At 63.4% G+C, this 56,103-nt stretch carries 55 protein-coding genes (2 of these 55 cut by a window edge); 31 read left to right on the top strand and 24 right to left on the bottom strand.

Annotation, left to right across the window (positions count from 1 at the left end):
- From ACFI9K_RS04045 to ACFI9K_RS04035, 3 genes are all read left to right on the top strand, one after another.
- Nucleotides 1-435, top strand: the 3' portion of a protein-coding gene (locus ACFI9K_RS04045) for a pyridoxamine 5'-phosphate oxidase family protein (protein ID WP_462662353.1). 42 nt of this gene lie to the left of the window's left edge; 435 of the gene's 477 nt are visible here — the last part of the coding sequence; its start codon lies beyond the left edge, outside the window; it ends in the stop codon at nt 433-435.
- A 73-nt stretch (nt 436-508) separates the two neighbouring features.
- The gene (locus ACFI9K_RS04040) at nt 509-784 is read left to right on the top strand and encodes a muconolactone Delta-isomerase (protein WP_283316776.1); all 276 of its coding nucleotides are present in this window, start codon (nt 509-511) and stop codon (nt 782-784) included.
- Between the two features lie 67 nt (nt 785-851).
- On the top strand, nt 852-2,045 hold the full coding sequence (locus ACFI9K_RS04035) for a thiolase family protein (RefSeq protein ID WP_462662352.1): 1,194 nt from the start codon (nt 852-854) through the stop codon (nt 2,043-2,045).
- 273 nt (nt 2,046-2,318) lie between these two features.
- Here ACFI9K_RS04035 and ACFI9K_RS04030 read toward each other — a convergent pair whose 3' ends face one another.
- A complete protein-coding gene (locus ACFI9K_RS04030; protein WP_462662351.1) occupies nt 2,319-3,500 on the bottom strand; it encodes a lipase family protein in 1,182 nt (393 codons plus the stop codon).
- A gap of 332 nt (nt 3,501-3,832) precedes the next feature.
- On the opposite strand from ACFI9K_RS04030, the gene ACFI9K_RS04025 reads away from it, so the two are divergent.
- On the top strand, nt 3,833-5,080 hold the full coding sequence (locus ACFI9K_RS04025) for an MgtC/SapB family protein (protein ID WP_462662350.1): 1,248 nt from the start codon (nt 3,833-3,835) through the stop codon (nt 5,078-5,080).
- A gap of 11 nt (nt 5,081-5,091) precedes the next feature.
- Here ACFI9K_RS04025 and ACFI9K_RS04020 read toward each other — a convergent pair whose 3' ends face one another.
- A complete protein-coding gene (locus ACFI9K_RS04020) occupies nt 5,092-5,832 on the bottom strand; it encodes an SDR family NAD(P)-dependent oxidoreductase (RefSeq protein ID WP_462662349.1) in 741 nt (246 codons plus the stop codon).
- A 38-nt stretch (nt 5,833-5,870) separates the two neighbouring features.
- Entirely contained in the window at nt 5,871-6,533 is a 663-nt protein-coding gene (locus ACFI9K_RS04015; RefSeq protein ID WP_462662348.1) for an SDR family NAD(P)-dependent oxidoreductase, read from the bottom strand.
- A gap of 98 nt (nt 6,534-6,631) precedes the next feature.
- Between ACFI9K_RS04015 and ACFI9K_RS04010 the strand changes: the two genes are divergently transcribed.
- Complete coding sequence (locus tag ACFI9K_RS04010) at nt 6,632-7,042, top strand: winged helix-turn-helix transcriptional regulator (protein WP_462662347.1); 411 nt, start codon at nt 6,632-6,634, stop codon at nt 7,040-7,042.
- Nucleotides 7,043-7,049: 7 nt separating this feature from the next.
- Here ACFI9K_RS04010 and ACFI9K_RS04005 read toward each other — a convergent pair whose 3' ends face one another.
- The 3 genes from ACFI9K_RS04005 to ACFI9K_RS03995 form a co-directional block, all read right to left on the bottom strand.
- Nucleotides 7,050-7,847 carry an SDR family NAD(P)-dependent oxidoreductase gene (locus tag ACFI9K_RS04005; protein ID WP_462662346.1) on the bottom strand — a complete coding sequence of 266 codons (798 nt, stop codon included), beginning with the start codon at nt 7,845-7,847 and terminating at the stop codon, nt 7,050-7,052.
- Nucleotides 7,848-7,852: 5 nt separating this feature from the next.
- Nucleotides 7,853-10,738: an aminotransferase gene (locus ACFI9K_RS04000; protein WP_462662345.1), complete on the bottom strand. Its 2,886-nt coding sequence runs from the start codon at nt 10,736-10,738 to the stop codon at nt 7,853-7,855.
- A gap of 91 nt (nt 10,739-10,829) precedes the next feature.
- Nucleotides 10,830-11,441 (bottom strand): TetR/AcrR family transcriptional regulator C-terminal domain-containing protein, encoded by a 612-nt coding sequence (locus ACFI9K_RS03995; RefSeq protein ID WP_462662344.1) that lies wholly within the window; start codon nt 11,439-11,441, stop codon nt 10,830-10,832.
- A 98-nt stretch (nt 11,442-11,539) separates the two neighbouring features.
- On the opposite strand from ACFI9K_RS03995, the gene ACFI9K_RS03990 reads away from it, so the two are divergent.
- Genes ACFI9K_RS03990 through ACFI9K_RS03980 form a run of 3 tightly spaced genes read left to right on the top strand, consistent with a single transcriptional unit; the run spans nt 11,540 to nt 15,124 of the window.
- Nucleotides 11,540-13,015: an APC family permease gene (locus ACFI9K_RS03990; protein ID WP_462662343.1), complete on the top strand. Its 1,476-nt coding sequence runs from the start codon at nt 11,540-11,542 to the stop codon at nt 13,013-13,015.
- Between the two features lie 43 nt (nt 13,016-13,058).
- Nucleotides 13,059-14,651 (top strand): amidohydrolase, encoded by a 1,593-nt coding sequence (locus ACFI9K_RS03985; protein WP_462662342.1) that lies wholly within the window; start codon nt 13,059-13,061, stop codon nt 14,649-14,651.
- Nucleotides 14,648-15,124 (top strand): DUF3237 domain-containing protein, encoded by a 477-nt coding sequence (locus ACFI9K_RS03980; RefSeq protein WP_462662341.1) that lies wholly within the window; start codon nt 14,648-14,650, stop codon nt 15,122-15,124. The genes ACFI9K_RS03985 and ACFI9K_RS03980 overlap by 4 nt, the downstream gene beginning before the upstream one ends.
- Nucleotides 15,125-15,138: 14 nt before the next feature.
- On the opposite strand, the gene ACFI9K_RS03975 is transcribed toward ACFI9K_RS03980, so the two are convergent.
- Complete coding sequence (locus tag ACFI9K_RS03975; protein WP_462662340.1) at nt 15,139-15,564, bottom strand: MarR family winged helix-turn-helix transcriptional regulator; 426 nt, start codon at nt 15,562-15,564, stop codon at nt 15,139-15,141.
- A gap of 101 nt (nt 15,565-15,665) precedes the next feature.
- Here ACFI9K_RS03975 and couN point away from each other — a divergent pair, with 101 nt between their 5' ends.
- The 5 genes from couN to ACFI9K_RS03950 all read left to right on the top strand — a co-directional run bounded on the left by couN (nt 15,666) and on the right by ACFI9K_RS03950 (nt 20,427).
- Complete coding sequence (gene couN / locus ACFI9K_RS03970; protein ID WP_462662339.1) at nt 15,666-16,574, top strand: 4-hydroxyphenyl-beta-hydroxyacyl-CoA dehydrogenase; 909 nt, start codon at nt 15,666-15,668, stop codon at nt 16,572-16,574.
- The gene (gene couO, locus ACFI9K_RS03965) at nt 16,571-17,476 is read left to right on the top strand and encodes a 4-hydroxyphenyl-beta-ketoacyl-CoA hydrolase (RefSeq protein WP_462662338.1); all 906 of its coding nucleotides are present in this window, start codon (nt 16,571-16,573) and stop codon (nt 17,474-17,476) included. Before couN ends, couO begins: the two co-directional genes overlap by 4 nt.
- Nucleotides 17,473-17,934, top strand: coding sequence for a p-hydroxycinnamoyl-CoA hydratase (gene couM, locus ACFI9K_RS03960; RefSeq protein ID WP_462662337.1), 462 nt, complete (start codon nt 17,473-17,475; stop codon nt 17,932-17,934). Before couO ends, couM begins: the two co-directional genes overlap by 4 nt.
- 28 nt (nt 17,935-17,962) lie before the next feature.
- Nucleotides 17,963-19,462 carry an acyl-CoA synthetase gene (locus tag ACFI9K_RS03955; protein WP_462662336.1) on the top strand — a complete coding sequence of 500 codons (1,500 nt, stop codon included), beginning with the start codon at nt 17,963-17,965 and terminating at the stop codon, nt 19,460-19,462.
- A gap of 542 nt (nt 19,463-20,004) precedes the next feature.
- Nucleotides 20,005-20,427, top strand: a complete 423-nt coding sequence (locus ACFI9K_RS03950) for a phosphate acetyltransferase (protein WP_462662335.1) — start codon at nt 20,005-20,007, stop codon at nt 20,425-20,427.
- Between the two features lie 59 nt (nt 20,428-20,486).
- Here ACFI9K_RS03950 and ACFI9K_RS03945 read toward each other — a convergent pair whose 3' ends face one another.
- The 6 genes from ACFI9K_RS03945 to ACFI9K_RS03920 form a co-directional block, all read right to left on the bottom strand.
- Complete coding sequence (locus tag ACFI9K_RS03945) at nt 20,487-21,161, bottom strand: NAD(P)-binding oxidoreductase (RefSeq protein ID WP_462662334.1); 675 nt, start codon at nt 21,159-21,161, stop codon at nt 20,487-20,489.
- A 90-nt stretch (nt 21,162-21,251) separates the two neighbouring features.
- Entirely contained in the window at nt 21,252-22,415 is a 1,164-nt protein-coding gene (locus ACFI9K_RS03940; RefSeq protein WP_462662333.1) for a Gfo/Idh/MocA family protein, read from the bottom strand.
- A gap of 79 nt (nt 22,416-22,494) precedes the next feature.
- On the bottom strand, nt 22,495-23,313 hold the full coding sequence (locus ACFI9K_RS03935; protein WP_032377233.1) for an ATP-binding cassette domain-containing protein: 819 nt from the start codon (nt 23,311-23,313) through the stop codon (nt 22,495-22,497).
- Between the two features lie 2 nt (nt 23,314-23,315).
- Entirely contained in the window at nt 23,316-24,374 is a 1,059-nt protein-coding gene (locus ACFI9K_RS03930) for an ABC transporter permease (protein WP_462662332.1), read from the bottom strand.
- A gap of 66 nt (nt 24,375-24,440) precedes the next feature.
- Nucleotides 24,441-25,475 (bottom strand): substrate-binding domain-containing protein, encoded by a 1,035-nt coding sequence (locus tag ACFI9K_RS03925; RefSeq protein WP_462662331.1) that lies wholly within the window; start codon nt 25,473-25,475, stop codon nt 24,441-24,443.
- A gap of 142 nt (nt 25,476-25,617) precedes the next feature.
- Nucleotides 25,618-26,652: a Gfo/Idh/MocA family protein gene (locus ACFI9K_RS03920; RefSeq protein ID WP_462662330.1), complete on the bottom strand. Its 1,035-nt coding sequence runs from the start codon at nt 26,650-26,652 to the stop codon at nt 25,618-25,620.
- Between the two features lie 76 nt (nt 26,653-26,728).
- Between ACFI9K_RS03920 and ACFI9K_RS03915 the strand changes: the two genes are divergently transcribed.
- The gene (locus ACFI9K_RS03915) at nt 26,729-27,727 is read left to right on the top strand and encodes a Gfo/Idh/MocA family oxidoreductase (RefSeq protein WP_462662329.1); all 999 of its coding nucleotides are present in this window, start codon (nt 26,729-26,731) and stop codon (nt 27,725-27,727) included.
- 38 nt (nt 27,728-27,765) lie between these two features.
- Here the strand turns inward: ACFI9K_RS03915 and ACFI9K_RS03910 are convergent, their stop codons facing one another.
- A complete protein-coding gene (locus tag ACFI9K_RS03910) occupies nt 27,766-28,536 on the bottom strand; it encodes a GntR family transcriptional regulator (protein ID WP_462662328.1) in 771 nt (256 codons plus the stop codon).
- 190 nt (nt 28,537-28,726) lie between these two features.
- Between ACFI9K_RS03910 and iolC the strand changes: the two genes are divergently transcribed.
- From iolC to ACFI9K_RS03870, 8 genes are read left to right on the top strand one after another with little or no spacing between them, the layout of a single operon-like run.
- Entirely contained in the window at nt 28,727-29,725 is a 999-nt protein-coding gene (gene iolC, locus ACFI9K_RS03905) for a 5-dehydro-2-deoxygluconokinase (RefSeq protein ID WP_462662327.1), read from the top strand.
- Entirely contained in the window at nt 29,718-30,620 is a 903-nt protein-coding gene (locus ACFI9K_RS03900; protein WP_462662326.1) for a Cgl0159 family (beta/alpha)8-fold protein, read from the top strand. The genes iolC and ACFI9K_RS03900 overlap by 8 nt, the downstream gene beginning before the upstream one ends.
- A gap of 3 nt (nt 30,621-30,623) precedes the next feature.
- A complete protein-coding gene (gene iolB / locus ACFI9K_RS03895; RefSeq protein WP_462662325.1) occupies nt 30,624-31,505 on the top strand; it encodes a 5-deoxy-glucuronate isomerase in 882 nt (293 codons plus the stop codon).
- Entirely contained in the window at nt 31,502-33,460 is a 1,959-nt protein-coding gene (gene iolD, locus ACFI9K_RS03890; protein ID WP_462662324.1) for a 3D-(3,5/4)-trihydroxycyclohexane-1,2-dione acylhydrolase (decyclizing), read from the top strand. The genes iolB and iolD overlap by 4 nt, the downstream gene beginning before the upstream one ends.
- A gap of 41 nt (nt 33,461-33,501) precedes the next feature.
- Nucleotides 33,502-34,425, top strand: coding sequence for a sugar phosphate isomerase/epimerase family protein (locus tag ACFI9K_RS03885; RefSeq protein ID WP_057478882.1), 924 nt, complete (start codon nt 33,502-33,504; stop codon nt 34,423-34,425).
- A 22-nt stretch (nt 34,426-34,447) separates the two neighbouring features.
- The gene (locus ACFI9K_RS03880) at nt 34,448-35,482 is read left to right on the top strand and encodes a Gfo/Idh/MocA family protein (RefSeq protein WP_462662323.1); all 1,035 of its coding nucleotides are present in this window, start codon (nt 34,448-34,450) and stop codon (nt 35,480-35,482) included.
- Nucleotides 35,483-35,487: 5 nt separating this feature from the next.
- Nucleotides 35,488-36,357 carry a sugar phosphate isomerase/epimerase family protein gene (locus tag ACFI9K_RS03875; RefSeq protein WP_462662322.1) on the top strand — a complete coding sequence of 290 codons (870 nt, stop codon included), beginning with the start codon at nt 35,488-35,490 and terminating at the stop codon, nt 36,355-36,357.
- Between the two features lie 24 nt (nt 36,358-36,381).
- Nucleotides 36,382-37,905 (top strand): CoA-acylating methylmalonate-semialdehyde dehydrogenase, encoded by a 1,524-nt coding sequence (locus tag ACFI9K_RS03870; RefSeq protein WP_462662321.1) that lies wholly within the window; start codon nt 36,382-36,384, stop codon nt 37,903-37,905.
- A gap of 221 nt (nt 37,906-38,126) precedes the next feature.
- Here the strand turns inward: ACFI9K_RS03870 and ACFI9K_RS03865 are convergent, their stop codons facing one another.
- Together ACFI9K_RS03865 and ACFI9K_RS03860 are read right to left on the bottom strand one after the other, a co-directional pair.
- Nucleotides 38,127-38,483, bottom strand: coding sequence for a universal stress protein (locus ACFI9K_RS03865; RefSeq protein WP_462662320.1), 357 nt, complete (start codon nt 38,481-38,483; stop codon nt 38,127-38,129).
- Nucleotides 38,484-38,511: 28 nt separating this feature from the next.
- A complete protein-coding gene (locus ACFI9K_RS03860) occupies nt 38,512-39,981 on the bottom strand; it encodes a sugar porter family MFS transporter (RefSeq protein WP_462662458.1) in 1,470 nt (489 codons plus the stop codon).
- A gap of 217 nt (nt 39,982-40,198) precedes the next feature.
- Here ACFI9K_RS03860 and ACFI9K_RS03855 point away from each other — a divergent pair, with 217 nt between their 5' ends.
- Nucleotides 40,199-41,227: a LacI family DNA-binding transcriptional regulator gene (locus ACFI9K_RS03855; protein WP_462662457.1), complete on the top strand. Its 1,029-nt coding sequence runs from the start codon at nt 40,199-40,201 to the stop codon at nt 41,225-41,227.
- Between the two features lie 84 nt (nt 41,228-41,311).
- Nucleotides 41,312-41,452 (top strand): hypothetical protein, encoded by a 141-nt coding sequence (locus ACFI9K_RS03850; RefSeq protein WP_462662319.1) that lies wholly within the window; start codon nt 41,312-41,314, stop codon nt 41,450-41,452.
- Nucleotides 41,453-41,753: 301 nt separating this feature from the next.
- Here ACFI9K_RS03850 and ACFI9K_RS03845 read toward each other — a convergent pair whose 3' ends face one another.
- The 3 genes from ACFI9K_RS03845 to ACFI9K_RS03835 form a co-directional block, all read right to left on the bottom strand.
- Nucleotides 41,754-42,251: a hypothetical protein gene (locus tag ACFI9K_RS03845; protein WP_462662318.1), complete on the bottom strand. Its 498-nt coding sequence runs from the start codon at nt 42,249-42,251 to the stop codon at nt 41,754-41,756.
- Nucleotides 42,252-42,368: 117 nt separating this feature from the next.
- Nucleotides 42,369-44,159 (bottom strand): EAL domain-containing protein, encoded by a 1,791-nt coding sequence (locus ACFI9K_RS03840; protein WP_462662317.1) that lies wholly within the window; start codon nt 44,157-44,159, stop codon nt 42,369-42,371.
- 274 nt (nt 44,160-44,433) lie between these two features.
- Nucleotides 44,434-45,159, bottom strand: a complete 726-nt coding sequence (locus ACFI9K_RS03835; RefSeq protein WP_462662316.1) for an SDR family oxidoreductase — start codon at nt 45,157-45,159, stop codon at nt 44,434-44,436.
- Between the two features lie 127 nt (nt 45,160-45,286).
- On the opposite strand from ACFI9K_RS03835, the gene ACFI9K_RS03830 reads away from it, so the two are divergent.
- The gene (locus ACFI9K_RS03830; protein WP_462662315.1) at nt 45,287-45,703 is read left to right on the top strand and encodes a MerR family transcriptional regulator; all 417 of its coding nucleotides are present in this window, start codon (nt 45,287-45,289) and stop codon (nt 45,701-45,703) included.
- A 48-nt stretch (nt 45,704-45,751) separates the two neighbouring features.
- Here ACFI9K_RS03830 and ACFI9K_RS03825 read toward each other — a convergent pair whose 3' ends face one another.
- Complete coding sequence (locus ACFI9K_RS03825; protein ID WP_462662314.1) at nt 45,752-46,918, bottom strand: epoxide hydrolase family protein; 1,167 nt, start codon at nt 46,916-46,918, stop codon at nt 45,752-45,754.
- Between the two features lie 114 nt (nt 46,919-47,032).
- The gene (locus ACFI9K_RS03820; RefSeq protein WP_462662313.1) at nt 47,033-47,599 is read right to left on the bottom strand and encodes a TetR/AcrR family transcriptional regulator; all 567 of its coding nucleotides are present in this window, start codon (nt 47,597-47,599) and stop codon (nt 47,033-47,035) included.
- A 78-nt stretch (nt 47,600-47,677) separates the two neighbouring features.
- Here ACFI9K_RS03820 and ACFI9K_RS03815 point away from each other — a divergent pair, with 78 nt between their 5' ends.
- Both ACFI9K_RS03815 and ACFI9K_RS03810 read left to right on the top strand, forming a co-directional pair.
- Entirely contained in the window at nt 47,678-48,562 is an 885-nt protein-coding gene (locus ACFI9K_RS03815; protein ID WP_462662312.1) for an NAD(P)H-binding protein, read from the top strand.
- A complete protein-coding gene (locus ACFI9K_RS03810; protein WP_462662311.1) occupies nt 48,559-48,954 on the top strand; it encodes a nuclear transport factor 2 family protein in 396 nt (131 codons plus the stop codon). The genes ACFI9K_RS03815 and ACFI9K_RS03810 overlap by 4 nt, the downstream gene beginning before the upstream one ends.
- 19 nt (nt 48,955-48,973) lie before the next feature.
- On the opposite strand, the gene budC is transcribed toward ACFI9K_RS03810, so the two are convergent.
- The 3 genes from budC to ACFI9K_RS03795 form a co-directional block, all read right to left on the bottom strand.
- Nucleotides 48,974-49,759, bottom strand: coding sequence for a meso-2,3-butanediol dehydrogenase (gene budC / locus ACFI9K_RS03805; RefSeq protein WP_462662310.1), 786 nt, complete (start codon nt 49,757-49,759; stop codon nt 48,974-48,976).
- 101 nt (nt 49,760-49,860) lie between these two features.
- Nucleotides 49,861-50,460: a TetR/AcrR family transcriptional regulator gene (locus tag ACFI9K_RS03800; RefSeq protein WP_462662309.1), complete on the bottom strand. Its 600-nt coding sequence runs from the start codon at nt 50,458-50,460 to the stop codon at nt 49,861-49,863.
- 147 nt (nt 50,461-50,607) lie between these two features.
- Entirely contained in the window at nt 50,608-51,882 is a 1,275-nt protein-coding gene (locus ACFI9K_RS03795; protein ID WP_462662308.1) for an ROK family protein, read from the bottom strand.
- A gap of 191 nt (nt 51,883-52,073) precedes the next feature.
- On the opposite strand from ACFI9K_RS03795, the gene ACFI9K_RS03790 reads away from it, so the two are divergent.
- The 4 genes in view from ACFI9K_RS03790 to ACFI9K_RS03775 are tightly spaced (each overlapping or abutting the next) and all read left to right on the top strand, a layout consistent with a single transcriptional unit that may run on beyond the window.
- Nucleotides 52,074-53,060, top strand: a complete 987-nt coding sequence (locus tag ACFI9K_RS03790; RefSeq protein ID WP_462662307.1) for a fumarylacetoacetate hydrolase family protein — start codon at nt 52,074-52,076, stop codon at nt 53,058-53,060.
- On the top strand, nt 53,057-54,181 hold the full coding sequence (locus ACFI9K_RS03785; RefSeq protein WP_462662306.1) for an FAD-dependent monooxygenase: 1,125 nt from the start codon (nt 53,057-53,059) through the stop codon (nt 54,179-54,181). The genes ACFI9K_RS03790 and ACFI9K_RS03785 overlap by 4 nt, the downstream gene beginning before the upstream one ends.
- Entirely contained in the window at nt 54,178-55,197 is a 1,020-nt protein-coding gene (locus tag ACFI9K_RS03780; protein ID WP_462662305.1) for an amidohydrolase family protein, read from the top strand. Before ACFI9K_RS03785 ends, ACFI9K_RS03780 begins: the two co-directional genes overlap by 4 nt.
- On the top strand, nt 55,194-56,103 hold the 5' portion of the coding sequence (locus ACFI9K_RS03775; protein ID WP_462662304.1) for a VOC family protein. It continues 29 nt past the right edge of the window; the window shows 910 of its 939 coding nt (coding positions 1-910); the start codon lies at nt 55,194-55,196; its stop codon lies beyond the right edge, outside the window. The genes ACFI9K_RS03780 and ACFI9K_RS03775 overlap by 4 nt, the downstream gene beginning before the upstream one ends.

Here is a 56,103-nt window from a genome sequence, read left to right as displayed (position 1 = left end):
GCAGACTTCCTCGCCGAGGGCTTCGTCATGACCTGCGCCAGCATCGGGTCGACCGGGCGTATTCACCTGGCCCCTATCTGGTACGTGTCCGAAATGCCCACGCGCGTGAGCAGTTGGACCTACGGGGCATCGCAAAAGGTCCGAAACCTACGATCCCGTTCCACGGCCACCATCCAAGTCGAGTCCGGTGTCGCCTACGGGGAGTTGCGTGGGGTGAGCATGGAGTGCGACGTCGAGATCATCGACGACAGTGATCTCGTCACCTCGATCGGAATGGAGGTCACCGGCAGATTCCCGGACGTACTGCCGATCGATCCCGTCGAGGATGACCGCACCGAATTCGTCGCGATGCAGGTGCCCAAACGGGTGGGCCTGCGTTTCTACCCGACCCGCATTGTCAGTTGGGACCACCGAAAGTTGCAGGGGCGCTTCTGACATGGGGCGCGGTCGACCGACCGTGCCCACCGACATCGCACCCTCCCGATCATCGACAGAAAGCAGATAGTTCATGTTCTTCCTCGTACAGATGGAAGCAGTCATACCGAACGATATGGACCCCACGCTCCGAGCAGACCTCGGCGCACGCGAGAAGGCCTACGCTCAGCAGCTGCAACGAGACGGCAAGCTGCGCGACCTGTGGCGCGTGGTCGGACAGCACTCGAACTGCTGCATCTTCGAGGTCGACTCCAGTGACGAACTGCACCAGTTGCTTTGGGGTCTACCACTGTTCAACTACATCAACATCGAGGTCACAGCGTTGACCACGCACGGGTCGAAGATCTGACCATGCGATTCGGAGACGGGACATGGACCCGGTGAGCACTGTGGAACTGGCGAGCACTGTGGAACTGGTGAGCACTGTGGACACGGTGAGCATTGTCGGAGTGGGGATCACACCGTTCGGGAAGTTCCCCGACCGGTCGCTGCGTGACCTGGCGGCGCCGGCGATCGCCGAGGCGCTACGTGACGCCGAGATCAACGAGGCCGACGTCGATCTGATCATCCACGCCAATGCCGTCGGTGGACTCTTGACCGGGCAGGAGATGGCTCGCGGTCAGGTGGTCACGTCTGACACCGCTCTGGTGGGCAAGCCCTTGGTGAACGTCGAGAACGCTTGCGCGAGCAGCTCTACGGCGCTTCATATGGCGCAGTCGGCGATCTTGTCGGGGATGTATCGCACCGTCCTGGTCATCAGCAACGAGAAGATGAGCGGTCGCGGCACCCGCGCGGCGCTCGACGCTCTCGCGTCTGCTGCGGACATCGAGCGCCTCGAGCACTACAGCCGAGAACTGACCGGCCGCGACGATGCCGCCGAGTCGTTCTTCATGGAGGTCTACGCCCAGGAGACCCGGGACTACATGGCGGCGACGGGAGCCACCGCGCACGACTTCGCGATGATCGCGGCCAAGAACTCCGCTCACGCCGCCTTGAACCCGTATGCGCAGTACCGCACGGTGCGCACCCCCGAGGAGGTGCTGGCGAGCCGGTTGATCGCTGATCCGTTGACGATGCTGATGTGTTCGCCCGTGGCCGACGGCGCCGCGGCGCTCGTGGTGCGGGCGACCGCCGATACGCCGTCCCCTGACGCCGTTCGAGTTCGAGCATCCACACTGCTCACCGGCATTCCCGGCGGGGGTGCCACCACTCTGGAACGTCGTACCGCCGAAGCCGCGTACGAGAGCGCCGGGTTCGGACCGGACGAGCTCGACATCGTGGAGCTGCACGACGCAGCGTCACCCAACGAGCTCATCGTGTGCGAGGAACTCGGGTTGTGCGAACGCGGCGAGGGTCCGAAGCTGGCCCGAAGCGGGGCGACCGCTCTCGGCGGAGATCTCCCGGTCAACACCAGTGGCGGTCTCGTGTCGAAGGGACACCCAGTGGGCGCCACCGGCGCGGCCCAGATAGTCGAACTGGTCACTCAGTTGCGCGGCCGCGCCGGCGACCGACAGGTTCACGGTGCCCGCCGCGGACTCGCCGAGAACGCAGGAGGTTATACCCATCCGGAGGCGGCCGCCTGCGTGATCACCATTCTCAGCAAGGACTGACCGCGATGCCCTGCGCCGACTGATACAGCTGTCGGCGGCATGTGGCGGTCGATCTCGCACGATGTCACATCTCGTTGCCAATTCACCGCTGAAACTTTTGTTGGTGCACGTCACTGTGCATGAGCTGGGCGGGAGGTGCCCGGGCAGACTGCAGTGTCGGTTCGAAGGCCGGGACCCTACATAGCCGGTACTCGATGGAGGCACGCGTGACGACGAGCGATGGGCGGCACCGTAAGGTCGGGTTCCTCCCGAGTTCGAGCGAGATGGCGCGAGCTAGCCAGAACCGTTGGCCGCGAATTGCCCTGCCGTCCAGCGCAACACGAACGGCAGGCCGCTCATGGCGCCGATGAAGTGGTCGCCCGCCACGGGCTCGTAGTGCACGTCGGCACCCTTGCTGCGCCACTGCTCGATCAGGGCAGTCACGCCGGCCTCGGGGATGAAGCGATCGCCGATCATCTTGCTCGCGGAACCGTGGAAGAACGCGACCGGTGCCGCCGGCGCGTCGGCACCGGGACGGTTCGCGGCTATCACCCGCCGTGCGATGTCGGAGTCGAACGGGTTGGGCTCGGACGCGAAGTCCTCGAGTCGCATGCGTACCAGCCCGCCCAAGGCCAGGGGGAAGACGGACATGTCCTTCACCCAGGACGCCAACAGCAACGCCTTAGGGCCGAACAACTCCACCATCTCGGGGTGCTCACGCGCGAGACCTATGCTCGCCGCGCCCAGCAGACCGGCCGCGACGGTGCCGTTCATGGTGTCGAGCAGCATCGTGAAGTCGGTGGGCGTTCCACCGGAGACGGCACCCACCAATCTCACGTCCGGCGCGTACCTCGGCTGCAGTTGCGCTGTCCACGTGGTGGCGATCGCGCCGCCGCTGTAGCCGTAGGCCACTACCGGGCTGTCGGTGAGCTCAGGGGCGACGATCGTCATCCCGCGGAGTGAGTCCAGGACGGCGTGCCCGGCCATCGTGCCTTCGGAGTACGACATTCGTGGGCCTTGGTGATCGGCGACGAGGACGGCGTAGCCGCGGGCGAGCCAGAGCGGCATCACCGGTGGGAGGTCGGCACCGACACCGTGCACGAGCCGGTACGACGGCGTGCTCTTGGCTCCGAGGGAATCGATGGCGACGTTGTGGGCGACGACGGGCCGCGGTCCGCGCCCGGTCCACGGCCGCCTCGGGATCAGCAGCGAGGCAGTGACGCCGGCGGGGAGACCTCGCGCGTCGGTCGATCGCACCATGAACTGATGCAGGGCGGTTCGCGGCCGGGGCACCAGACCTCGAGTCGTGCGCTGCCGGATCACCGCACCGGGTGCGAGGTCCTCGATGCCGGGAGGGGTGAGGAAGAAGGCGTCGTTGTCGATCGGGGTGGGAAGGATCGCGGCATGGGGATCGTCCGGAGGCTCCAGGGGCAGTCGTCGAGTCAGTACGCGATCGAGCACACCGAACAGAGTCATGATCCCCCGATATCGTTTTCCAGCCGTACCGATCCCCGCGGTCACCGTACCGCGCGAGGCGGTCGGAGTACGTAGAAATGGAGACGTCCCGCGGGCACCCTCGCGGCCCTTGGCTCCCATGTCGAGCAGGTTCCGTGAGTGACGTGAGTCCTACGTATCAGGGACCTTTCGCCCTGTCTCCTCGACTGTGCTGTCACGACAATGGGATTGTGACCAACTGTGACGCCGAGAGCTGACGTCGTGACGGACACGTCGGATCACAGCGGTAGTGCGTTGACGGTGCGGCAAATCCGTTCCGGCAGAACGCGATCGGTGGAACTATCGTGAGCTGGATGGACGTCGAGCCCTTCCTGGTGGCGCTTGCCATCGGGCTGCTGCTCGGGTTCGAGCGCGAGCGCAGCCACATCCGCACGCTTGTGGCCGGGTCGCGTTCGTTCGCGCTGCTGTCTCTTGCCGGAGCCGTTGCCGCCGGCTTCGACACCTGGGCAGTCTCAGCCGGCATCGTCGTCGTCGGGCTGCTCATGGCGCTTGGTTATCTCCGCACCAGCGAGCAGGACCCGGGGACCACTACCGAGATCGCCGCGCTGGTGGCCTATCTGGTCGGCGCGCTCGGCTATACCGACCCGTCGGTAGCCGTCGCCCTTTCCGTGATCGTGGCCGGACTGCTGGCGTCGAAGTGTCGCATTCATCGCTTCGCCCGTCAGATGGTCAGCGAGATCGAACTCGAAGACGCCATCAAGTTCCTCGTGGCGGCGTTTGTTATCCTGCCGTTGTTACCTGATCGCGGAATCGGATTATACGGCGTACTCAACCCGGCCAAGGTATGGCTCCTCGTCGTTCTGCTCACCGGTATCGGATGGATCGGGTACATCGGCGTCCGGACTCTTGGGCCCCAGCGCGGTCTACTCGTCACGGGGCTGGCCGGCGGATTCGTATCCGCAAGTGCGACAACTGCATCGATGGGAAGGCTGAGCCGGACGGCCGACGGAATACGGGCACCGCTCGCCGGTGCGCTCGTTGCCAGCCTTGCCACCTTCATACAGTTGCTCGTCGTCATCGGGTTCGTCGAGCCAGAGGTGCTTCGACGACTGTGGCCCCCGGTGGTGGCGGGAGCCGTGGTGCTCGTCGTAGTTGCCGCCATTGTCTACCGCGATGTCTCAGTGGCTCCACACAACGCGGAGGTGATGCGCGGAGGCATCGAACCGCTTACCGCGGCGCGACCGTTCTCGTTGCGGCCGGCACTCGTCTTGGCCGCTGTTCTCGTCTTCGCCCTGTTTGTCGGCCGCTGGGGTGCTGACGTGCTGGGCTCGCGAGGAGCGGTGCTCGCCGCTGCTGCCGCGGGTCTCGCCGATGCTCACGCCGGTGCTCTCGGTGCTGCGAGCCTTGCGGCGAAAGGCACCATCACAGTCGACAGCGCGCTGCAGGCAATCGCCGCTGCGCTCGGATCCAACCTTCTGGTCAAGAGCGTGCTGGCCTTCACTTCAGGTGGACGTCACTTCGGTCTCGGGTTTCTTGCGGGCATGGCCCTGCCGACCGTTGTCTTCTCCGTCGCGATGACCATCGTGGTGACGATGGGATGAACTGCAGCGTGTCACAACCTGATCAGCCCACCGTCGGCCATGATCGTCTGGCCGGTCACGAAGTAGGAGTCGGGACCGGTGAGGAAGAGGACTGTGCCCACGACGTCCTCGGGTTCGCCGACCTTCTTGATGGCCTGCATGGCAGCGGCCTGTTCCAGTGGCAATGACGAAGACTCTGCTCCTGGTGTGCGTGAGAGCGTCGCGCCTACAGCATTTGCGGTGATGCCGTAGGGAGCCAGATCGTTGGCGAGACCGCGGGTGAACCCGATGGCTCCCATTTTGCTGGCAAAGTAGGCGGTCATTCCGGGAGGCGTCATACCGATCGAGTTGGAGGTGAGGTTGACGATCCGCCCCCAGCCACCTTCTTTCATCATCGGTAAGACGGCCTGAGTCATCAGGAATTGCGAGTCGAGGTTGATGGTCAGAACCTTGCGCCAGGTCTCGTAGGTCATGTCGTCCATATGGATGGAGGGATAGACACCGACGTTGTTGACCAGGATGTCGCAGCGGCCGTACCGGCTGCGGACCTCATGCTCGACCTGCTGCGTCTGCTCCGGGTCGGCGACGTCGACGATCAGGCCGGTCGCCTTCCCCCCGGCTTTCTCGATGAGGGAAAGGGTTTCTGTCGGTTCCGCAAGATCTATCGCGACAACCCGCGCGCCGCGCTCGGCCAGGCCGAGGCAGATGGCCTGTCCGAATCCCTGCGCTGCGCCGGTGACTACTGCAACACGGTCATCGTGCGATGGGGTCATGGGTATCTCCTTCGATTGTTCTGGGTCGGATATGTCCGTCAGGCGAGTGCGGCAGGGTAGCGGGGGTCGGCATCGGACCGCGTTTCGTGCAATTCGAGGTACGTGGGAGCGATCTCGGCGGCCGAGGTGCCGGGTTGCCCGGATCCGATCCATGCGCTGACGGCCAGATGTGCTGCGTACACACCGTGTTCGGCGAGTACGTTGTGCAAATTCAGAACCCAATTGCGCAGGCCGGCCGACGCGATGTTGATGTTGGCGAGAAAGGGCACCGGCTCGACCGATCCGCCGCCGGTGGTGACGATGATGGTGCCGGCTTTCGCGGCGATCATGTCGTCGACGACCTGTTTCACGACATGTATTGCGCTGAAGTAGAAGTCGAGCTGCGGCTGAAGGTTTGCCGGTGTGATGTCGAGGACGCCGACAGCAGGCAGGGTTGCGTCGGATGCCGAGAATTCGAGAACGTCGACCGTGCCGAGTGTGGTGCGGATCTGGGTGAAGGCCGTCGTGATCGAGTCCGCGTCGAGTACGTCTGCGGTGAATCCGTGCGCGTCGATCCCCTCGCTTTCGAGCTGTTCGGTCAGGGAATTCAACTTCGCCTGATTTCGGGCGACGAGTGCGACGGCGAAACCTGTGCGCCCGAAAACGCGGGCGATTTCCAACCCCATTCCGGGGCCGGCGCCGACTATGGCGATCAACGACATGGGCTCACTCCTGCTCGGTTACTATTTGTGTGTCACCCCATCCTCTGTGTGCCGTATCCGCGGCACAAGAGGGCACATTTATGTTCGTGAGGAGCGCCATGGCGGCCAGCAAGTTCGGCACCGTCGACCTCGACACTGTGGTGCCCGGCCCGTGCGAGGGATGGGGTGAGGATGCGGCATTGATCCGCGGAATTCTCGATCGTGTCGGAGACAAGTGGGGCATTCTCGTGATCGCCGTGCTTCGTGACGCGCCGATGCGCTACAAGGAGTTGCAGCGCGCGGTCCCTGGCATATCTCAGCGGATGCTCACCCTCACGCTGCGTCACCTCGAGCGCGACGGCCTGCTCACACGCACCGTGTATCCGGAGGTGCCGCTGCGCGTCGAATATGCCCTGACACACCTCGGCGTCTCGCTTCTCGAGCATGTCCTGGGTCTGGCGATGTGGGCATCAGCGCATACCGACGAGATTCGAAAACACAGGAACGACTTCGACAGCCGGCAATCATGACCAACCACTAGAGCGCGATCGTATCCCGCAGACCGCGCTCTTCTGCGATCGAATTACCACCGTCGACGACGAAGACCTGCCCGGTGATGTAGGACGCCGATGCGGATGCGAGGAATGCCACGAGTGCCGCAACCTCCTCGGGTCGACCCGAGCGACCCAGCGGGGTGGCAGCCCCCATCGCGCTCTCGTGTTCGGTAGCCGAGCCCGTTGCGATCCAGCCGGGGGCAACGACATTCGCCGTGATACCTCGATGGGCATTGTCGATCGCCACGGATCGCGTCAGCCCGACGAGGGCAGCCTTGGCCGCGTGATAGGCCGCCTCGCCGCGGTAGGCCATCACCGATCCCGAAATGGAACCGATGTTCACGATCCTCCCGAAACCCTGCTGCACCATAGGTTTCAATGCGGCTCGAGTCACGAAGAAGTTCGTGTCGAGGTTTCGGGAGATCCCGGCGTGCCACTGATCATCGGATGTGAGATCGGCGGGTGCTTGTTCTTCGCTGCTCGTCGTGGAGGTCATGCCTGCACTGTTGATGAGGACGTCGAGTCGGCCGAACTGGTCGACGGCGGCGTGAACGAGACGATCTGCGGTCCGTGAGTCGGTGAGATCGCCGATGAAGCCGACCACGTCGGCACCGACAGCCGCCAACTCGGCGACGCGCTCGTCGATGCGACGCGTCGTCGCCGCGATCAGTAGCGAGTGCGTCGGAGCCAACGCCAGGGCGGAGGCGAACCCGATTCCGGAGGGACTCCCTGCACCCGTCACCACTGCAACGCGTGTGTGCCGGCTCGATGCAGTGGTCACCCGAGTCACCATCCCGTCGTGAGGACGCGGTCGAGGGAATCGACGAAATAGTCCACGGATTCCTGCGAAATGCAGAGCGGCGGTTTGATTTTGAGTACGTTCTGGAAGTCGCCGGTGGGCTGCATGACGACCCCCAGTTCGAGTAGACGGGTGCAGATCGCGGCTGTTTCCTCGGGTGCAGGCTCGATGGTGGAGCGATCCCGGACGAACTCGAGGCCGAGGTAGAAGCCGGATCCGTGGACGGCACCCACGATCGGATGTTTTTCGGCGAGCTCGAGCAGACGCGATTTGAGGTGTTTGCCGACTGTTCGTGCGTTCTCCTGCAGTCCTTCTTGCTGGATGACGTCGAGGACGGCGAGGCCGATTGCCGAGGACACCGGTGAGCCGCCGGTGGACGAGAAGAAGTAGCCTCCCGTTCGGTATCGATCGGCGATATCCCGACGGGTGATGACGACGCCGATCGGTTGGCCGCCACCGACCGATTTCGCGACGGCCACGACGTCGGGTACGGCCTGCTGTTGTTGGAAGCCCCAGAACCACTCGCCCAGTCGGCCGTATCCGACCTGCACCTCGTCGGAGATCGCGATCCCGCCGTGCTTGCGTATCGCGGCGTACACCTGCCGAAGGTAGCCGTCGGGTAGTGCCACACCTCCGGCATTGCCGAAGTACGACTCGCAGATGAATCCCGCCGGAAGTGTTCCCGCGGCTGCAAGTTCGTCGATGAACTGCACTGCCTCGGTGGCGTATCGGCCGGCGTCCGGGCCACGGTGGACGCCGCGATACGCGTTGGCCGCGTCGACGGTATGCACCCATTGTGGTCGCGTGGTCAGTGCATTGGGGTTGTCGGCAATGGACGTCGAGACGGCATCGCTGGCGAAGGTCCAGCCGTGGTACGCCTCCCTCATCGCCACCATGTCTGTGCGTCCGGTCGCGGCCATCGCGATGCGGATCGCGAGATCGGTTGCCTCCGAACCGGAGTTGACGAAGAACACGGTGTCGAGTTCCGCGGGCAGTGTGGCCGTGATGCGTTCCGCGAAGTCGGAGATCGCCCGGTAGTGGAAGCGCGAGTTGGTATTGAGCAGGCGCATCTGCCGGTGGGCGGCCTCGACGACCTTCGGGTGGGCATGTCCGACGGAACTGACATTGTTGACCATGTCGAGGTAGACCCGACCGTCGGTGTCGACCAGAAACTCCCGCCAACCGCGTTCGATGCGCGGCGGATGCGCATAGTAGTGCTCCTGCACCTCGGCGAGTACTCGTTCACGGCGCCCGAGGGTGTCGTCGTCGACGTCCGGTGCCGTCGGGGCAAGCCCGATCACCGGTGCCGGATCACCGGCGAGAGCGTGCCAACCGTCGGCGTACGCCGGTCCCACCAGAAGTGGGATCGTGCCGGAATCGGCTTGGGTGAACTGGATTTCGATGGGCGTACGAGCGGGGAGCATCGGACGTTCGGATCCGGTGTGAGAGAAGCCGGTGATGTGAACGACTCCCGCATCGACCGAGACGGTGACGCCGTCGGCGACGTTCGCGATCTGCCCCCTCGCCGGGACGTCCAGGGCAGTGTCGCGGGCGAGCCACAGTGTCAGCGCGGTGGGAACGGTGGCGGGGGATTGGGGAGTACGGAAGGGCGCTCCGGTCAACCGTGCGGTCCATGCGGGCGCAACCGCTGCGGATGCTCCGCCGTCGAGGGCGGCCAGTGCAGCGTTGTTCAGGACGTCCCCGTGCAGCCACCGTCCTTCGTCGTTGAGGGGGGAGGTGGTTCCGGCGTCGATGATCGTGGCGTCGGCGATACCGTCGAGCAGGGGAGCGTTGCTCCAGATCGGTCGTGGCCGGGGTGCGAAACCCAGTGCCCGACGGATGGTTTCGGTCATCACAGCCAACGGGACCGATGCGGCCTGTTCCAGTATTCGCATCTCCCGGTCCAGCGCGTCATCTGCGTACGAGTTTCCGGCGTCGAGCCGAACTTGTTGTCGGCCACTGAGAACCAGCACCACCCCGCGCAGGGCAACCAGTGGCCAGAGCGCCTCCACCTCGTCTTCGCTGAGCGGACGAGCCGAGTGGAAGGCCCGGATGGCAGGGACGGCATCGACCGGGGTGACGCCGTCGTGGTGCAGCAGCGAGGACACGGTGACCGCGATTTCACCGACGGCCCAGGACTCGGCGACATCGCCGAAGTCGATGACTGCGTCCGGCAGAGCGCCGGGCGTTGCGGCCGCAATGACGTTGTCGTCGGTGATATCGAAGTGACCGATCTGGCGGGGCAGTCCGGGCGAGACCGAGTGCAGCTGCCGGTACGCCGATTCGGTGACCTCGGCGACGAACCGGCTCACCTCGGCGTCCGGTTCCTCGGGAAGCAACGTCGAGATGACGCGTTCGGCGTGGCACAGGTTCCATTGCAGGACACGGCCCGAGGCGGGGTGACGGATACCGGCGAGGGCGAGGCTCACCTGCGCGGCGAGTTCACCCATCCGCTCCACGGTGGCCGGGGACAGATAGTTCGATCCCATCAAGGTCGAACCCGTCATGAATTCGATGATTCGGCCGTGGATACGTCCCTGCGAGGTCTCCCACCACGTCGACATCGGGCCCTGCGGTCCCTCGACCACCCGAGGCGTGCGCAGTCCCGGTCGGTGTTCGGCAACGGTCGATGCGGCCAGATCCTGCAACTCGATCTCGGCTTCGCTGAACACGGGGTTGCTGAGCTTGAGAACGCCTATCGGAGTGGAATTCTCGTCGTGGACCAGAAAGTTCTGGTCTTGCTGACTTCCTAGTTCGACAACCGTGCCCGTCAGGCCGAACGTCGTGTGCAGCAGACGCTGCACCTCGTCGATCGTGAGGGTGGGTGTCGGTAGTTCCGGGCAATCGAAGAAGTCGAAAGTGTTGTCGGACATGGGTGTTACTCCGTTCGTCGTCGGACACACAGACGCTTCCGACCTTGATGTGCGCGAGGTTGATGTGCTGTTGGAGGCAGAAGTGCTGACGTCAGCGGCTGTCGAGGCGGTGACGAAAGCCGGTGAGCAGGGCGGTCAACCCCGCTTCGAAGGCTGTGTCCGCGGGGTTCTCAGCGTTGTCGCGTGCCTCGACCGCGGCCGACAGTGCGGGGTGTAGCTGTGTATCGGGTGCGTTGATGTTGCCCCCACTCGCCAAGTCGAGTGCCGAGCCCAGGACGAAGCTGTCGAACGCGACGATGATCGGCAACACCTCCGGCCACGAGAAGCCCGCAGCATGGAGTCCGTCCGCGATCCGGTCGTACTCCGCCAGTGACTCCTTGTCGCGGACCAGTGCTGTTGCGAACAGTCGAATCGAGCCGGCATGACGTGCGAAAGCGGCGCGATAGGACCACGCCAGTCTTCTCAGGGCCTCGTCCCACGGGACTCGGCCGAATGCCGAGTTGTCTATCGCCCGAGCGATCCGCGCTCGCATGAGATCGACGACCTCGTCCCTACCCGCAACATGGTGGTACAGCGAGGACGGGTGTACGCCCAGCTTCGCAGCAAGCTGAGTGACGGTGAAATCGCCTGCAGTGTCCGATATTCGAAGTGCTTCGTCGACGATGCGATCCACGTCGAGTAGCGCTGTCCGTGGTCGTGCCACATTCCACCAATTTCTCTCTACGGCTATCCAAGTCGGTATCTGTGGTCTACATTACAGCAAAACCAAAACAGTTTTGGTTAATCGGACGGGAGCCCGCCATGACAATCCCCAATCACTCAGGGCAGCCAAGTGCCCTCGATCGCGCCAGTCTCCATTCGCGCGACATCGTCTTCTTCGTCGTCGCCGCGGCGGCACCCCTCACCGTCATGGTGGCGGTGGCCCCGATCGCCCTACTCGTGGGTGGGGTCGGCGCTCCTGCCGGCTACCTGGCCGCCGGTCTGATCAACATGGTGTTCGCCATCGGATTCACCAAGATGGCGAAGCATGTCCACAACAACGGTGCGTTCTACTCCTACATCCGGAAAGGCCTCGGCAAGGTCGCCGGTTTGGGCAGCGCCATGGTCGCTGTGGTCTGCTACACCCTGCTTCAGCTCAGCATCTACGGACTGTTCGGTGCCGTCACCGAAGCAACGGTGAACGACTTCCTCGGCATCGACCTCCCCTGGTGGTTGTGGGCGCTGGTCGCGGCCGCGATCGTCGCGGTTCTCGGCTATCGGTCGGTGCGAGTCGGAGCCAAAGTTCTGGGAGTGCTTCTCGTGCTGGAGGTCGTGATCCTGGTGGTGTTGGCTGTCGGCGTCATCGCGAAAGGTGGAGCAACAGGTCTGACATTCGAGCCGTTCTATCCCGAGAACGTCTTCACCGGAGCGATGGGTGCAGTGCTGGCAGTGTCGTTCGCTGCGTTCATCGGGTTCGAGGCGACAGCGCTGTTCCGCAACGAGGCTGTGCGGCCTGATCGCACTGTTCCCCGCGCCACCTATGCCGCGGTCATCTTTCTGGCGATCTTCTACTCCTTCATCGTCTGGGTGGCCGTGATGGCGTTCGGCACCGACAAAGCGGTGGAGACGGCAGCGGCGAATCCGGCCGAGTACTTCTTCACCGCGATGGACATCTATGTCGGAAGCGCCGCAACCGATGCAATGCGGATACTCATCGTCTCGAGCGGTCTCGCTGCACTACTGGCCCTGCACAATGCGATCACTCGCTACGGATATGCACTGGGCCGCGAGCGAATCGTCCCGACCCGGCTGAGCGCGGTGCACAGCAAGCACTTGTCCCCGCACATCGCCAGCATCACGCAGACGGTGATCGCTGTGGTTGCCGTGTTGTGCTTCGCGGTCTCCGGCGTCGATCCGATTCTGGAGATGACCGCGTGGACCGCGAGTACGGGCACCGTGGGAATTCTTGCGCTGCAATGGCTCACCTCCATCTCGATCGCGGTCTTCTTCCTCAGAGGCAAAGACGCAGTGCGAGATCGAGGTGCCGCATTGGCGGGCATCGCCTCGTTCGTCTTGTTCGGTCTTGCCCTGTACCTGGTGATCAGCAAGATCGAAATAGCCACCCTGACAGACAATCCGGTCGTCAACACCATTGCCATCGGTGGGCCCATCGTGGTGTTCGTCTTCGGAGTTCTTCTGGCACTGTGGATTCGTCACCGTCGCCCCGAGGTATACGAAGGCCTGGGCAGCACCGATGTCGATTCGGAACTCGCGACCACCCCTCAGCCCGTCGAATAGACGCGCACAAGACCACGGCCGATCACGCACAAGGAGTTTCACCATGGCTGACGCCACCCTCGCCCTCATCAACGGGCACGTAGTCACTCAGGCCGACGGCGCACCCGCCGCAGAGGCAGTAGCGGTCCGCGGAGACCGTGTCGTTGCTCTCGGAACGACTGCCGACATCCTCGAACTCAGTGGCCCGGGAACGAGAATTGTCGATCTCGCAGGCGGCACCCTGACCCCGGGCTGGGTGGACGCCCACACACACGTGGTTCAAGGTGCACTGATGTCGCTCGGTGTGGACATGAACGGGTGCGAGACTCTCGACGACGTACGTCGGGTGCTCGGCGACGCGACGCCGGTGGACGGTTGGATTCGCGGGTGGGGGCTCAATCACAATGTGTTCGAGGGCAAAGCACCGACGTTCGACGCGATCTCGAACACGATCACCGAGCCCGTCCTGATCCGGTTCTACGACGCCCATTCGTCACTGGCCAACCAGGCGGCGCTGGACGCCGCGGGTGTGACAGGACTGGAGGTCTTCGAGCACGGCGTTGCCCGGGTGACGGTCGACAGTGCAGGAAAGCCCACCGGTCACCTGATCGAGGAGGCGGCCATCCACCTGGTGGAGAGCGCGGCACCGGCTCCGAATCCGGAAGCGGCGAAGGCGTTGTTGCGCGGGGTGACCGAGGAGATGGCATCGGTCGGGTTGACCGGGGTTCATGTCATGGACGATTTGCCCGGGACGGTCGAGATGATTCGCGCACTCGACGAGGACGATGCGGGGTTGAGATTCTGGGTGTACGGCTGGGTTCAGCCGGATCACCCGGCGGAGCGGGTCGACGAACTGGCAGCGTTGGTCAACGGTCCGGGTGGCGTGCGATGGCGATATGCGGGCGCGAAACTGTTCATGGACGGAACCGTCGAAGGCGGTACCGCATGGTTGTGCCACCCGGACGTGCGCGGCGAGAGTACGCACCCGTCGTGGACCGATCCGGAACGGTACGCGAACGTCGTGCGAGAGCTCAGTAAGCGCGGAGTGACGACGGCAACCCATGCAATCGGCGATGCTGCTGTCCACCACTGTGTCCGGACGCTTGCTGCCCTGGGCGACGGGGTTCGACACCGACTCGAACACCTCGAGACGGTCTGTCCCGAGGATCTGATTTCGATCGCCGCTGCGGTCGACATCGCGACCTCCATGCAACCGACGCATTGCACCAGGTACACCCGCGCAGACGAGGCCGACGACTGGTCGCGGCGGATGGGGCGCGACCGTATCGACCGCGCCTGGCCGGTGGCGGAGCTTCGGGATCTCGGCGTCACGGTTGCTCTCGGATCGGATTGGCCCGTGGCGGATTTCGACCCCCGAATCGTGATGGCGGATGCTCAGCTGCGCCGGCCGGCCGATCGGCCGGCCGATCCCCCTCGCCAACCGCGCCAGGCGATCTCGGCGCGGCAGGCCCTCGACGGCTACACCACTCATCCTGCCGCCGCGGCCGGTCTCACCGACGGCACCGGAACCATCGTGGTGGGTGGTCCTGCAGATTTCACAGCGATAGACGGTGACCTGTCCGGGCCTGCCGAGAAATTGCCGGAACTGCCGATCATCGCCACTGTCGTGGCAGGCGTTGTGGTGTACGAGCGGTGACCGCGACGTCGGACGGTCTTCCGCACCCGGAACTCGAGTTCGTCTTCGAGGTCCGAGTGAGTGTGGCCGACGAGCTCCGAATCGGTCGCAGTGCCCAGGAAGTGCTGCATTTCGTTGCGATCACCGGCGGTACCGTATCGGGCCCGAAGATGACCGGTGAGGTCCTTCCCCACGGAGGTGATTGGTTCGTCGAACGCGGAGAGACGGTGCAACTCGACGCCCGCTACGTGCTGCGCGCCGAGGACGGGTCATTGATAGACGTGCGGAATCGGGGCTACTATCGGGCCGACTCCGGCGTCGAAGCTCGTTTGGAAGCAGGCGAATTCGTGGACGAGCGCGAGTACTACTATCGCACGGCCCCGGTGTTCCAAACCGATTCCGAGCCGTTCAGGTGGCTCGCAGACAACCAGTTCGTAGGGATGGCCCGCAACGAGGGTGGCCAGATCTGCATTCGGTTCTTCTGGCTGCGGTAACCGAAGGTTCCTGCTCAGTGGACGATGGTTTTCAGGGCCCGTCGTAGCTCCGAAACACCATCGTTGCCGAGGGCATCGAGGATCCCCGCGTTGTTCGACGCCAGCGCGCGCTGAGCGTCGACACACAGTGCGCGGCCGGTTTCGGTGGCGTGAATCCGTTTGTTGCGGCGATCGTCCGGATCGACTCGGCGGGTGATCAGTTCACGGGATTCCAGATCGTCGACCAGTGCGACGATCTGACTGGGGTCGAGACCTAGATTCTCGGCTATCTGACGCTGGCCGAGCCCTCCGGAATGCTCGCAGGCCAGAGCGAGAACGGAGTACGAGCGCACGCGCAGATCGAACTGAGCCAGCGCGGTTTTGGCCGCACCGGCCATCGATGCTCCCGCGCGACTCAGTAGGAATCCGATGTCGTCGGACAGCGGGGAAATGTCGGTCATTGTGCTCCTTTGCTCGCCGACCGACTCTAGCAAAAACAAACCATTGACAATATCAATCATTGATGGTGTTCTTTGACTGACACCACGAGGAGGAGACGGCTATGAAGCTCGACAACAAGGTGGCAGTGGTCACCGGAAGCGGCCAGGGACTCGGCTTGGCTTACGCACAGGACCTGGCCCGCCATGGCGTAGCCGTCGTGATCAACGATGTGAACCAGGGGATCGCCGATGCAGCCGTCTCCTCGATCGTCGAGGCCGGCGGCAAGGCAGTCGCCATCGTGGCATCGGTCGGCAGTACCGAGACCGCACAGAAGTTGGTTGCCGGAGCGGTCGAGGCGTTCGGTCGCCTCGACATCATGGTCACCAACGCCGGAATCCTGCGCGACAAGGTGTTGTGGAAGATGACCGACGACGACTTCGACGCCGTGGTGAACGTCCACCTTCGCGGAACGTTCACCTGTGCACGCGAAGCAGCCGTTCACTTCCGCGCTCAGGGCGAGGGCGGCCGGATCGTCTGCATCGGCTCTCCCGCCGGCCAGCGCGGAAACTTCGGGCAGACCAACTACTCCGGCTCCAAGGCAGGCATCGTCGGCATGGTGCGTACCTGGGCCATCGAACTCCAGCGTGCAGGTGTCACCGTGAACGCAGTGTGCCCGGTCGCCGCGACCGCGATGACCGAAAGCGTTCCGTTCTTGGCACCGTACATCGAGGCCATGCGTAACGGAGATGCGTTGCCGCCCTTTGCCCGTCGTGAACTCGGCTTCGGAACACCCGAGGACGCAGCGGGAATTGTCTCCTTCCTTGCCAGTGACGCGGCCGCCGAGGTCACCGGGCAGGCATTCGCGGTCGGCGGCGACCGTCTGGCGCTGTGGACGCACCCGGACATGATCAACACCAGCTATCACGACGGCGGCTGGTCGGCCGACGATATCGCCGCTGCGTGGCCGTCGACGTTCGCAGACAGCCTCGAATCGGTCGGAGAGAACCTTCCCGTCGAGCCGGCCCGATGAGCTCGAAATACGAGTGCAACATCGACTTCGACGCCATCACCGCACTCGATGTGCACACCCATGTGGAGATCGACGGGTGCGGGCACCGTTCGCTCGACGACGAGTTGATGGCGGCGTCGGAGAAATACTTCAAGTCGGGTGAAGAGCGCACCCCCGGCATCGACGCGATCGCCGAGTACTACCGCGCCCGCAACATGGCTGCGGTGGTGTTCACCGTCGATGCCGGTGCAGCGTCCGGACATTCGCCGAACTCGGTAGAAGAGATCGCCGAAGGCGCAGCCCGCCACAACGACGTGCTGATCCCCTTCGGCTCGGTCGATCCATGGCAGGGCAAAGCAGCGGTGCGGCGGGTGCATCGCCTCGTCGAGGAGTTCGGTGTTCGCGGCTTCAAGTTCCACCCCAGCATGCAAGGCTTCGAACCGAACGATCGCCGCTTCTATCCGATCTACGAGGCCATCACCGAGGCCGGTGTGCCCGCACTGTTCCACACCGGCCAAACCGGTATCGGCGCGGGACTTCCCGGTGGGCACGGCATCAAGCTGCGCTACTCGGATCCAATGTTGCTCGACGATGTCGCTGCGGATTTCCCCGACCTGACGGTGATCATGGCGCACCCTGCGGTGCCGTGGGCGGATGCGCAGATCTCGATCGCCACGCACAAATCGAACGTGTACATCGACCTGTCGGGGTGGTCACCGAAGTACTTCCCGCCCCAGTTGGTGCGAGCAGCGAATTCTATGCTGAAGCGAAAGGTGTTGTTCGGCTCCGACTTTCCGGTTCTGACGCCGGATCGTTGGATGACGGACTTCGCGCAGCTCGACATCAAGGACGAGATTCGTCCACTCGTGTTCAAGACCAATGCACTGGCCGCACTCGGCCTGTCCGCCAAGGAGACACCATGATCACCCGCGTCGCCACACTCGCCGAGTTGAAGAACCTCGAAGGCACCGAACTGGGAACCAGCTCGTGGATCGAGGTTGCGCAGCCGCGAATCGATACCTTCGCCGACGCCACCGACGACCATCAGTGGATTCACGTCGACCCCAAGCGTGCCAAGGCCGAGAGCCCCTTCGGTGGCCCGATCGCCCACGGCTATCTGACCCTGTCGCTGATCATCCCGATGTGGGAAGAAGTGCTCGTCGTCGACAGTGTCACCACGAAGATCAACTACGGCCTGAACAAGGTTCGCTTCACCAACCCGGTCCCGGCCGGTGGCCGAGTTCGTCTGGCCGCCACCTTGAAGGCGTACGAGGAGCTGCCCAAGGGCGGAGCGCAGTTGACGGTTGCGGCAACGATCGAGCTCGAAGGTAGCGAGCGACCCGCAGTCGTCGTCGAGGCCGTCTACCGCATGTTCGATTGATTCATCGACCCGGGAGGAACGGATCGCGATGCGCAATCAAGGAGTCGGCTCGTGGATCAGGCGGCGCAGCAGGCAGTGTCCTCGCGCCTCGGCGATCGAGTTCCGTGGACAGGTTCTCACCTTCGAGCAGCTCGATGAGCGGACGACACGGCTCGCGCACGTGCTGCGCGGGCTCGGTGTCGGTAGCGGCGATCGAGTCGGCATCCTGTCCACCAATCATCCTGCCTATCTCGAGGTGCTGTTCTCCTGCGGCATACTCGGTGCTGTCTTCGTCCCTCTCAACGCGCGACTGACTGCGGTCGAAGTGGGCTTCGCAGTGGAGGACTCGGGTTTGTCGGTGTTGGTTCACTCCGAGGCCCTCGACGACGTCGCTGCCCTCGCAGCCGAAGGCGTGCAGCGCATTCGGTTGGGAGACGACTACGACGCGCTCATCGCCGCAGCGGAGTCCGTGCTCATCGACGAGCCGGTGGACGCGGCGGATCTGTGCTTCATCATGTACACCTCGGGCACGACGGGAAAGCCGAAGGGCGTCGTGATGACTCACGGCAATGTGCTGTTCGCGGTTCTCAACGCCGTGCTCGATCTGGACCTGTGCAGCGACGAAGTGGCCCTGGTCTGCGCTCCTCTGTTTCACACTGCCGCCCTGGATATGGTGGCGTTGCCAGTGTTGTTCAAAGGTGGGGCCGTCGTCATCGAAGAGGGATTCGATGCGGGACGAGTTCTCGACATCGTCGAATCACGTTCGATCACCTACACGTTCGGGGTGCCGACCATCCTCGATGCACTCGTGACCCACCGGAGGTGGACCGAGACCGACCTGACCTCGCTACGCCGCATAGTAGTGGCCGCTGCGCCGGTACCACCTCGGACGCTACGCGCGTACTCCGAACGTGGCATCAAGATGTGCCAAGGTTACGGGCTGACCGAGAGCGGTCCGGGCGCAACCATTCTCGCCTCGGTCGACGCCGAGCGGAAGATGGGCACCGCGGGCGTGCCGCACACGTTCACCGACGTGCGAATCGTCGATTCGTTCTCACAGCCGGTCTCGCCGGGCGAGCGGGGTGAAATTCAGATCCAAGGCCCCAACGTGATGAAAGAGTACTGGGGTCGGCCCGACGCGACGGCGGACGTGTTCGACGATGGTTGGTTGCGCACCGGGGACGTAGGAGTCGCCGACGATGAGGGCTTCGTGATGATCGTAGACCGGCTCAAGGACATGATCATCTCCGGCGGCGAGAACATCTATCCCGCCGAGGTCGAGGCGGCGCTGCTCGAGCTGCCCGATATCGAGAGTTGCGCGGTATTCGGTGTGCCCGACGAGAAGTGGGGTGAATCGGCCGTTGCGGCAATCACTGCCGTCGAGGGAGCGAACGTCGACCTCGATGCCATCGCGGATGCGCTCGGCGGCCGACTCGCGCGGTACAAGATTCCCAAGCGTTACATCCTCGTCGACGAGATTCCGCGCAACCCGACGGGCAAGATTCGTAAGAACATTCTGCGGGAGCAGTATTCGGGGATCACCCTATAGTCGGTTCGGCCGGAGTGGCCCCGCGTGAACCAGCCACATGCCGGTGACCGATAGTGGTCAACTCGCGGCGATTGTGTCGTTGATCGCCGCGTCCACGATGTCGGGTCTGTGCAAACCAAGCGGAAGTTACGCCTGCAATCATGAGAGACCCGAATGACGGTCGCTAACTGTCCACGCGACTCCGCGACGTGAGTCTCAGTGTCACGAGCGTGTCACATGTCGGTCCGAACGGACGTGTATTCGGGTGGTGTTGCCTGGACGATTGACACAGGTCAGAGCCTCTGTGGTGGTTCCATGTGGACGTATCTGGTTGTCTCGCAACATACTTGTAAGCGAGCGGTCAACGGTTCAATCGCTTCTGGAGGCTCCAGCTACTCCGATTCCGGCACCGGGATCGGACCTGTCTTCCCCTCGACGAATCAGCTCCCCGGTTTCGAATACCCGACGCCGATCGGAGTCAGTTATCCGGAACGGAGGAGCTGAAGTGTGCTCGTCGTCGGGTGCTGGTTCGAGAACCCGCTCCCGTAAGGCATCATGAGTTGATGAGCGATCTCGAGTACCTGGCCACTTTGGTTGCTGCACTGGATGCTGAGATTGCTCGGGTATCCGACGCCGAATCGGGTTCCGACGAGCAGTCGTCTGCCATCGATGACGCGGTCGACGCCGTCTTGCGGCTGCGCTCGAAGGTCAAGGCCGGTTACCCCGGCAAGAAGGCCTACTACATCGCAGTGTCGACCTATCCGAAGGGAATCAGGGTCGAGGGGATTGCAGCCCTGCAGGGTAAACGCGCCCACGAATTGGTGCGCGACGGCGGTTGGATGCACGCGGATTCCAGCACCGTGCTCGACCTCCTCGATGACGATCAACTCGGTCGGTACAGAGCAGTCGCAGGACGCGGCGTAGCGCAAACGTTCCGAGATTCGCGCGAATATCTTTCAGCAGCACTAGGTATCGCCGAGAAATAGACCACCCGACCCACCCGACCTGGCGCGTTCGTACCGAAGCCAGGCCGACTCGGGAACGATCAGGCGGTGCGCCGTGGTCCGGATCCATCGATGACCTGGCGAACGGCATCAGCGACCGGCGTTGTGCCGTCCGTGAGTTCGACGATGGTTCGAGCCAACGACGGTTCGGCCAGTGCCGCGGCGATGAACGCTGCAACGTTGTCGCGGCGTACGTCACCGTGCTCGATGGCCAGTCCGGCGGTGACAGTGCCGTCTCCGGGCTCGTCGAGGAGAACTCCCGGCCGGACGATCAGCCAGTCCAAATCGGTGTGGGTCAAGTAGACGTCGGCCGTCTTCTTGGTGGCCATGTAGTGCTCGAATCCTTCGGACGGCTGCTGGCTTCGGCCCGATTCGGGGAACGCCGACACCAGTACGAACCGCTCGACGCCCGCGCTGCGTGCTGCGTCGGCTGCCTTCTCCAGGCCCTTGCCGTCGATCAGTGTTGTCTTGTTCATGCCGGTGCCATGTGCGCCTGCACTGAAGACCACGGCGTCGTGGCCGGCGAACGCCGTTGCGAGCGTGGCGACGTCGTTGTCGATGAGGTCACCGAAAACGGCTGTTGCGCCAGTTGATTCGACCCGATCACGATGATCGGGGTTGCGGATCATTCCGGAGACGGTGTCACCGCGGCCGGTGAGGATGGTGCTCAGTCTGGAGCCGATTCCGCCTGCGGCTCCGATGATGAAGGTCTTCATGTGTTTCTCCTTGCTCTTGTTCAGCGGGCGAGCGTGACCGTCCGCGACTCATCACGCAGGAGTAGGGCAGCTGACAGCTCCTGGCCTATGTCAGGTTCCAGGCTGGATCCAGCGACCCGACGCGACCGATTCGGTCATGGCATCGAGAATTTCGGCGCTGCGGACGGCGTCTCGTAGCGTTGCGCCGCAGGGCTTTCCGTCTCCGATGGACTTGAAGAAGCGCATTGCCTCGATGACTTTGAGGTCGTCGTACCCCATGGCGGACGCCGAACCGGGTTGGAATGCGCCGTATTCACCGTGCGAAGGTCCGACGTAAACGGTCGAGGCCGGTTGATCCTGGTATCGGTCACCTGTGCTGAGAGAGAGTTCGCCCAGCCGGCGGAAGTCCCAGGACACAGCGCCTTTCGTGCCGTGGATCTCGAATCCGTATGCGTTCTGATCGCCGACGGCCACGCGACTGGCCTCGAGAACGACGCGCGCTCCGCTGTGCATGCGGAGTTGGCTGCTGACGAAGTCCTCGTTCTCGACGGCACCGCGTTCGCCCCCGGTGGCGAGGGCATGACCGGTGGTGGAGCCACTCGGCTTCGTCCGTTCGGGGACGAAGATCGCGGTGTCTGCTACCAGGGATTCGATCTCACCCAGGAGGTAGTAGACCAGATCGGCTCCGTGCGAGGCGAGATCGCCGAGCACTCCGTTGCCCCCACGGGCCCGCTCGAAGCGCCAGCTCAGCGCTCCGTCGGGATGTGCTGCGTAGTCGCTGAAGAATCGGAACCGCGCATGAGTGATGGACCCGAGATCGCCCGATTCCACGAGAGCTTTGGCCTCCTCTACCGCAGGAGCGTTGCGGTAGTTGAAGCCGACGGCGGTCTGGATGCCGGCTTTGTCGGCAGCCTGTGCAACTGCGCGTGCATCGTCGGCGGAGAGACCGACCGGCTTCTCGATCCAGATGTGCTTGCCCGCTTCGGCCATAGCGGATCCGATGGTGCGGTGCAGGAAGTTGGGCGCGGTGATCGATACGGCTTCGATCGTCGGGTCGGATTGGATCTCGTGCCAATCGGTGGTCGCCGACGCGAAGCCGAACTGAGCGGCCGCGTCGTCCGCTCGGCCTTCGAGCTCGTCCGCGACCATCGTCAACTCAGGGCGCAGGCCCAGGTCTGGATAGTGTTGCGTCAGCCGCGAATACGCCTGGGTGTGCACCCGTCCCATCCACCCGAATCCAGCTACTCCGACACGAACGGACCGAGGCGATCGCACAACGAAACTCCTTTTCGAAAGATGTGCGGGCCGGTCCGATCGGACCGGCCCGATACAACAGGTGGGTAGAAGAGCCGAACTATCGCCGAAGTTCGTGGGTGAGGGTGTCCAGCTCGTCGCCGCCCGCCATTTCCTTGGTGAGGTCGTCGAGCGAGATGTCCTCGTAGCTGCAGTCGAGTTTCTGACGGCCACGGTTGAGTAGGACGAAGTGATCTCCGACCATGTAGGCGTGGTGGGGATTGTGGGTGATGAAGACGACGCCGAAGCCCTGTTCCTTGGCTGCGGAGATGTAGCGCAGCACCATTCCCGACTGCTTGACGCCGAGGGCTGCGGTCGGCTCGTCGAGGATCAGCACACGCGCGCCGAAGAAGATGGCGCGGGCGATGGCAACACACTGGCGCTGGCCACCGGAAAGGGACCCGATGGGTGCATCGACGTCGGGTAGGTCGATGCCCATCTTGTGCAATTCCTCGATGGTCGTCGCACGCATGGCATTGGTGTCGAGCGACTTGAACACGCTGCCTTTGCGTAGCTCTTGCCCGAGAAAGAAGTTGCGCCACACGGGCATCAGAGCGACAACAGCAAGGTCCTGGTAGACCGTCGCTATGCCCTGATTCAACGCGTCCTTGGGGGAGTCGAACGTGGTCGCCTTGCCGTCGACGAGCAGTTCTCCTTCGCTCTGTTGATGCAGGCCGGCCATGATCTTGATCAAGGTGGATTTGCCGGCTCCGTTGTCGCCCAGGACTCCGGTGACCTCACCGGCACCCACACGGAGGTTGATGCCCTGCAGCGCGATGATGTTGCCGTAGCTCTTGCCTACGTTCTTCAGCTCGATGAGGGGCGTTTTGCCTCCGCCTGCGGGTTCGGATTCGATGGGGGTATCGGCGTGGATGGTCATGATTACCTCTTGGCAGCGTAGGTGCGGAACGAGTTGTTGGCGATGACGGCGAACAGCAGCATCGCGCCGAGGAAGAACTTGAACCAGTCGGGGTTCCAGCCGGCGTAGACGATGCCCTGGTTGGCCATTCCGAAGATGAACGCACCGATGAATGCGCCTATGGCAGTTCCGAACCCGCCGGTGAGCAGGCAGCCACCGATAACGGCGGCAATGATGTACAGAAACTCGTTGCCGACACCTTGGCCGGACTGAACGGTGTTGAAGGCGAACAGTAGATGCATGCCGACGAACCAGGCGCAGAAGCCGACGAACATGAACAGGCCGATCTTGACCTTCGTCACCGGTACACCGATTGCGCGGGCCGAGTCCTGGTTACCGCCGACGGCGAAGATCCAGTTGCCGATCCGCGTCTTCATCAATACCCAGGTGGCTGCCAGCGTGAACACGATCCACCACACCACGGTGATGCGGATGGAGACTCCGAACAGCGAGAACGAGGACGAGAAGACCGATTTGGCGGAGTCGAATCCGTCCATGTCCGAGATCGACTGTGTTGCAACTTGTCCGGTCACCAACTTGGTGACGGCGAGGTTGATTCCGGTGAGCATCAGGAAGCTTGCGAGTGTGATCAGGAAGGAGGGGATCTTGGTCTTCATCACCAGATACCCATTGAGGAACCCGACCGCAAGTGCCAGCACCAGCGCCAACAACGATCCGATCCAGACGTTCAAGTGCAGATTGTAGGCAATCATCGACGCCATGATTGACGAGAAGGTGACCGCGACGCCGGTCGAGAGATCGAACTCGCCGCCGATCATCAGCAGCGAGACCCCGATGGCCATGATGCCGATCGTCGACGACGCGTAGAGGATGGTGGCGAGCGCTTCGGGGGAGCGGAACGGTGGTGCGACGATGCAGAAGAACACGAAGATGATGATCGCTCCGAAGAGGGCTCCGATCTCTGGGCGAATCAACAAGCGCTGCAACGGCTTCTGCTTCTTCACCCGCTCATCGACGACGACAGTGTGTTTGGACAGATCCAGGTCGGCCTGCGTGGACATGGTATTCCTTCCCTGCTGGTACGACGCTCACCGGCAGCGGAATCCGCGTGCCGGTGAGCGTCGGGATCAGCGAGTACCGTTCTGGGCGTACTCGGCGATGGCGTCGATGTTGGACGAGTCGATGAACGCGGGGCCGGTCAGGACCGGGGTGCCTCCGCCGATTGTGTTGCCGTTGTTCAGGTAGAGCCACAACGAGTCGATAGCCAGGTAGCCCTGCAGGTACGGCTGCTGATCGATGGCCCACTCGACATCGCCGGACTTGATCGCGTCGACCAGCGCGGCGTTGGTGTCGAAGGTGACGACGGTGGCGTTGCTACCGGCGTTGGCCTTGGACTGAACGGCAGTCAGGGCGATCGGGGCACCGAGCGCAACGATGTGATCGATGGATGGATCCTGCTGCAACTTGGCGGTGATCGTGGCCTCCACCGAAGGCATGTCCTTGCTGTTGACGTTGAGGATCTCGGTGCTGCCGCCGGTGAATCCGGACGTGACGCCGGCGCAACGAGATTCGAGAGCGACCTGACCCTGCTCCTGAATGATGCACAGTGTCTTCTTGGCACCGTCCGCGGTCAGGCGAGCACCGGCGGCCTGACCGGCGATGGTCTCGTCCTGGCCGAAGTACTGGCCGACTCCCATGTCCTTCCAGGAGTCGAATCCGGAGTTGAAGGCCACGACCGGAATTCCGGCAGCTTCCGCGGCCTCCACCGAGGGGGCCATCGCGTCGGGCTTGGCCAGAGTGACCGCGATGCCGTCGACCTTCGAGTCGATGGCGCTCTGGACCAGGTTCGCCTGGTTCGGTGCCTCCGGGTCTGCCGAGTATCGCAGTTCGATGTTGTCCTTCGCGGCCGCCGCCTCGGCACCCTTGCGAATCAGATCCCAGAACGTATCGCCCGGTACCTCGTGGGTGATCATCGCTATCGTTGCTTTCGGCGTATCGGCCGTTCCTGCGTTGCTTCCGGAGTCGGATGACTCGGGAGCGCCTCCCGAGGACGAACATGCGGCGACCGATGCCGCCAACGCGACCCCCATCGCCAGCGCGATGGTTTTGCGCCCCAGGTTCTTTGGGGACCTGTCCGCTACCGAACCCAGACGAGACGTCATTTTCCAAACATCCTCTCGATGACCAGACGACCCGCTGATGTCGGGTCGGGCGCACTGCCTAAGAAGATGTAATACCGGTCACACCCAAAAGTCAATAGTTTGTCCAGACATTAGAACCAGAGAGTGTTCCGGCGACCGGGAATCAGTGTGGGAAGACGATCGCGAGCAGGCGTCGCAACTCGTCGAGCGTCTCGAGGGTGGAGATGGTGTCGGCCAGTGTGTGGCATGGGCTTTCGAGTTCTCCGGCGGCGATCCGACGGGCGGCCTCCGCGGCCTCGTACGCGAGTCCAGCGGGATAACCGCTGACGTCGTCGACAAACCGAGCCGACCGTCCGTCGCGCAGAGACACCGTGAAATCGCCTGGTCGGTAGAAGACATCGGCTGTACGGAGCATGCCCGCCGTGCCACACACCGCACCGAGGTTCGGGGTATCGGCCAGGATGGTGGTGTTGAGAACTGCGTGCGCACCTGTCGGCGAGGTCAGGATCGCCGAGACCTGACCGTTGAGCTCCGAGTTGGCCTGCTGTCCCACCGCCGTGACACCGGCCGGCCGGCCCAGCGCCTTCTGGGCGAAGTAGACGACGTAGGTTCCCAGATCGAGCAGCGGCCCACCGGCGAGCGCAGGGTCGTAGATTCGATGATCGGTGTCGAAGTGCTCGCCGTGGTCGGCCAGGACGGTGCCGATCTCGCCGAGCATTCCCTGCGTCAAGATCTGGTCGATCACGTCGAACTTCGGCAGGAATGCAGACCACATGGCCTCCATCGCAAAGAGTCCCTTGGACCGGGCGAGCTCGGCGATGGTGCGAGCCTGGTGGGCGTCGAGGGCGAGGGGTTTCTCCACCACGACGTGTTTACCTGCGTCGAGTGCGAGCGATGCGTGCTCGAAGTGGAGGGTGTGCGGGGTGGCGACGTACACGACGTCGACATCGGAACGCGCGACGAGTGCGTCGTAGTCGGCGTGGACGGCCGGGATTCCCCAGTCCGTTGCGAAGGACGAGCCGCGCTGCGGGTCTCTCGAGGCGACGGCAGTGATCTGTTGAGAAGTGTGGTGGCGCAGTGCCTCTGCGAAGCGCGCAGCAATCCATCCCGGACCCAGGATGCCCCATCGAAGAGACGGCGCAGCCATGGGCGGTGCGATTCGCGAGGACGGAAGTAGCAGTTCGGTAGTCGGAGTCATGCCACGCACCCTAGTATCCCGTGTTGTACATATGTCCGGACATTCGGATTAACATCGAGATCGATAGCGGGGACCCATGGGCGTGCGCGTAGGAGTCATCGGAGCCGGAGTGATGGGGGCCGACCACATCAGGAATCTGCATGCGGCGGTGTCGGGTGCGACCGTCACGGCCGTGGCCGACGTCGACGCCACCCGCGCGGCCGGCCTGGCTGCCGAAGTCGGTGCGGACGGCATCACCGACCCGTACGCCTTGATCTCGCGAACGGACGTCGACGCCGTTGTCGTCGCCTCTCACGACTCCACCCACGCCGATCTGGTGCTCGCCTGTATCGAGGCCCGCAAGCCTGTTCTGTGCGAGAAGCCGCTCGCGGCGACGGTCGACGAATGCTCGACTGTGGTGCGCGCTCACGAGGCGGCGATCTCAGGCGAAATTCCCTTGCTCACTGTGGGATTCATGCGCCGATTCGATCCGGGATATGTCGAGTTGAAGCACACGGTGTCCTCGCGTGCGGTGGGAGATCCGTTGATCGTGCACTGCTCGAGTCGCACGGTCACCTCCGGGCCGGGCGGCGATTCGGAGGCAAGTATCACCGGTTCCGCCATCCACGAACTCGATACGGTGCCGTGGTTGCTCGACTCCCCGGTGGTCGAGGTCAGCTGGCATGCCACCCGGGCCAGTAAGCGGATAGAGCATCGCCGCGATCCGCAGTTCATGCTGCTGACAACAGAGAACGGCGTCCTGACGACGGTGGAATTGTTCCTCAACGCCGGCTACGGATACGACATCCGCTGCGAGGTCGTCGGCGAAGATGGCGCGACTCGGCTGGCGGAGCCGGTCCGGACGGTGACCGATCACGCTCTGCAGCATGGCTATTCGTACGCGAAGGACTGGGTTCCTCGCTTTGCCGACGCATATCGCTTGCAGCTCGGCGAGTGGATCGACTCGATCACCGAAGGGCGCGCATCGACGCTCGCGTCGGCGCGTGACGGGCTGCAGGCGAGCGTGGTAGCGCAGGCGCTGATCACCTCGATGCACAGCGGCGGCAGGACAGTCGCGGTCGAGAGTCCTCTCTGACCACGGCGGTCACCGATGTCCCGTGGGGGTTCGGCCCGTCAGCGATCGACCAGGGTGGTGTCGAAGTAATACCGGGACGCCCGGTAGACGTGCGCTCCGAACTCGACGACCCGCCCCGAATCGTCGAAAGCTGTGCGGTGCATGGTCAGTAGGGGTGCCTTGTACTTTTCGTCGAGCAGGGCGGCCTCATCGCGGTCGGCCGCTCGGGCACCGATGCGTTGGCGGGCGAGCCTGATGTGTACGCCTCGCGTTCGCAGCGAGGAGTACAGGCCCTGGGTCTCCAATTCGTCCGGCTCCGGGGCTATTTCGCTCGGCAGATAATTGACCATGACCGCGAGCGGCTCACCGTTGGTGCTTCGGAGCCTGCGAATGGTGACGACGTCCGTCGTCTCGGAGATGTTCAGTTCCTGCGCGACGTCGTGGGTCGGCGGACCGACCTGGTAGTCGAGGAGGCGGGTAGTCGGGTTCTGCCCGGCGCGGGCGAGGTCGTCGAACAGGCTGGTGAGTTCGACCGGTCGGTGCACCGGACTCTGCACCACCTGTGTCCCCACGCCCCGCTTACGTACCAGCAGTCCCTTGTCGACGAGTTCTTGAATTGCGCGCCGTGTGGTGGGACGGGACAGGCTCAGTCGTTTGGCAAGTGCCAGCTCGTTCTCGAAGCGTTCTCCCGGCGCGAGGACACCCTGCAGGATGGCGGATTCGATTGCCTGGGCCAGTTGGAAGTACAGGGGAACCGGACTCGACCGATTGAGTTCGACGGGAAGTTGAGCCGCCTCTGTTGCAGCCGCCGCTGTGTTCGACGTGGTCACTGGTCTCTCCCGTCGGTCGGTGGGCGCTGTGAGGCACCGGGTTGTACGAAGTCTAGGTCATAGATAACATCACTTGACCGGAAGTAAGAATGTCAGGACAAAGTATTGACATTCGCATGTGAGCTCACGCACAGTGGACACAGCGAAGAACCGTGGGAAAGCCCTCACCGAACACCAACACCTCACACCAATGGAGTCGATAGTGACCACCTCAGCCGACGCGAACACCGCGGCCTTCGACGTCCTCGCCATCGGGCGAAGCGGTGTCGATATCTATCCTCTGCAGACCGGGGTCGGTCTCGAGGAGGTCGACACCTTCGGGAAGTTCCTGGGCGGTAGCGCCGCGAACGTCACCGTCGCCGCCGCGCGACTGGGGTGCCGCTCGGCGTTGATCTCCGGCGTCGGCAACGATCCCTTCGGTCGATACGTGGCCGCGGAACTGGCCCGGTTGGGCGTCGACAACCGATTCGTCGTCACCGACGACCAATTCGCGACTCCGGTGACGTTCTGCGAGATCTTCCCGCCCGACGACTTTCCGCTGTACTTCTATCGGAAGCCCTCGGCACCCGACCTCCAGATCCGTCCGGCGAACATCGACGTCGACGCTGTCCGTGACGCGCGTCTGTACTGGTCGACAGTTACCGGATTGTCCGAAGAGCCAAGCCGCAGCGCTCATTTCGCCGCCTGGGAGGCCCGAGATCGAGCACCGTTGACCGTGCTGGATCTGGACTACCGGCCGATGTTCTGGGATTCGCCCGCCGCCGCAACGGAGCAGGTGCGCCGCGCGCTCGAACAGGTCACGGTGGCCGTCGGCAACAAGGAAGAGTGCCAGATCGCAGTCGGCGAGACCGACCCGCACAAGGCGGCCGATGCACTCCTCGACCTCGGGGTCTCCCTCGCCATCGTCAAGATGGGCCCCAAAGGTGTTCTCGGCAAGACGAAGAAGCAGACCGTCACGGTGGCACCGAATTTCGTCGACGTGGTCAACGGACTCGGGGCCGGAGACAGCTTCGGCGGTTCGCTGTGCCACGGCCTGCTCGCCGGTTGGCCCCTGGAAAAGATCTTGCGCTACGGCAACGCCGCAGGAGCGATCGTGGCATCCCGCCTCGAATGTTCGACGGCAATGCCCACTGCAACCGAAGTCGCTCTACTCGCCGAACAAACCGCTACGGAGGCTGTCAATGTCTGAGACCACCTTGAGCCCCGCACCCGCGGCCACCAGCTACGCCGAGGTCACCGCGATTCGCGCCACCGACCCGCAGGCCATCGAACGCGCGTGGGCAACTCGGGTGACCCGGCCGACGATCCGCGGCAACGGCCGGCTGATGATCGTGGCTGCCGACCATCCGGCCCGGGGTGCACTGTCGGTCGGCTCGAACATGACCGCCATGAACAGTCGCACCGAACTGCTGGACCGGCTTCGCACCGCGCTTGCCAACCCCGGCGTGGACGGTGTGCTCGGGTCCGCCGACATTCTGGACGACCTCGTGCTGCTCGGTGCGCTCGAGGACAAGGTGGTCTTCTCGTCGATGAATCGCGGTGGCTTGGCCGGCGCGTCGTTCGAGTTGGACGATCGAATGACCGGTGCCACTGCTGCTTCCACTGCGAAGGCGCGGATGAACGGTGCCAAGATGCTCACCCGGATCGCGCTCGACGATCCGGGCACGCTGGCGACGATGACGGCCTGTGCGCAGGCGATCGACGAACTGGCCGCGGCGAATTTGATCGCCATGGTCGAGCCGTTCCTCTCGCGCCGCGTCGAAGGTCGTGTCAAGAACGACTTGAGTACCGACGCGGTCATCAAGTCGATTCACATCACGCAAGGCCTCGGATCCACCTCGGCCCATACGTGGATGAAGCTTCCCGTCGTGCCCGAGATGGAACGCGTCATGGATGCCACGACGTTCCCGACACTGCTTCTCGGGGGAGACCCGCAGACCGCTCCGGAGGAGACGTACGCCAGTTGGGCGCGCGCACTGGAGATCCCCGCGGTTCGGGGCCTGATCGTCGGTCGCACGTTGCTCTACCCGCCGGACGGAAACGTCGAAGCTGCTGTCGGTACCGCCGTGAACATGGTGAGGTGAAACATGAACTCCGAGTACTACATCGCTGCCGGTTCCGGTGGTAAGGACGGATTCGACGTCGTCGTCACGCCGGACTCCGCGGGCTGGACCGAATCCAGTTTGTGGACAGTGACGCTCGCCGCGGGGCAAGCCCTGGAACTGGAATCCGGTCGCGACGAGATCATGGTCCTGCCGCTGTCGGGATCGGCTACGGTCACCAGCGACAACACGACGTTCGAGCTCCTCGGCCGAGCGTCCGTGTTCGACGGTCCTTCCGATTTCGTCTACGTCGGCAGGGATTCCTCGTACACGATATACAGCGCCGCCGGTGGCCGGTTCGCGCTCTGCGGTGCGCGTGCCGGAGTCGAGTTGCCCTTTCGGTATGTACCGGCCTCGAAGATACCGGTGGAGCTGCGTGGTGCCGGAAATTGCAGCAGGCAGGTTCACAACTTCGGCACCGCAGACACTTTCGAGGCAGACTCGATCATCGCCTGCGAGGTCATCACCCCCGGTGGCAACTGGTCGTCGTATCCCGGCCACAAGCACGACGAGAACACCGCGACCGAATCGGCACTCGAGGAGATCTACTATTTCGAGATCGCCGAGGGGCCGGAAGGTAACGCAGGCTTCGGGTATCACCGTGTGTACGGCACCCCGCAGCGACCGATCGAGGTGCTCGAGGAAGTACGCACCGGAGACGTGGTCCTGGTGCCGCACGGTTACCACGGGCCGTCCGTCGCAGCTCCCGGCTATCACATGTATTACCTGAACGTGATGGCCGGACCCGGTACCGAACGCGCCTGGAACATCGTCGACGACCCCGAACACACGTGGATTCGTAATAGCTGGACCGATCAGGCCATCGACCCCCGCCTTCCCCTCCACACCGCACCGACAGGAGCATGACCGTGGTGTCCACAGCGCCGATCTCGGCGAGCAAGAACGACAACGCCGAGCCGACAGTGCATCTGACTGTCTCGCAGGCCGTCGTGAAGTTTCTGGCCAACCAGTTCGTCGAGCGCGACGGCGTCCGTACCAAATTCTTCGCGGGCGCGTTCGGCATCTTCGGTCACGGAAATGTCGCGGGCCTCGGGCAAGCATTGCTCCAGGCCGAGATCGACGCTGTCGACGCCGGCACCGAACCGGAACTACCGTATGTCCTCGGACGTAACGAACAAGCCATGGTGCACAGCGCCGTGGCCTATGCGCGGCAGAAAGACCGTCTGCAGGCCTGGGCAGTGACGGCCAGCGTCGGGCCCGGCTCGACCAACATGCTGACCGGCGCGGCTCTGGCCACGATCAACCGCCTACCCGTATTGCTCCTACCCGCAGACACTTTCGCGACCCGCGCCAGTGCTCCGGTATTGCAGGAGCTCGAGCTTCCGTCCAGCGGCGATGTGACGGTCAACGATGCATTCAAGCCCCTGTCGCGTTACTTCGACCGGGTGTGGCGTCCCGAGCAGCTGCCGAGCGCACTGCTCGGAGCGATGCGCGTGCTCACCGATCCGGTCGAGACTGGTGCGGCGACGGTCGCCATTCCCCAGGACGTGCAGGCCGAAGCATTCGATTGGCCGACATCACTCTTCGCCCCGCGTACCTGGCACGTGGCCCGTCCAGTCCCGGAGAAGTCCGCCGTCGAGCGGGCGGCCGAGGTGATTCGCAGCGCGCGGAGGCCGTTGATCGTCGCGGGTGGCGGAGTGATCTACTCGCGTGCAACCGATGCTCTTGCCTCGTTCTGCGCAGCGACGGGTATTCCGGTCGGGCAGAGCCAAGCAGGTAAGGGATCGTTGGCCTTCGACCACCCACAATCGGTCGGCGCAGTCGGCTCGACCGGAACGACGGCCGCCAACGCACTCGCCACCGACGCTGACGTCGTCATCGGAATCGGTACGCGTTACAGCGATTTCACCACTGCCTCGCGGACCGCGTTCACCAACCCCGACGTCAGGTTCGTCAACATCAACGTGGCGTCGATCGACTCGGTCAAGCAGGGCGGTGTCTCGGTCGTCGCCGACGCCCGAGAGAGCATCGACGCGTTGGCCGAGGCCCTGGGCGATTTCACTGTGTCCGACGACTATCGCCAGAAGGTCACCGAGCTTGCACAGCATTGGGACGACACGGTGACCTCGGTGTACGCCATCGAGGATTCGTCTGCGCCGCTGAACCAGAACCAGGTCATCGGTCTCGCGAATACCCTGTCCGATCCCCGCGACGTCGTGGTGTGTGCTGCCGGGTCGATGCCCGGTGATCTGCACAAGCTCTGGCGCACAAGGGATGCGAAGGGCTATCACGTGGAGTACGGCTTCTCGTGCATGGGTTACGAAGTAGCGGGCGGTATCGGTGCGAAGATGGCCGAGCCCGACCGCGACGTATTCATTCTGGTCGGCGACGGCTCGTACCTGATGATGGCGACCGAACTGGTCACTGCCGTGCAGGAAGGCGTCAAGGTCATCATGATTCTGGTGCAGAACCACGGCTTCGCGTCCATCGGTTCGTTGTCCGAGTCGCTCGGATCGCAGCGGTTCGGCACCGACTACCGCTACCGCAGCGAAGACGGTCGATTGGACGGTGGAATCCTGCCCGTGGACCTGGCGGCGAACGCAGCCAGCCTCGGCGTGGACGTCGTCCGCGTGAACAACGGCAACGAGTTCACGGACGCGGTGAAGGCGGCCAAAGCGAGCGAGACGAGCACGGTCATCCACGTCGAAACCGACCCACTCATCGCCGCACCGGATTCCGAGTCCTGGTGGGATGTGCCGGTCAGCGCAACCTCGACCCTCGAGTCGACGAAGACCGCATACGAGACGTATCAGAAGTGGAAGAAAATTCAGCGGCCGTTCCTGCGTCCGTCCGGCCAGTAGTCACCCCACAACATTCGGCACATTTCGAGAGGAATTATCTTATGAGCGTTATTCGCGTTGGATCGGCACCTGATTCGTGGGGCGTCTGGTTTCCGGAAGACCCGCAGCAGACCCCCTACGGCCGTTTCCTCGACGAGGTGTCCGCATCGGGTTACGAGTGGATAGAGCTCGGGCCGTTCGGATACCTCCCGACCGATCCGCAGAAGCTGTCCGACGAGCTCGCAGCGCACAACCTGAAACTCTCCGCGGGAACCGTTTTCGAGCACCTGCACCAGGACGATTCCTGGGATGCGGTGTGGACCCAGATCGAAGATGTTGCGAAACTGACTGCGGCAGTGGGCGGAAAGCACGTCGTCGTCATTCCCGAGATGTGGCGTGACCCGAGCACCGGTGCGGTACTCGAGGACCGCACACTCACCACCGATCAGTGGCGCAAGAAGACCGAGGGTATGAACGAGCTCGGCAAGCGCATGTTCGAGCAGTACGGCGTCAAGGCTCAGTACCACCCGCACGCGGACTCTCACGTCGACACCGAGGAGAACGTCTATCGGTTCCTCGACGGCACGTCGAGTGAGTTCGTCAACCTGTGCCTCGATACCGGTCACATCAGTTACTGCGGCGGAGACAACATCGCGATCATCGAGCGCGCACCGGAGCGCATCGGATACCTGCATCTCAAGCAGGTCGACGAAGCCGTCCGCGCCCGAGTCGAGGCGGAGGATCTGCCGTTCGGCGAGGCATGCAAGCTGGGCGCGATGACCGAACCGCCGCTCGGCATTCCGGACATGCCGCCGTTGCTGTCGACAATCGAGCGGTTGGCCGACGAAGGCAAGCTCACCGCAGACATCTTCGCGATCGTCGAGCAGGACATGTACCCGTGCGAGCCGGACTACCCGCTGCCGATCGCCCAGCGCACTCGTAAGTACCTGGGCTCCTGCGGGATCCCGTCCATCCAATTCAGCTGATACCCGCAAGGAGACTTTCTTCATGACCAACGAACTGCGCATCGCCGTCCTCGGGGTCGGCATGATGGGTGCCGACCACGTCGCTCGCATCTCCTCGAAGATCGCCGGTGCACGCGTTGCCGTCGTCAACGACTACTTCACCGAAAAGGCCGAAGAGCTCGCTGCGTCCATCCCTGGCGCTCGGGTCGTCAACGACCCGATCGACGCCATCGCCGATCCCGAGGTCGACGCCGTGTTGCTCGCGACCCCCGGTCCGACGCACGAGAAGCAGCTCCTCGCGTGTCTCGAGCACGGCAAGCCCGTCATGTGCGAGAAGCCGCTGACCACCGATGTCGAAACATCCCTCGCAGTAGTGAAGGCCGAGGCCGAGCTGGGCAAGAAGCTGATCCAGGTCGGATTCATGCGCCGCTTCGACAACGAGTACGCAGATCTCAAGGCTCTGATCGACTCCGGCGATATCGGTCGGCCGCTCGTCGTGCACTGCGCACATCGCAACCCGGCTGTGCCGCCGCACTTCGACAGCGCGATGATCGTCAAGGATTCGTTGGTGCACGAAGTGGACGTCACCCGCTTCCTGCTCGACGAGGAAATCACGACGGTGCAGATCATCACACCGTCGGCCAACACGAATGCGCCCGCGGGACTGAAGGATCCACAGATCGCCATCTTCACGACCGAGACCGGTCGGCACGTCGACGCGGAGGTGTTCGTGACCACGGGCGTCGCGTACGAGGTCAGGACAGAGGTCGTGGCCGAACGCGGCAGTGCCATGATCGGTCTCGATGTGGGCCTGGTTCGTAAGTACGCGCCCGGAACCTGGGGCGGCACGATCACACCGTCGTTCAAGGAGCGCTTCGGGCAGGCCTACGACACGGAAATTCAGCGGTGGGTCGACGCCGTGCGCTCGGGTGCCGAGACCGGCAACTATGTGGACGGTCCTGGCGCATGGGACGGATACGCTGCGGCAGCTGTGTGCGAGGCCGGAGTGAAGTCGCTCGAGTCGGGTGCTCCCGTGGCCGTGGATATGGTTCCGCGTTCCTCGATCCCGGGCGCGTGAAGCGAATGAAGATCGCTCTCGATCCGACTCCGTTTCACCACGACTTTTCGCTGCTCGAATTACCCGGTGTGGTAGCCGATCTCGGGTACGAGTGGCTGCAGTTGACTCCGCACGTGGACATGATTCCCTTCTTCAACCACCCGAAAGCCGACGACGACCTCGTCGCCAAGTTCAAGAAGGCGTGTTCCGACGCCGGTGTCGGCATCGCATCCGTACTTCCGGTGCTCCGGTGGTCCGGTCCCGACGAGGACGCACGTGAGGCTGCAGTTCGATACTGGAAGCGTGCAATCCAGATCACCGTGGATCTCGGTGTGTCGACCATGAACACCGAGTTCAGTGGTCGCCCCGAAAAGCCCGAGGAGTCCGAGCGGGCTTTCTACCGGTCGATGGAGGAACTGGTTCCCATCATCGAACGTGAAGGTCTCGATGTGTTGATCGATCCACATCCCGACGACTTCGTCGAGGACGGATTGGCGGCGGTTCGTACCATTCGCGGAATCAACTCGAAGAACATCGGCATGGTGATCGTGGCATGTCATCAGTTCCATATGGGCGGCGATCTCGACGCGATCATGACGGCGGCGGGCGACATGGTGCGACTGGTGCACGTGGCCGACACGATGGATCATCATCGCTCGCACGGGCTTCGGTACATCACCAATCCTCCGGGCAACGCCGTACGCGTGCATCAGCACCTCAAGATCGGTGACGGCGATGTCGATTGGAACCAGTTCTTCGGCGGCCTCGGCAAGCTCGGCTTCTACGACCGCGACACCGTCATGGTCTCGAGTGTGTTCGCGGAGAACGAGAATGCCCACGAAGTCTCGCGGTACCAGCTCGACACCATGAAGAAATACATCTCCGAGCACTCCTGACTTTCACTCACAGAGGGACACACTATGACCGACAACGTTATTGCACATTGGGTGGACGGAAAGCCCTTCGCCGGCACGTCCGACAAGACCGCGCCGGTGACCAATCCCGCGACCGGGCAGGTCACCGGCCAGGTGGCGTTGGCGACCGTCGAGGATGCACGCACGGTGATCGCCTCTGCCGCAGCGGCGTTCCCGGGGTGGCGCGATACCTCACTGGCCAAGCGCACCGCGATCGTCTTCAAGTTCCGGGAGTTGCTCAACGCCAAGAAGGGCGAGCTCGCCGAGATCATCACCGCCGAACACGGCAAAGTGCTCTCCGACGCACTCGGCGAGATCAGCCGCGGCCAGGAAGTCGTCGAATTCGCCTGCGGGATACCGCATCTTCTCAAGGGTGGCTTCACCGAGAACGCGTCGACGAAGGTCGACATCTACTCGATCCGCCAGCCTCTCGGCCCGGTCGGCATCATTTCCCCGTTCAACTTCCCGGCGATGGTGCCGATGTGGTTCTTCCCCATCGCCATTGCTGCGGGTAACACGGTGGTTCTCAAGCCCAGCGAGAAGGATCCGACCGCATCGCTGTGGATAGCCGCGCTGTGGGAAGAGGCGGGCCTGCCTCCCGGTGTCTTCAACGTGCTCCAGGGCGACAAGGTCTCTGTCGACGAGCTGCTCGAGAACAAGTCGATCAAGTCGATCAGCTTCGTCGGCTCCACCCCGATCGCGCAGTACGTCTACTCCACCGGCACCGCGAACGGCAAGCGCGTCCAAGCCCTCGGTGGCGCGAAGAACCACGCCATCGTTCTCCCCGATGCCGATCTCGACCTCGCTGCCGACGCCATGGTCAACGCCGGCTTCGGTTCTGCGGGTGAGCGATGCATGGCCATCTCCGCACTGGTTGCCGTCGGCAACATCGCCGATGACCTCGTCGCGAAGATCGTCGAACGCACCACCCCGTTGGTCACCGGCGACGGAACCCGCGGCGCCGACATGGGACCGTTGGTGACCAAGGCGCACCGCGACAAGGTCGCCTCCTACGTCGACGCCGGGGAAGCCGCCGGTGCGACCATCGTCGTCGACGGCCGCACGGTGCAGGCCGATGGCGGGGCGAACGAAGCGACGGGATTGCGACCGGCTGACGGGTTCTGGTTGGGTCCGACGCTGATCGACAACGTCACCACCGACATGTCTATCTACACCGACGAAATCTTCGGACCGGTCCTCTCGGTGGTGCGTGTCGACACCTACGACGAGGCACTCGAACTCATCAACGCGAACCCCTACGGCAACGGCACCGCCATCTTCACCAACGACGGCGGAGCAGCACGACGCTTCCAGAACGAAGTCGAGGTCGGCATGATCGGCATCAACGTGCCGATCCCGGTTCCCATGGCGTACTACAGCTTCGGTGGCTGGAAGAACAGCCTCTTCGGCGACACCCACGCCCACGGCATGGAAGGCGTCCACTTCTTCACCCGTGGGAAAGCCGTCACCAGCCGGTGGCTCGACCCCAGCCACGGCGGCATCAACCTCGGCTTCCCTGAGAACGACTGAGCCCCGAGAACGACTGAGCCCCGAGAACGACTGAGGCTCGTACGGCGAAGCCCCCGCTCCCATTCTGGGAGCGGGGGTTTCGTGCTGTGTGTCGATGGGTCGATCACCAGCATGTAGCTGCGCGCCCTTACCGACGAAAAGACCCTGCGTGACGTGGTGCGTCGCACAGGGTCTCGTCGTAGATGTTCATGCCGGCGGTGTTCGTGCCGGCGGTGGCCGGATCAGCTGGGTTGGACGCTCAGTACCGGGACGGGCGACATCATCAGCAGGCGCTGGGTGATGCTGCCCAGCAACGCTTTGCCGACTCGACTGCGTCTCTTGATTCCGATGACGAGTCGTGTCACTTCAGGATGTGCGTCGATCTCGTCGAGAACTGCTGTTGCTGGATCACGGTCTGCGCGTCCGGCACGGTCGATGACTCGCACGGCAAGCTCTGCATCGAGTCCGCTGACGTCGAGTCCGCCGAGAGTCAAATTCACCACGATCAGTTCGGTGCGCAGAGCACGTGCTTCGTCTGCCGCGAGGCGCAGTGCGTGGCGGCCCTCTTCGTTGTCTGATACTGCAACCAGTATTGCCATGTCGTACCGTCCTTTCGATGCGTTCGGGTCACGAGTACTCGCGACGGAATCCGGCCTCTAATTCTTCGAGTGATCGCCCGCGTGTTTCCGGTACCTGGGTGACGATGAAAATCAGCGCCAGGATCCCGAGCCCGACGAAGATGAAGAAGGTCGGCGCTATGCCCAGTGCCTCGACGACAGGCGGAAATGCCAGCGCGACAACCGCGTTGGCCAACCAGAGCATGAACACGCAGACTCCGATTGCGAAGCTGCGGATCTTGAGGGGGAAGATTTCGGCCAGCATGAGCCACACCAGAGGGCCGATGGTGCCCTGCATGCAGAAGACGAACAGCACGACGAAGACGAGGATGAAGTACGCCTTGGCAGTGCCGTCCGGCAGTAACAACGCGGACAGTCCGACGAGCAGGTGAAAGAAGGTCGTGAGCCCGAAGCCGGCTATGAGCATCGTGCGGCGGTTGACCTTGTTCATGATGAGTAGACCGACAGTGATGCCGAGAACACTGAACAACCCGTTGAGTGTGTTGGCGATGATCGCTGCGCTGTCGGAGAATCCCGCGTCGCTGAGAAGCTGTGTGCCGTAGTACATCACCGAGTTGATACCGGTGAACTGCTGAAATACTCCGAGGCCGACGCCGATGAAGATGAGCCGCCGGATCCAGCGGACGGACAGGTCCGCGGCACCTCCGGTCTGGGAGAGCCTCTCTTCTTCGGCCAGAGCATGCACTTCGGCCATCTCGGCCACAGCACGCTCATCGGTTCGCACTTGCTTCAGAACCGCCAGTGCCTCGTCGTCGCGGCCCTGCAGGACGAGCCAGCGCGGACTCTCGGGCATCCGCAGCATGCCGACGAACAGCGCGATCGCGGGGAAGAGTGCAACCACGAGCATGTACCGCCACACCGAATCGTGGTCACCCCAGATGTTGAAAATGATGGCATTGATGATGAAGGCCGCGAACTGGCCGCTCACGATCATGACTTCGTTGCGCGTGACCAGAGATCCTCGTCGTTCGGCAGGTGCAACCTCGGAGAGATAGACCGGGACGGTGGCGGACGCGCCACCGACTGCAAGACCGAGGACGAATCGGAATACCGCGAGCACCTCCCACGACGGGGCGAGCACACACCCGATCGTGCCGAGAGCGAAGACGCCGGAGAGCAGCAAGATATTGTGGCGTCGCCCGTATTTATCGGACAGGCGCCCTCCGACCAGTGCGCCGATCGCGGCACCGAAGATGAGAATGCTGACGACGAGGCCTTCGGTGAACGACGTGAGCCCGAGGTCGTCCTTCATCGGTTCGAGCGCACCGTTGATGACACCGGTGTCGTAGCCGAACAGTAGCCCGCCGAATGTTGCGACGACGGCTATGACGCCCAGCCGTCGGGAATGTGTCCCCGGGGTGTCGGGTGGGAGCGCACTCCGTGAGGTTGGTTGAGCTGAAGACATCTGTTTCTCATCCTCCGATACCCGTGGGTGGCGATGTGCTGGCGAGCAGGAAATCCATGTTTGTATGTCTTAACATATCGACAGCCAAATGAGAAGTGGGTCACAGGTCGGGCCGAGGTCATACGATCGAACGTGCGGGCGTCGAGGCCGTCCGGCGGTACGGTTTCGGCAGAGGTGTCCGGGCACAGGGGGGGAAGTGGCTGCGAGCGAGCAGGACGATCACCGCCCGGATGCTGTTGCGCAGCCCAGAGCGCGAGCTCGAAAACCCACGATGGACGACATTGCCGTCCGGGCTGGGGTGTCACGCACGCTCGTGTCGTTCGTTCTCGGAGGTAAGGCCGGCGCGGGAGAGCGAACACGCGAGCGCGTCCTTCGGATCGCTGCTGAGCTCGGATACACACCCGACGCGACCGCACAGCTGTTGGCACGCGGACGCAGCCGGACCATCGGAGTGTTGGTCGACGTCGAGCAGCCGTTCCAGGCTCAGTTGGTGAAGCGGATCTATCCGGCTGCGCAAGCCGCTGGTTACGAGGTTCTACTCTCGGCCAGCGCACCGGGCCGCGACGAAGTGGCCGCCGTCGAATCTCTGATCGGCCACCGATGTGAAGGGCTGATCCTGCTCGGCCCGAGTTCGGGGCAATCGTATTTCGAGGAGTTGGAAGAGCGAGCCGTCGTCGTTGTCGTGGCAAAACCGTTGCCTCCGAGCAACTTCGACAGTGTGCGCAGCGCCGACGACAGTGGCGTTCGGCAATCCGTCGACCATCTGATCGAACTGGGGCACCGCGAGATCTATCACATCGACGGGGGATCCGGTCCAGGATCTGCGATCAGAAGCGACGCTTATCGCGTCGAGATGGATCGACGCAACCTGGGCGATCGAACTCGAGTGATCGCCGGAGCCCATGACGAGGCCTCGGGGGTCGCGGCAGGACATCTCATGCTGGACGAAGGCGTCTTGCCGACGGCGGTTCTTGCGGGCAACGATCGCTGCGCGTTGGGCCTCATGGATGCACTCGACCGCGCCGGAATCGATGTGCCCGGGGACGTGTCGATCGTCGGGTACGACGACAGCGACCTTGCGCGGCTCTCTCGAATCGATCTGACGACCGTGCGGCAGGATGTCGACGCTCTGGCCGAGAACGCCGTTGCGTTCGCGGTGACGCGCCTGGAGGACGTCTCCGCGCCGGCGTCCGAGATGATCGTCGAACCGCATCTCGTCGTGCGCGGAAGCACCGGACCAGTGCGTGCTGCCGAGCGAGTTCGCGCCTTGAAGCGACGAGGCTTCCAACCGAACTCTTGACTTCAGTGTGTGATGTAGCCCATAGTTGCTCTACTAACGCGCTTAAGTAACTGCGTCTCACGACGCACGGAACTGGGAGATCAGATGTCGAACTTCGTCGAGGCCGGCGGTACCGCGGTCAAGTCCGCTGCCGCCGCAATCGCATTCGCTGTCATGCTGTTCGTGTTGATTCTCGGCTTCGTCGCATCCGGAGTCATCGGGGTCGCGGGGGCCATCAGGAACTGAAGCGGACTCCCGTGGGGACCCCCGCGGCCATCTGCCGGGGTTGGATCACCTAGGGGCCTGCGGCTGAGCCACCGTCCCTCGTGTCATCGAGGGGGCTCGGTACCACCTCGGTCGGCTCGCAGCCGGCGATGCGTCCCAGTGCTCTCGCCACCGCTGAATCCGCCAGTGCCGACACGTTCCGCGACATCGATGTCGGATCGATGTGGGCGATGCGGTCCAACCGTGTCGTTGTCGAGGACGGTCCATCCTGCCGATGAGCGGGAAGCTCGCTCGGTGTCTCGAGGTCGGCCACGCCTCGAGTTCAGTCGGGGTAGTTGCCGGTGGTCAGCCAGTGATCGAGTTTCGCCTTCATTGCCTTCGCGCTTCGTTGCGGTCTGATGACGTCTCGCATCCAACCTCCCTGGGGTTGATCGGCTCCTGCGATGTTTGTTTCCTGGTCGCCGAACTGCACAGCAACGATGCGTGGAGCAGAATCGTAGTGCTCGACGATGCGAAATGCCGTCACCGATCCGCGTGGAATTGTTGCGTACGGACCTTGTCGGTTATGCAGGACGAGCTCCGAGGAATACACAACAGTGTGTTCGGAAAATCGGCGGGCCAACACCCACTGTATGCCGGCCCCGACTACTGCGACGGCCGCCATGGGGAGCAGAGTCGTCGAACGTGTGACAGCGGCACTGATGAGGAGGCCGAGTGCAAGTAAAAGAAACACAGCGGCCACGACCTTGAATCCGGTGAGACGCCACGGGGATCCACCCAGCCGCCCGATCGGTGCAACGCCTGCGCAGTGATCCTCCATGTCATGTTCCTACGCGATTGCGCGAACTATGGCCAGAGATCGGCCGAAGTGCAAGGCACAGTGCGGTTTACGACGTCATTGCACCGCGGTCTGCAGCCGCCCATACCTGGCCGGTCATCAGCCGAATCGCGGTAGTTCGGGGCGCGCCAGATAAAAGCCCTGAACGAGGTGAGCGCCCAACGCTCGGGCGGACTCGAGGTCCTCGGCGGTCTCGATTCCCTCGAATACGCAACGCGCTTCGGTGCGGTGGGCGAACGTCACGATTGCTTCGGCAGCTGCTCTTCGGGCGATGTCGGTGTGTGACCCTCGGACGATGAAGGCGTCCAGTTTGAGAATATCGGGGACGAGGTCCACCAGCTGCCGGATGCCGGCGTACCCGGAGCCGACATCGTCGAGCGCAATCTGCACGCCGGACTGTCGGAGTCGGTTCAAGACGCTTCGTAGCGCCGGATAATGCTGTGCGTCTTCGTGTTCGGTGAGTTCGACCACGATCTGTCGGTGTTGGACGTCGAGCAGGAGTTCGGGCATATCGGCAGTGAGAAGTGTGGCGGCCGAAACGTTCAGTGCGAGGAAAGCGTCCGACGGTAGAGTCTCGGAAGCCGCGAGCGCACCCACGATGGCCGCGCGTTCGAGGTCTGGGCCCAGGCCTACCGCCGTCGCGTCAGCGAACCACTGTTCAGTCGTGCTGGTGGTGTTCGGGAACCTCGACAGTGCTTCGTATCCGGCGATACCCAGGTCCGCTGCGGTGAAGATCGGCTGGAAGGCGATGGCGGGCCCACCAGCAGCAATCAAGGTCCGAACACGATCGGCAATGCGTTCGCTCATCTCTCGCGTCGGTCGGGGTTTACCTTGGAATTCCTGCACATTGGACCGTCTGCGCAGTTCGGCTGCGTCGAGTGCGCGCTGCACCATCCATGCGGAGCCTGCTCCGCGGGCCGTGGCCGACCCGGACACCGTTGCAACCCCGCAGGAAAGCGCGATCGGCGCAGTGCTCAATCGGTGCTCAGCAAGTCGGCCTTCGAAGTCGTGCAGCGTTGTCACAAGATCGTCGGACACTTCCTTCCAGCGGCAGATGACGAAATCGCCCGGTGCGGTCCGAGCGATCACGTCTCCGTGATGTGCATTGCCCCGCAACAATTCTGTGGTTTCTACTACCGCTGCTCGTTGGACGGCACGGCCGAACTTTCTCCCGAGGTTCTCGAAATCGCTTATCGTGACCGAGACCGCGAGAAGCGTGGCGCTTTGCCCGGGCGGCGGTTCTCGAACGCCGAGAGTCGATTCGAGTCCCAGACGGTTGAACAGGCCGGTCTCCCGGTCGTTCTGGGCCCGGGCGATCTGCCTGTAGAGCTGACCGAGATACATCTGCACGGCGAGTGGGGCAGCGAGGAGAGCGGAGATGGTGAGGAAACGGGAGACCACCAACCACGGGTCCGTCGTCTCTTCGAGCGCGCCGGCGGCCAACCATATGGCAACTGCCACGGCGTACAGCGTGTGCGAGATGAACGCCGCTCGACTGACCAGAACCAAGGCGAAGAGCGAGACGATCGACAGCAGGGCCGCCCCGGGAAGTGCGTCGAAAGGCGATTCGAAGACGCCCAGAACCGCGACGATGCCGATGTCTGCGTACAGGAGAAACAGCCAGTCGTACCTGCCGCTCCACGCTCGTGTGAACCACACCAGTGATACCGGCACAGTGGATGCCGCAAATGTCAGGACTACAGCGTTCCCGTAGTCGTTCAAACCGTCGGAGGGCAACAGGATCATGCCGGCGGCACCGATCAGCAAGGTTGCCACTCCGATGAACCGCCGCACCGCCCGAACGCGTCGTTGCCCCAACACGACGGCGATCAGACCGTTGCCGACCTGTGGCTGCATCCACAACGGCGCGAGTGACCAGGATTTGCCCACTAGACGGCTCCCAAAACGTATCGCACGATGTGGATCGGGAGCGCCCCGTTCTTGCGTTTCTCGAATATATAGGCGGTCCGCGAACCTTGGGGGTTTTGGGCCGAGGGCAACCGTACTTCGGAGGGCCACGACCGAGCATACTCAGCGATAATCCTGCTGTCGCAGAAGCGGTACTTCTCATGGGGGACGGCCTCTACTTCGTCGCCGCATCGGCTGGACTGAACACGTTGTGAATCGGCTCATCGACACCCGCCCTGAGGCGTAGCACTCGGGTTCAGTTCGCTCCGAGTAGTTCGGCCATCTGTGCGTAGAAAGCTGCGGGATCGCCTGCGAGCGAACGTTTCACCATGGCGGTCCATTCGTCGACGATGATCTCGATGGAGCCGTTGGCCAGACCGTCCAGAGCTGCGACAGGGACCGTGCGGGGGTCGATCTTCGGTCCGTCGTAGCCGGCGGCGATGTCGGTGTCGGCAGCGCCGAGCAGAACCCCTTGCACGAAGGTTCCCTGCGCAGCAAGTTCGAGGCGCACGCCGTTCGTCATGTTCCACTCGGCGGCCTTCGCGGCGGAGTAGGCACCGGATTGCGTGGTGGAGAACCAGGACAGAGCGGACAAGATGTTGATGATGGAGCCACCACCGTGTGCCGCAAGGATCGGGGCGAAAGCACGAATGACGTTCAGTGTGCCCCAGAAATGCGTGTCCATCTCGCGTCGAATTTCCGTGAGGTCACCGGTGACGAGCGTGGCACCGGTGGAGATGCCTGCATTGTTGACGAGCAACGTGATATCGGACGCCGAAGATGCTGCTGCGGTTATCGATTCGTTGTCGAGCAGGTCGAGCGCCACCGGCACCACCCGGGTGTCGTCGAAGTCGAGTGTTTCGGGTCTGCGGGCCGTCGCGTACACCTTCGCGGCACCACGGTCGAGCAACTCGAGAACGAACTGACGGCCGATGCCGCGGTTGGCTCCGGTGACGAGGGCGATCTGATCGGAGAAGTCCATGGGGACCTTGCTTTCATCGTGAGGTGTCTTTTTCGGCCCTGATCGGTCCGACATCGACAACGCTAGAACTTCACGTTAACGTCAAGGGCAAGTCCGAAAGGCAAATCTTCACCAGGGGAGCAGTGGGATGCGAATAGGCGAAGTCGCGCACCTGGCAGGCGTGAGCACTCGAGCCCTGCGCTACTACGAAGAGCAGGGTTTGTTGGCGTCCGAACGTACCTCCAGCGAGCAGCGTGTCTACCCCGAGTCCGCGGTAGAGCGCGTCAAGCTCCTCCAGCAACTCTTCTCGGCGGGTCTGTCGAGTCGAAAGATCCTGCAACTGCTGCCCTGTATCGACAGCGGCCAGAGTTCACCCGAGGCTTTCGAGATCATGAGAGTCGAACGCGACCGCATCACCGCGGCGATGGCCGATTTGGCCGCCACGCGCGACGTCCTCGACCGAATGATCGATATTGCACACAACCCGACACCTGAACATTGTCCTGCCCTTCGGGAAATCCCCTGGGCTCCGCTCGAGGCCGACAGATCTACAGTCGCCTCCTGATCGTCGTCGGCCTGAATGCACGGGGCGAGTCGACGTCTCCCGATCGATCTACCCGAAAGTCGAACGGTACGGCCGGAAGAAGTCACGCAGTTCTTGCGCGTACAGTTCCGGCTCCACGAAGGGCGCGAAGTGCCCACCGCGTGGAAGGTCTTTAACACGAACGACGTTCGCGACGCGGTCGAGCCACTCGCGGGGCGGATTCGTGAAAAGGTCACCCGCAAAGAACGAGAACCCCGACGGCACCTCGACGCGGCGGGCGTGCTGCTCCAGCGGAATGGACGTGTTGGCGTTGTACATACGCATCGACGATCCGATGGTTTCGGTGAGCCAGTAGAGGGTGACGTCGGTGAGGATCTCGTCTTTGCTGAAGCTGCGCTCGATGTCCCCGTCGGAGTCGGTCCACGCGCGCAGCTTCTCGACGATCCACGCGGCCAAGCCGGCCGGGGAATCGGTCAACCCGACGGCAGCGGTCTGCGGCTTCGTACGGTGCATCGCAGCATATGCGCCCTCTGCATTGCCCCACGCGGCGGAGCTGTCCAGGAAGTCCTGCTCCTGTGGTGTCAGCTCGGTGCGGTCACCCGTGAACACGGGCAGCCCCGCATCCATGCGGTGGACGGCCACGACAGACTCGGGGTGGTCCAGTGCCAGGTAGCGACTCACGCCGCTGCCGATGTCACCTCCCGCAGCCCCGTAACGGGAGTACCCCAGAATATCCATCAGGTCAGCCCAAAGACCAGCCACCGCAATCGTATTCAGAGGGGCACCTGTGGGCCTGTCCGAATAGCCGTAGCCCGGCATGTCGGGCACGACGACGTCGAAGGCATCGGCGGGGTCGGCACCGTGTGCGACGGGATCGGTCAGCAGCGACACCACTTTCGAGTAACGCCAGAACGAGTCCGGCCAACCGTGACTGAGGACCACCGGCAGAACGGGGCCTACCGGAGACACCGCCCGCGCATGCAGGTAGTGGATGCCCAAACCGCAGACCTCGACCCGAAAGCGAGGATGTCTCGACAGAGTCGACTCCTGTGCAGTCCAGTCGAATTCCTCGGCCCAGTAGTCGACGAGTTCACGCAGATACTCGACGTCGACACCGAGTGACCACCCAGCATCAGCGGGATCGTCCGGCCACCGCGTCGCACGAAGTCGCGTTCTCAAGTCATCCAGCGCTGCAGCAGAAGTCGTCGAGACAAATGGTTCGGGACGAGGCGACATGAAACGGAGTCTAGGTCCGGATGTTTCGACCGACAGGAATTTTCCGGTGCCCTCAGCGACAAGCGCATCTTGGTGTCGAGGTCTCGGGCGGTGATGCAGCAACGGGACCGATCGCTAGTTCTGGGTACGGCGTGCGATGCTGCCGATCAGCGATCGCGCCGTTGCCTCGACATCGGCAATGATGTCCGTGGGGTGCAGTCCGCCTGTCAACAGATGTTCGAGCAGGTCCGACCGAACTCCGGCCAGCAGTAGGTGCGCCAGGTAAGAGGCGTCGACCTCGTCGGTCGTGTCATGAATAATGTCCGAGATCAGGGAATGCCACCACCCGTAAGTGGCTGCGTCGTAGGGGCTTCCGGAGCCCAGTTGTTCAAGCGCCGAAGACAGCAGGCGATTGTCGAGCTTGAACCGGGTGAGTGCGCCCAGAACGGCGATCAAACGCTCTTCCGGAGGTCTGGACGCGCCGAGATCACCGTCGGATGACGTGATGGCCTCGCGCAGTGGTGCACTGCGCTGGGTCATCACAGCTTTGAGCAGCGTTGCCTTGTCTGCGTATGCCCGGTAAACAGTGCCCTTGCCGACTTTCGCGCGAGCGGCGACACCCGACATCGTCACATCCTCCAACGACTCCGAGGATCGAAGCAGCTCGTCGGCAGCCTCGAGGATCGACTGGGTGTTTCGCATTGCGTCGACTCTGTCGCGTTCGGGCACCTGCACCTCCATCAAGCGGACCGGCGGTCCGTTTTTTGCTAGTCTGTCGTCATGACTCATTCTCAGCCTAAACGCGATGGCATGCAGCGAGTGTTGGTGATCGGCGCCAGCGGTACCACCGGCAGTCGAATCGTTCAGCGTCTCCACCGGTCGGTGAAGGTTCGCGCAGGGTCACGGAACGGTGGCCGGCAGTTGCACGAGAACATCGAGTGGGCGCGCTTCGACTGGAACGACCCGAGTACGTACGTCCCGGTCATGTCGGACGTCGATGCCGCGTATCTGATCCCGCCGAGCGGAGTTGCCGAACCCGCACGGATGCTGATCGACTGGTGCGAGAAGGCAACCACCGCGGGTGTGAAGCGGGTCGTGTTGCACGGCGCTCAGTCGATCGGCCCCGAGGACGGCGGATTGGGAGCCGCGTACCGAGCGCTGCCTACTTCGGTTGCCGAGTGGGCAATTCTTCGGCCGTCGTGGTTCATGCAGAACTTCCTCGGCAATCACCCGCAGGCACGATCGATTCGTCTCGGCAATATCGTGCGGACGGGCACCGGTGATGGCCGGGTGGGGTTCGTGGACGCCGACGACATCGCCGCCGTCGCGGTGCGGGCACTACTCGACGAGCCGTTGCAACGCGAGGTAGTGATCACCGGACCCGAGTCGCTGGCCTACGACGACATTGCCGATGTGCTCTCGCGCGTGCTGGGACGGCCGATCGCACATGATCGGGTCAGTGAGAACGTCCTGATCGAGCAGGTCTTCGGTGACCTCCCCAGAGAAATGGCGGAAATGTTGGCGCACATGGATACTCGTATTGCGCGTGGTGAATGGGACTGCATCACCGACGAGGTCGAGGCCGTCACCGGCCGCCCGCCACGATCGTTCGAGTCGTTCGCCGAGGCGCATCGCGAGCAGTTGCTCTCGCCGGTGAGCGCATGAACGCCCTCGACATGTATCGCAGGCATCTCGAGGCATCAGCGGTCGGTGACGAAGCGACTCTGCGGGAAATCTGGGATGCCGACGGTGTCGTGGAGTTCCCCTACGCGCCGGCCGTCGGGAGCCCCGAGAGGCTGGACGGTATCGATCGCATAGTCGAGTACTTCACCGGGTTGAAACTGTTCGGACAGTTCACATTCGGGACGATCGACGTGTGGCCACTGGGCGATGCTCGAACGCACTGGCTCGCCGAACTGCACGCATCGAGCGTGGTGCTGGCAACCGGCCGTCCGTACGAGCAGGACTACATCGTGCGGTTTTCGCTCGGCTCGTCGGAGCGGCTGGAATGGATGCGCGAGTACTGGGATCCGACACGCGTCACCGGTCCCTCCTGAACGGGAAGCGGGGGAGGTGTCACCCCGCGATGTGTGCCTGGCCCGTCGATGCCGATGTGCCCCCGTCGACCGGGAGGATCACGCCGTTGATGTATTTCGCGGCGTCGCTGGCCAGAAACAGGAATGCCGAGGAGATGTCGTCCGTCTCCGCGAGGCGTCCCATCGCAACGCGACTCTCGAATTGCGCACGGACGGCTGGATTTTGCGTGATACCGGCGACGGCATCGGTGTTGGTGACCGACGGTGCCACTCCATTGACCCGTACTCCCTTGGCGGCCCAATCCAAGGCCAGGGACTGCACGAACAGGGAGACTGCACCCTTGGATGCGTTGTACACGGCCTGATTCCAGTCGCCACGCAGTCCGGACACGCTCGAGGTGGCGATCAGTGTGCCTCGACGTTCCGCGAGCACCGGCAGTGTCTGCTGGGCGACGTGAAAGAACCCGTCGATGTTGGTCGCCCGGAGGCTCGCCCACGCCTCGGGTGAGACATCGGTGATGTCTCCAGGGACGAACTGCGCTGCGTTACTGATGACGACGTCGATGCCGCCCTGATCGCGAACCGTCGATTCGACCAGCTCCCGCACCTGCTCAGGATCGGAGATGTCCGCCGCGACTGTCGAAACCGACCCGGACGGCAGGCTCTGGGCTGCGGACGTGAGCTTGGCTCGGTCACGGCCGACCATGACGACGTGGGCACCGGATCGAACGAAATCGGTCGCCACCTGAAGGCCGATGCCGCTCGTGCCACCGGTCACGATGACGACGTTGTCGGTGAAGTCGAATGTTGCTGTTCTGGTTGTCATTTCGGGTCCGTTCTCGATGATCCACCCACTGCGGGCGGGTCGTGTCACCGAGGCTACCCCATTCTGTACCGATTGGACAATAACTCGATTCGGGCGGGCGGTTACGTCTTCCGGGTGGTGCGCGGGATCATGGCTAACAGCTGCTCGAGTGCGGCCTCGACGTGGTCCAGCGCGACCCCGCCCTTGCGCAGTGCCTCGAAGCCGCGCGCGGCCGTCAGCAGCGCCCAAGCCAGAGCGTCCGCGTCGACGTCGTCCGAGACGTCACCTTCCTCCTGTGCGAGAGCGACACACGACGCCAGATCGTCGTGCCACCGCGCGAGGGAGGCTTCGACCACGGTGGACACCGCCGCATCGTGCGAGGCGAGTTCGGCCGCAGCTTTTGCCATCATGCAACCGCGGGGGCGTGGGTCGGCGGCCCCTCCGCGGGCGGTGGCCCTCAGGTGTCGGATCAGCCTGTCGATGGCGCGGCCACCCGTCGTCAGTTCGTCGTGCGTGTGCGCAACGACGTCGGCGCAATAACCCTCGAGGGTTCGTACGAAAAGGGCGTGTTTGTCGCCGAAGGCGCCGTACAAGCTGCCCTTTCCCAATCCGGTTGCGGCCGTCAGGTCCGCCATGGACGTCCCGGCATAGCCGGATGTCCAGAACTGGTCTCGAGCAGAGTCGAGGACAGCGTTTTCGTCGAATTCACGAGGTCGAGGCATGTCACGACGATACCCTTTATGTACTGTTCAGTCCATAATTGAGATCGACGATCGGTGGCACAGAAGGCATCAACTCGAGCCGGCAGGAGAACTGCGGAAAGGCTGAAAACTATGCACGTTCAGTTCATATGGCACATATGTCGAGGATTACGCGGAGATGCTGCCCGAGGTGGATTTCTGCAGCGGCGCTGCGAAGCCGAGCGGTGAACCGCTCGGTGCCCACAAGCCGAGCATGTCCGGATCGAAAAGGTGCTCGACGGCGAGAATGGCCGCGCCGACGACCCCCTCGGTGTGGTCCAGGGACGCGCGCCGAACCGTCAGGTGTCGGCCCGCGAGGGCGGTTGTTCGGTGTCGCAGAGCGTGCTCGAGTTCGGCGAAGAATTCGTCGCCCAGCCGAAGCGCGCCGCCTCCGATGACAACCGTTCCCGGGTTGGCGAAGTTGACCAGATTCGCCGTTGTCGTCCCTACCGTGGCGGCGCTGGTGTGCAGCATCGTGAGGGTCAGCGGGTCGCCCGCCGAGAACGCGGTGGCGATGTCGCCGGCAGACAACGCATCTCTGCCGCGGAGCGAGGCGGTGAGAACAGGACTCTCGGACGCATGTGCCGTCAGCCGCCGGGCGATGCTCCATCCGCCCGCGACGGCCTCGAGGCATCCGGTACGTCCGCAGCGGCACAGGATGGTCGGGTCTTCGGTGACCTGGATGTGGCCGATGTCCCCGGCCGCTCCCGAATCTCCGCGGAACACCTTTCCGCGGGAAATCAGCCCACCGCCTATGCCGGTGTCCAGGAAGATGTACAGCAGATCTCGCCCATCGGCCGGCCGGCCCCTGTGCCACTCTCCCAGCGCCATCAGATTCACATCGTTGTCCACCCACACGGGTGCGTCGTACCTCTCGCGCAGCCACGAGCGAACGCTGTAGTCGTCCCAGCCGGGCATGATCGGGGGATCGACGAGTCGGCCGGATCCGAAGTCGACCGGCCCAGCGACACCTATTCCGAAACCCCAAGGGCGCGTGCCGGTTCGACGAGCAAGGCTGACGAACATCTCGTCCAGATGCTCCATCGTCGCGTCGGGACCGAGTGAGGAGTTCCAGTCCATGTGCTGCTTGGCCTTCAGGTTGCCGTCGAGGTCCGCGACGGCAGCGGTGAGCTCCTCGGCACCGATCACGCCGGCGAAAACATGACCGGCGTCCGCGCAGAAGCGCAGTGACCGTGACGGACGGCCGCCACCCGAGGGCGTGAGCTCACCGTCCGCGAGCAGGCCCGCCGCCAGAGCAGTCTGAACACGTTGGTGGACGACCTTGCGGCCCAGGCCTGTCTCCAGTTCCAGTTCCGGCCGCGTGCGTGCGCGGCCGGACCGAACGAGATTGATGATGCGGCCTTGAACGAACGCCTCCTGAGGGGACGGTGCTGGCATGCTCATGGAGACCTCCGTCTGGCTGGTTTGCCTATCTTAGGTTCCCTACGGACGATACGACCAGTGGTGGGGTGCGTTTGACCGTGTTTATAAGCGCTGCTGATAGTGGTCATATTGGTTACTTGTTTGACTGATGATCCGACGGCACGAGAGAGTGGTGGTCATCACACCACTCCCGACAGAAAGCCGTCACCACCGTGGACATTGCGTCTTTGCCCCTTCCCGCCTTCGCACTCGGCGTGGCGAATCTCGCCGACGGACCGCACGCGGTGGTTCTGTCGGCCGGAAACCTTCTGAATCTCGATTCCGTTGCGGACAGCCTGAAGCTGACGGCTCCCATCAGCACACGCGCTGTCTTGGATGACTGGGACAGGTTGCTACCCGCTCTGCGCGCCGTTGCTGCGTCCGGCGACGGTGAGTGGACCGCGCTCCCGGACGCCACCATGGCGGCTCCGGTCGAGCCGCGCCAAATTCTGCAGGCCGGTGCCAATTACCGAAAGCACGTCATCGATCTGGCGGTCAAGCACGCCGATATCGCGAACGGGCGTACCGAGGACCAGGTTCGTGCGGAAACCGCCGAGTTGATGGACAAGCGTGCAGCGCAGGGGGATCCGTACTTCTTCATCGGATTGCCTTCTGCGGTGACCGGCCCGTACGACACCGTGACGCTTCCGGCGGGAACGCACAAGAACGACTGGGAGCTCGAGCTGGCTGCGGTGGTCGGACGCCCCGCATACCGCTTGTCGCCGGAGGAGGCGCTCGACGCAATCGCCGGCTACACCATCGCCAACGACCTCACGACCCGCGAATTGGTGTTCCGCCGCGACATGCCGGAAATCGGTACCGACTGGCTGCGCGCGAAGAATGCTCCGGGCTTCCTGCCCATCGGTCCGTGGATCGTGCCGAAGGACGACGCCGGTGCCGTGTCCGCGATGCGTTTGACTCTGGAGCTGGAAGGCAAAGCGATGCAGGACGAATCGACCGAGGACATGTTGTTCGGTGTCGCGGAATTGGTTTCTGCGGTGTCTCAGACCGTGCAGTTGTTGCCGGGTGATCTGATCTTGACCGGTAGCCCCGCGGGCAACGGAATGCACTGGGGACGACTCCTGCGAGACGGAGACGTCATGACGTCGACCATCACCGGACTCGGATACCAGCAGACGCCGGTGGTGAACGCATCATGACATCGGTACTGGTGATAGGTGCCGGCATCGCGGGGGCGGCATCGGCTATCGCACTGGCACAGGGTGGTGTATCGGTCGACGTGGTCGAGAGAACTGCGCGTGAGAACACCTCCGGCTCCGGAATCACTCTGCAAGGCAACGCCCTACGTGTCCTGCGTTCGCTCGGGGTGTGGGATCGCGTTCGAGAACACGGCTACGGTTTCGACACACTCGGCCTGCGGGCACCGGATCCGCACGGGACGTTGCTGGTCGAGATGAACGACGCCCGTACCGGCGGGCCCGACCTGCCCGCAACAGTGGGCATGGAACGCCCGGTCTTGGCGACGATCCTGCACGACGCCGCCGAGAGTGCAGGTGCCAAGCTCCGATTCGCCGTCACCGCAGACTCTTTCGCGCACGATGAGGACGGCGTCACCGTCACGTTCTCCGATGGCACGTCGGGTCGATACGACCTGGTCATCGGTGCTGACGGTGTGCGCTCGGCTACTCGCGCAGCGATCGGCATCGATGTCGCGCCGCAGCCGACCGGGATGGGAATCTGGCGGCTCGTCGGACCGCGTCCGGACAGCATCACGCGAACCGACCTCTATTACGGCGGCGCCGGCTACATCGCGGGCTACTGCCCGACCGGCGAAAACTCCCTGTACGCATACATTGTCGAGGATGCGCAGGATCGGACCGCCTTGTCTCCGGCGGAGCGTTTGGGTGTCATGAAGGGTTTGGCCGAGCACTATCACGGGCCGTGGGACGACATCAGGGCCGATCTCGACGATCCGAGTGCCATCAACTACACCTGGTTCGAGTCGCATGTCATCGACGGTCCGTGGCACCGCGGACGGGTCGTGCTGATCGGCGATGCCGCGCACTGTTGTCCGCCCACCGTCGCTCAGGGCGGGGCTCAGGCGCTGGAAGACGCATTCGTCCTTGCGGAAATGGTGCTGGCCGCCGATTCCGTCGACGACACTCTGCTCGATGCTTTCACGGCTCGGCGGCTGCCGCGAGCGCGTGCCGTCGTGGAAGCATCGGTACAGATCGGAACCTGGATGCTCGCGCACGACAGAGATGCCGACGTCCCCGGATTGATGGGCCGCGTCGCAGCTCTGGTCAGTGAGGCACCGTGAACGGCCGCATAGTCGACGTGCACGCGCACGCTATCGTTCCCGAGGTCGAGGCAGTGGTGGCCGGCCAACCGGGTCTCGAGGCGCACCGCGCTCTCGATGCCCGGCGCAACGGTGCGGAATCGCTCGCCGTCTCCGGAAAGATGGTTGCAGCGCGCATTCCTCAGCTCATGGGCGTCGATCGACGGCTCGCCGACATGGACGCCGCGGGAATCGACGTGCAGGTGGTCTCGCCCTCGCCGTCCCAGTATCACTACTGGGCCGATCGCGACTCGGCACAGCTGGTCACGTCGAGTGCGAACCGCGGTATCGCGGCTCTCGTGGCGGAAGAACCGTCGCGGCTCGTCGGGCTGGGGCTCGTTCCCCTCGGACAACCGATGGACGCGGTGGCCGCGCTCGATGACGCGGTCGGCAACTGTGGTCTTGCGGGCGTCGAGATTTCGTCGTTCGCCCCGGGAGTAGAACTGTCCGACGAAGCACTCGAACCGTTCTGGGCGCGAGCAGCCGAGCTGGGCGCAATCGTCTTCCTGCATCCGTTCGGGTGTTCCCTGGACGAGCGGCTCGACAAATTCTACCTGTCCAACACCGTAGGGCAGCCGACCGAGAACGCGGTTGCGTTGTCGCACATCATCTTCAGTGGTGTACTCGACCGTCACCCGACCCTCAAATTGTTGGCTGCGCACGGCGGCGGGTACCTGCCTACCTACATCGGTCGCTCCGATCACGCGTGGAAGGTACGTCCCGAGGCCCGTCGGTGCGCGGATCTCCCCAGCAGCTACCTGTCTCGCATCACGTTCGATTCGCTCGTGCACGGACCGGGGGCGCTTGCCGCGCTCGTGGACGCGGTGGGAGCCGAATCGGTGGTACTCGGGTCGGATTACCCGTTCGATATGGGCAACGAGGACCCGGTCGCCGAAGTTCGCGCGGCAGAGTTTTCCGAAGAAGTCACACGATCAATATTGAGCGACAATGCCTTTCGCCTCGGCTTGTCGCCCGCTGAAGCAGGAGTCGTTTCGTGAGCAACTACGCATTCACCCATCTACGCCACGTCGATCTCGCCGTGCCCGATTATCAGCAGCAGCTCGACTTCTACACGCACCAGTGGGGACTCACCGACGTCGGCTCCGACGGCGATGTGACCTACCTGGCGGCGGAGGGCTCGCCCGAGCAGTATGTGGTGCGCATTCGCAAGGATGCCGACAAGAGGCTGGATCTGGTCTCCTACGGAATGGCCGACGCAGCCGGTGTCGACGCACTCGCCGAGCGCCTCGCAGTCGGCGGCGTCCAGCTGGTCCATGAGCCGGAAACGTTGCAGACGATGGGCGGGGGCTACGGTTTTCGCTTCTTCGACGTCGACGGGCGCACCATCGAGGTGTCCTCGGACGTCGCGGTACGTCAGCACCGCAAGGTCGAGGAGGGCGAATCGATCCCGGTGAAGCTCTCTCATGTGGTGTTGAACTCGCCGAACCCCGAAGCCACGGTTGCGTTCTACGACAAGTGGTTCGGCTTCAAGCTCTCCGATACGCTCATGCACCCGAGGATGGGCGAGATGATGTGGTTCCTGCGGACCAACCCGCAGCATCACAGCATGGCGGTTGCTCGCGGCCCGCACGTGTCGCTGCATCACGCCTCCTTCGAGCTCCGCGGCATCGACGAGTACATGCGGGGAACCGGACGAATGCTGCGCGCAGGCGTCGAGAAGATCTGGGGACCGGGCCGGCACCAAGCAGGCAACAACACGTTCTCCTACTTCCTCGATCCCAACGGCAACACGATGGAGTACACCACCGAGCTCGAGGTCCTCGACGAGGACACCTGGCACCCGCACTTGCTCGACTTCTCGGCACCCGAGGTGTCCGATCAGTGGGGAACCGCGAACGCAATGGACGAGTTCGTGGCGAAGAAGTCCTTCAACGACCCGGACA

The sequence above is a fragment of the Rhodococcus sp. PSi06 genome (assembly GCF_054960675.1).
Note: the sequence above shows the minus strand (reverse complement) of the source record. Positions and strands in the feature narration are given on the sequence as shown.

Bases quoted from the DNA above. Each gene is read 5' to 3' on its own strand.
- ACFI9K_RS04040 (WP_283316776.1), top strand. From the start codon at position 509: ATGTTCTTCCTCGTACAGATGGAAGCAGTCATACCGAACGATATGGAC.
- ACFI9K_RS04030 (WP_462662351.1), bottom strand. From the start codon at position 3,500: ATGACTCTGTTCGGTGTGCTCGATCGCGTACTGACTCGACGACTGCCC.
- ACFI9K_RS04025 (WP_462662350.1), top strand. From the start codon at position 3,833: ATGGACGTCGAGCCCTTCCTGGTGGCGCTTGCCATCGGGCTGCTGCTC.
- ACFI9K_RS04020 (WP_462662349.1), bottom strand. From the start codon at position 5,832: ATGACCCCATCGCACGATGACCGTGTTGCAGTAGTCACCGGCGCAGCG.
- ACFI9K_RS04015 (WP_462662348.1), bottom strand. From the start codon at position 6,533: ATGTCGTTGATCGCCATAGTCGGCGCCGGCCCCGGAATGGGGTTGGAA.
- ACFI9K_RS04010 (WP_462662347.1), top strand. From the start codon at position 6,632: ATGGCGGCCAGCAAGTTCGGCACCGTCGACCTCGACACTGTGGTGCCC.
- ACFI9K_RS04000 (WP_462662345.1), bottom strand. From the start codon at position 10,738: ATGTCCGACAACACTTTCGACTTCTTCGATTGCCCGGAACTACCGACA.
- ACFI9K_RS03990 (WP_462662343.1), top strand. From the start codon at position 11,540: ATGACAATCCCCAATCACTCAGGGCAGCCAAGTGCCCTCGATCGCGCC.
- ACFI9K_RS03985 (WP_462662342.1), top strand. From the start codon at position 13,059: ATGGCTGACGCCACCCTCGCCCTCATCAACGGGCACGTAGTCACTCAG.
- ACFI9K_RS03975 (WP_462662340.1), bottom strand. From the start codon at position 15,564: ATGACCGACATTTCCCCGCTGTCCGACGACATCGGATTCCTACTGAGT.
- couN (WP_462662339.1), top strand. From the start codon at position 15,666: ATGAAGCTCGACAACAAGGTGGCAGTGGTCACCGGAAGCGGCCAGGGA.
- couO (WP_462662338.1), top strand. From the start codon at position 16,571: ATGAGCTCGAAATACGAGTGCAACATCGACTTCGACGCCATCACCGCA.
- couM (WP_462662337.1), top strand. From the start codon at position 17,473: ATGATCACCCGCGTCGCCACACTCGCCGAGTTGAAGAACCTCGAAGGC.
- ACFI9K_RS03955 (WP_462662336.1), top strand. From the start codon at position 17,963: ATGCGCAATCAAGGAGTCGGCTCGTGGATCAGGCGGCGCAGCAGGCAG.
- ACFI9K_RS03950 (WP_462662335.1), top strand. From the start codon at position 20,005: ATGAGCGATCTCGAGTACCTGGCCACTTTGGTTGCTGCACTGGATGCT.
- ACFI9K_RS03945 (WP_462662334.1), bottom strand. From the start codon at position 21,161: ATGAAGACCTTCATCATCGGAGCCGCAGGCGGAATCGGCTCCAGACTG.
- ACFI9K_RS03935 (WP_032377233.1), bottom strand. From the start codon at position 23,313: ATGACCATCCACGCCGATACCCCCATCGAATCCGAACCCGCAGGCGGA.
- ACFI9K_RS03930 (WP_462662332.1), bottom strand. From the start codon at position 24,374: ATGTCCACGCAGGCCGACCTGGATCTGTCCAAACACACTGTCGTCGTC.
- ACFI9K_RS03925 (WP_462662331.1), bottom strand. From the start codon at position 25,475: ATGACGTCTCGTCTGGGTTCGGTAGCGGACAGGTCCCCAAAGAACCTG.
- ACFI9K_RS03920 (WP_462662330.1), bottom strand. From the start codon at position 26,652: ATGACTCCGACTACCGAACTGCTACTTCCGTCCTCGCGAATCGCACCG.
- ACFI9K_RS03915 (WP_462662329.1), top strand. From the start codon at position 26,729: ATGGGCGTGCGCGTAGGAGTCATCGGAGCCGGAGTGATGGGGGCCGAC.
- iolC (WP_462662327.1), top strand. From the start codon at position 28,727: ATGGAGTCGATAGTGACCACCTCAGCCGACGCGAACACCGCGGCCTTC.
- ACFI9K_RS03900 (WP_462662326.1), top strand. From the start codon at position 29,718: ATGTCTGAGACCACCTTGAGCCCCGCACCCGCGGCCACCAGCTACGCC.
- iolB (WP_462662325.1), top strand. From the start codon at position 30,624: ATGAACTCCGAGTACTACATCGCTGCCGGTTCCGGTGGTAAGGACGGA.
- iolD (WP_462662324.1), top strand. From the start codon at position 31,502: ATGACCGTGGTGTCCACAGCGCCGATCTCGGCGAGCAAGAACGACAAC.
- ACFI9K_RS03885 (WP_057478882.1), top strand. From the start codon at position 33,502: ATGAGCGTTATTCGCGTTGGATCGGCACCTGATTCGTGGGGCGTCTGG.
- ACFI9K_RS03880 (WP_462662323.1), top strand. From the start codon at position 34,448: ATGACCAACGAACTGCGCATCGCCGTCCTCGGGGTCGGCATGATGGGT.
- ACFI9K_RS03875 (WP_462662322.1), top strand. From the start codon at position 35,488: ATGAAGATCGCTCTCGATCCGACTCCGTTTCACCACGACTTTTCGCTG.
- ACFI9K_RS03870 (WP_462662321.1), top strand. From the start codon at position 36,382: ATGACCGACAACGTTATTGCACATTGGGTGGACGGAAAGCCCTTCGCC.
- ACFI9K_RS03865 (WP_462662320.1), bottom strand. From the start codon at position 38,483: ATGGCAATACTGGTTGCAGTATCAGACAACGAAGAGGGCCGCCACGCA.
- ACFI9K_RS03855 (WP_462662457.1), top strand. From the start codon at position 40,199: ATGGACGACATTGCCGTCCGGGCTGGGGTGTCACGCACGCTCGTGTCG.
- ACFI9K_RS03850 (WP_462662319.1), top strand. From the start codon at position 41,312: ATGTCGAACTTCGTCGAGGCCGGCGGTACCGCGGTCAAGTCCGCTGCC.
- ACFI9K_RS03845 (WP_462662318.1), bottom strand. From the start codon at position 42,251: ATGGAGGATCACTGCGCAGGCGTTGCACCGATCGGGCGGCTGGGTGGA.
- ACFI9K_RS03835 (WP_462662316.1), bottom strand. From the start codon at position 45,159: ATGGACTTCTCCGATCAGATCGCCCTCGTCACCGGAGCCAACCGCGGC.
- ACFI9K_RS03830 (WP_462662315.1), top strand. From the start codon at position 45,287: ATGCGAATAGGCGAAGTCGCGCACCTGGCAGGCGTGAGCACTCGAGCC.
- ACFI9K_RS03825 (WP_462662314.1), bottom strand. From the start codon at position 46,918: ATGTCGCCTCGTCCCGAACCATTTGTCTCGACGACTTCTGCTGCAGCG.
- ACFI9K_RS03820 (WP_462662313.1), bottom strand. From the start codon at position 47,599: ATGCGAAACACCCAGTCGATCCTCGAGGCTGCCGACGAGCTGCTTCGA.
- ACFI9K_RS03815 (WP_462662312.1), top strand. From the start codon at position 47,678: ATGACTCATTCTCAGCCTAAACGCGATGGCATGCAGCGAGTGTTGGTG.
- ACFI9K_RS03810 (WP_462662311.1), top strand. From the start codon at position 48,559: ATGAACGCCCTCGACATGTATCGCAGGCATCTCGAGGCATCAGCGGTC.
- budC (WP_462662310.1), bottom strand. From the start codon at position 49,759: ATGACAACCAGAACAGCAACATTCGACTTCACCGACAACGTCGTCATC.
- ACFI9K_RS03800 (WP_462662309.1), bottom strand. From the start codon at position 50,460: ATGCCTCGACCTCGTGAATTCGACGAAAACGCTGTCCTCGACTCTGCT.
- ACFI9K_RS03795 (WP_462662308.1), bottom strand. From the start codon at position 51,882: ATGAGCATGCCAGCACCGTCCCCTCAGGAGGCGTTCGTTCAAGGCCGC.
- ACFI9K_RS03785 (WP_462662306.1), top strand. From the start codon at position 53,057: ATGACATCGGTACTGGTGATAGGTGCCGGCATCGCGGGGGCGGCATCG.